This is a genomic window from Crateriforma conspicua (assembly GCF_007752935.1).
Lineage (GTDB): Bacteria > Planctomycetota > Planctomycetia > Pirellulales > Pirellulaceae > Crateriforma > Crateriforma conspicua.
The window spans coordinates 1-57671 of the sequence record NZ_CP036319.1 but is presented as its reverse complement, the minus strand read 5'-3'; the positions used below and the strand labels follow the sequence as shown (position 1 = coordinate 57671).

Here is a 57671-nt window from a genome sequence, read left to right as displayed (position 1 = left end):
GGGCGTGACACGATCGACGGCTAACTGAAACGCAAAATTGGGGGCACCGCTGATGCGTGCCTTTTCTTCGCTGATCAATTCCAACCAACGGATCGGACGCCGCAGGAAGGCTCGCGGGCTCATCAGGACCGCAGTCCCGCCGACGTACAACGGTTCCAAAATGCCGCCGATCAAACCCATGTCGTGGAAGAACGGCAACCAGAACACACCACGGTCGGGCCGCTGCACGTCATCGTCCTGCCAATCGATTTGAAACCCACGCCGGATCGATTCCAAGTTGGCGATCAAATTGCGATGTCGTACCAAGACGCCCTTGGGTTCACTGGTGCTGCCGCTGGTGTATTGCAAGAACGCGACGGTGTCGGCGCCGGGCAAGTGCTGTGGGTTAAACGCGGGCGCGTCGGCCGACGCGATGCCGTGGTTGGACGCCACGTTTTCATCGGTGGCGACCCGAGCAATGGAACGTGCCGATGGGGCCAGACGATTGTCGTCCAAACCAGCCAACGATGCGGCATCACCGATCAACACGGTAGGACGACAGTCATCGGCAGCGGAGTCCAGTCGTGGCATCTGCCGATTCGGCTTGGGATACGCCGTCGGAACCGGAATGAAGCCGGCCAGCTGGGCCCCCAAAAAGCCCGCCATGAATTCCAAACCCGGCGGGAACAACAAGAGCGCGCGATCGGGTTGGCCCTGCGATGAAATCCGGTTTGCTGAATCTGACGACGCCGACGCATCGGACAAAGCGCCTGAATTTGGCTCCGGCAGGCGGGCTGCCGTCTCCAGGGCGCGACGCCACAAATCGCCATAGGTCCATTCGAACCGTTCATCATCGTCGGACACAAAAACCAATGCCGTTCGATCACCGGTTCGCTCGGCTCGACGCCGGATCAGTTCCGGCAGTGTCGGGCAGTTCGTGAATTCGGATGACGGCATCCCAGCGGTTCCCCGGGGTTCGATGTGTTCGCGGACGCTCAGATTCTAACTGGCGAACCGTAAAATTTTTACCCACACGTTTCGGTTTCGGCACGCAATCTTCACAGCTGCAAAGCCGATGCCCGCCAATGCTTCAGGCAATGTTTGCGGTCGACCCACCGCACGGACGCGTTCTGATTGTGTCGGATCAACCTCCGCGACGATTTTTCATCGCCCGAACTGTTGTGGAAAACTTGCACGGTTTTTGGGCCTGCGGCGGCAACGCGGTCGTGCCGGGCACGGTCGTTTCATAGGCTACATTAGCCTTGCAACGTGGAAAGCTCTGGACGGTTATCGAGCCCCACCTTCCAACGGAATGAGTCGTTTTTATGGATCCTGAAGTGCCCGCAGAGCCGCAAAAACCCGCACGACCCGGAGCGTCAGCCCATCGTCGCCCCAAGGCAGGCAAATCGGCGGCGGGAATCGCCATCGCCGTGCTGGCGGCTCTTTACACGTTCTTGGCACCGATGGCCAACGAGCGGTTCGGCTGGAAACTGCCCGATTTGCGAAAGAATTCGCCCGGCGATCGCACAGCTCAGGTGGTTCAACCCGCCGGATCCGATTCCCCAGCAACCGCGGAAATTCGGAACGAACGTGACGATGCGGCCGGCACAGCGTCGGAATACTCGTCATCCCAGTCGACCACCACGACACCGCCCACCGCCGGGGCCGACGATGCTGTGGGGCTGAAATATGGCCTGTTGAAGGATTTGGGCGGCCAGCGGTACATGTCGCCCGCAGGACTGATTTATGGCCCCGGCAGTGCCGAAGGCCATCGATTGAAGCACGTCGAACGACACGCGTCCGACCAACCGGGACGTCCCGGCAGTCACGGCGTTTTTGATGGCGGAATGCAGGGCACCTTGGAAACGATTGATGCAGCCTACGTGCGTGCCAAGTCAGGCCAGCGCACAACCACACAACAAGACGGCAGACGAACCATCCACACCGTCGATATGGGGCGCCGCGTCGGATATGTCGGCGGACGTGACGGCAACCGCCGACGGAATCCAATGGCCCGCCGCGTCCAACTGGTGTTGGAAGACCAACGCGTCATCACGGCCTATCCCAAATGATGGCGGTCCCCAACGATCGCCCGAACACCACACGTTTTCGCACCCAGTCCAAGGTCGAACCCGGTCCAAGCCATGACACCTTTCCATTCCATCAGCAAATGCCCGATCTGTGGTGGCGGCCTGTGTGGCGTCCGTATCTGTGGATTGCCCAGCCACGAATTGCAGAAAACGATGCTGAGCGATTCAGCTGACAACCAGAAACAAATCGTCGCACCGGAGATCGGTGAAGCCACCGCCCCCCATGGTTTGGTCGTCTGTGATGAATGCGAAGCGATCTGGCTGGAACCCGATACGTCCGGTCCACATCAATACACCGATGCCGAAAACCCCAAGTGTCCGATCTGTCATGAACCGTTATTCGGTGACCAATGCCACTGGGCCAATACCGACGAGGTCGCCTTCCTGGGTTGGGCACAATTGACCGATCCCGAACTTGATTACAGCCCCGACGACTGCGATCCCGAACCATCAACTTGAGAGCTCAAGCAAGTCGACCGCCCCGGCATGAGCTCTCCTTCTGCTCGGGTCAGCCCATGACCCAATGCCTGGCGATGGCCAGGACCAAGAGCCCCACCAAAACCAGATCGGCAACCGCCAGTTTTCGGCCGTCACCAGCGCGGCGGACGTAATCGATCAAATAGCCGGTCGGGCATCCATAGCGGCAATAGGCCATGGGTATCACCGTGGCGACCGCCAAGGTTGCCAACGCGAAAACGATCGAACCCAATCCGGCGATCCGGAACAGATAGGCGTGAAATGGCTCCCAGCCGCTCAGGTCGACCGTGGGACGAAACAGCAGCACGACATAGGCGATCGTCAACAAGCCGCCGGGGATCCGCCGCAGCCAAATGTCGACATCACGCCGGACAGACACCCGTCGGCGTGACTTCGATCCGTGACGCACCCATTGTTGGATCGCCCCATGCGGACACAGATGATTGCAATAAGGGTTGGATTTGTTGACCGGGGGCAACAGCAGGGCGACCGCTGCGATTGCCGCCAGCCCCGGTGCCAATCGCCATGCAATGCCTTCGGCCGACCAACCGGCCAACAAGGCCAACGACAAAAGATTCCCCGCATACAGCCCGACGATGACGAACACCGCGATCAACCATGTTCGGCGAAGGGATCGGTAGCGAAATCCACCGAATTGATGAAGCAATCCCAAGGCCACCAACAATCCGATCATCCACGCATCACTGTTGGCGAACCGGATCGAATGCCAAAACGGTGGGTCGGTGGCTTCCGCGACGTCCGGTTCCGCATCGCCGTAGCGTGCCATTGCGTCGACCAGCGTTTGCGTCATTGCGATACTACTCATCGTTGCACCGGAGACGCCTTCGATGGATTCGGCTTCCAAATCCAGTTGGCCCAACTGTGACGCCGTCATGTCGGTGAAACGTTTCCAGTAATACTTTTCTTGTCGCACCCAGTCGACATAGGGTTCGTTGTCAAAAGTCGTCAACAGCTTCAGATCTTTGACGACATCACCGTCACCCATTCGGACCAACCATTCCGACGGACCTTGATAACCGATGACATCGTCGACCAGGGGGCCGGTCCTGACGACGGTGCCGATCTGATTGCCGTCGGCATCGATCACATCCCAAGTCGCGGGGCCGCCGGTCAAACGCCGTGCATCGGGGAACCAGTCGCGGACATCGTCGATGCCCAGTGGATCCGCAAAAACCAACGACCCCGCTTCGCCGCCCATGCGTTGGATTAGACCTTGGGCAAGTGCCAGTGACGTCAAAGTGGCACCGGACACCGCATCGACTTTCTTTCGGCGATCGATTTCGCCCCATGTCCAACTTTGGAACTGGGCGAAGAACTCATCGCTATTCCGCACCACTTGGACGTGTTCGACGGTATCCGCACTGTCCAACAGACCAACCGACACGATGCGGCGCTGTGCATCAATCACAACCACCGCTTCGCTGGGTCCGCGATAGCCGACGACGTCTTGCGCGTCTGGCATGGTTCGCGCCACGTAGCCCAAAGCTCGGCCGTCAGAATCAGCGATGGCCCAAAACCCGGCTGCGCCGTGCTGGGGCTCGATCGTTGCGACTTCCCAAGGCAAATCGCCGGGTAACTGCTCGAACGTCGGCGGGCCGGCTTGTTCCGTCGTCGGCATCGGATGTGGCGACGGGATCAACCAGGCTAGGACCACGACGATGCCGACACGGATCCAATGCGCGCCGATCATTCGCTTGCCGTTCGATGCGGCTTGGTTCATAGCGTTGCGATGCACGGGCAGGATTCGCCCGATCAATCGACCTTGCGAAGCGCTACCGCATCGGCATGCACCATGCCGTCGGCGTCATCGGTGCTAAGAACGACTTCGACCACGTCACCTTCGCTTAACGAAACCGTACCGGCGACGGCGGCATTTTCGGGATGCTGGATGCTTTGATCGACGTGATAGTCACGTCTGAAATTGCCGTTTCGCAGGGTCACGCGTGTGCGAGTCGAACGATTCTTATGGGGGCTGCTGAATACCAGCAACTCGTACTTGCCCGATGATTTGACGGACAGTTTGAACGTCGCGGTTGCATCTGTACCGGCGGCGGCGTAGCGATAACCGTACCCGACGAAACCTTTTAAACCTTGGCCCTGTTGCCATTTGCCGCTGAGCATTGCATCCCCATCATCGGCGACGATGCCATCGATTTTTGCGGGGTCCAAACCACTGGGCGGACCATAGGGTCCCGCCAACGTCATCGCGTCGCCAGGAACCACGATGTCCGAGGTCGGCGTTTCCCGTCGGGCTTTTCCGGGATAGTGCATCAAACGCACCAGATCATCCAGATGGTCCTCGTACACGTCCCGCGGCAAGCAATCTTCGGCTGCACAAATCGAAGCGGCTTTTCCAACCACTTCGCCCATCATTCCACAGGTCTTCATCACGCGAACGGTCCCCAGCGCTTCGTGGGTGACACTGATGCAGCGTCCGGCCATGAACAGGTTGTTGATGTTACGGCTGTAGAAACATCGATACGGCACCGGATAACCATAGTTTCGATCCACGGCACGGTTGTGTTCGGCAATCGAGATGAATGGGTTATCGGGGAACTTTTTGGCGTATTGTTCCTTCGGGTAATGCAGATCGATTGACCAAGTGCTGGGAACGCAGCCGTCGATGAAGTCTCGTTTGGACACGATGTCTTCTTGCGTCAGCACGACATCGCCCATCAGGCGACGACTTTCTCGTGGACCACCGATGTACGCGACCCAAGTCAAAATCGCGGTCGGGTGGTCCTCGGCACCATCACGATTCTTCATCGCGTTGAAGGCACCGTAGACGGCGCGCAGATTCCAGTCGCGAATCGCTTCGGCGTCACCGATCGCGTCTTTGTCGAAACCGCTTTCCCAAAACCATTGTCCGTGGTGATCACGTGGGTAGGGAAAGTCCGCCATGTTCAAATCCAATGCCCATGGTGTTTCCGGGAATTCGGTCGGCTGGTCCAATTCATCCCAGGCCCACATGTTGCTCATTCCCATGCGGCCTTCGGATGTCATGTCCAGATCCGCACCGGCCCAAGTTCCGATCCAGCCGTGACCGGTGCAATCGCAGAACAGACTTCCTTCGACCACGACTTCCGCGCCGGTCCGGGTGTCCAGCGCGGTGACCGCCACGATTTTGTCGCCCTTCATCGTGACATCGTGAGCGTGATGATTCAGCATCAAGTCGATGTTAGGCTCCGCCCGGACGATGCGTTCTTTCAAGTCGTCGCCGAATTCTTCATAGGTGCCCGGCGACTTGGTCGCGTTGTCGGCAAATTCGTCGATGATCTCGCCGATCCTTGGGAACTTGCCACGGCGAATGTTCCCCTTTGCCCAAACACGGACTTCGCTGGATCCGTTGCCGCCCAACACCGGTCGGTCTTGAATCAGCGCGACCTTGCAACCCATTCGCGCCGCCGAGAGTGCCGCGCCCATGCCGGCATAGCCGCCGCCGACGACGACCAAATCATAGGGGCGCTTTTGCAGTGGCTGATCGGGCAGTCCCAACTGTTGGCGGCGCCACGGTCCCAAAACTTGGTCGGCTGCGGGCGGATCGGTGGACAAGTCGGTCGTCAGATAAAGACAATCACATCGACCGTCGAAACCGGTTTGATCCATCAGTGCCAGTGACGTCGCGCCTTTGGCCAACTGAACGGTGCCGCCGTCATGCCACGACCATTGCTTGCCTTGGGTTCCGAACGTCGTTTCCAAGACATCTTCGCCGATGCGGACCTTGAACTTCCCCGGTGGTGGTGCGGCGCCCCAGCGTGCCACCCAGTCTTTGGTACGCACCCAAATGCGATACTTCCCTTCGGCGGGCACGGTGATTGTGGTGGTGGCATCGTCGACCGGCTTTCCCAATCCATGTGCCAACAAGTAGGGCGATCCCATTTCTTGGATGAATTGGGTATCAAGCTTCCAGCCGCCACGGTCTTGAAAGCTTTCGGCTTCAACGAACAGGTCGGCCGCCGGCGCCGTGCCGGTCGCAAGTAACAGGAAACAGACAGCCGACAAGGTGGGTAAACGCATGATCGTTCTTCGATGGAACCGTCGCTGGGGGGATACGGAGGGGGCGGTTCAGAATATCCCGTCGGCGTTCGGAATGCGAGAAGATTGTCGACCGACGATGGCCGTCGGCGGTCTCGCATCGGGAATCCGAAATCTACCATGTTGATTCCGATTGACTTGCCCCGCCGCTGGGATGAACGTCCGGTGCCAGCGGAAATCCGGCTGGCGATCACGGCGGCCCGTCAGCGAATTGAAACCTTCCAAGATTGTTGGGACCGCGACGCAATCGAACAATTTGTGGCGGCCGATTACGAAGCGGTTTACCAAACGTTGGCCTGGGTCAAAGAAAGCCAACCGTTGCCGGGAAACCGTTTCTGCGAATGGGGATGCGGTTTCGCGGTTGTCGCTTGCTTGGCGACCGAACTTGGTTTCGACAGCATCGGAATCGAAACCGAGCCCGACTTGATCCGACAAGGCCGGGACACGCTGGCGGATTGGTTCGACCCGCCGGCGTTGGGCCCGGAACTGGTCGCCGGGAATTTTCTGCCGCCCGGAACGGAATGCTTGGCCGACGACCCGACGTTGCCCAGCCTGGGACATCACAGCGATTCAGCCTATGAATCACTGGGCCTGGATCTGGACGATTTTGCGGTCGTCTATTCGTATCCCTGGCCGGGTGAGAACGACTATCACTGTGATGTCTTCGACGCCCGGGCGGCCGTCGGCGCGATCCATCTCCAGTTCGCCGGTCCGCACGATGTCCGTGTCTATCGCAAAACTGGCACCAGGCGATAGCGATTCGCCATCGCAACTGTGGCCGGCGCACCGCTGTGGGCCAGAACCATTCCGTCAACCGGCGAAATCAGCCTTGCCGGATCTGAAAGATGGCTTCGATTTCCACCGCGATACCACCGGGCAGGGCGTTGGTTCCGACGGCGCTGCGGGCCGCCACACCGGCATCATTACCAAAGACGTCGCGGAATAGTTCGCTGCACCCGTTGATCACCGCCGGCTGATCGACAAAGCCTTCGGTGCACCGGACCAGCCCCAAAAGCTTCACCAAGCGTTCGACCCGATCCAGCGAACCCAATTCGGCACGCAGGGTCGACAACATTGCCAGTCCCGTCAACTTGGCCGCGGCAAAGCCCGCTTCGACGTCCAGATTCAAACCCAGCCGTCCGGTCACCATGCTGCCGTCTTCCTTAAGCGGCGCGTGCCCCGACAGATAGGCCATGTCGCCGACGATCACGATTGGCTTGTAGACCCCCATCGCCTGCGGTGCCGGAGGAAGAGGTAGATCCAAGGCATCCAATCGTTGATCGTTGCTGCTCATCTGTGGTCCGTTGTGGCGTCGAAATTTTGGATCCATTCCGACGATTCGGCGTGCAAGCCGTCTGGAATGGGGTGTCTTGATCCACTGTAGCGAACCAGCCAGTTCCCGGCACGGACCCGCATGGTGAATCGTCCCCTTGGCGGCCGAACAATGTCGAAGTCGGCTTTGCGGACGAAGTCGGCTTGCGCGGACGATTCGGACTCCGCGGGATCAAGACTTCTTCGACGCGTCGCCGTAGACCTCGGCAGGATCGACCAACCGTTTTTCCACCTCGCGGACCCCGCCATTGCTGTCGACGGCGCGAAAGAAGCACGACGCAAACCCCTCGTGACAGGCCGCACCGACTTGATCGACCTTCAGCAAGATCGTGTCCGCGTCACAATCGATACGAACTTCGCGGACACGCTGACGGTGACCACTGGTTTCACCCTTACGCCACAGTTTTCCTCGGCTGCGGCTGAAATAGGTCGCTTGGCCGGTTTGGAGTGTTTCTTGGAACGCCTCGGCATTCATCCAGGCCATCATCAACACCAGCCCCGATTGGGCGTCTTGCGCGATCGCGGGCAGCAACCCGTTGGCTCCTGCATCGAAGTTGGGCAGTCCGGCGGTTTCCGTCTCGGTCGTCTTTGGCTTGGTCATGCCGCGATTATAGACACACCCCACAGAATCCGAACGGCCCATGCAACACGTTTGACCACGGCAACCCACCGGATGCCGGCGTCATTGCAGAACGTTGCGGTCGCCATCCGATCCACAGAAGCGATGCGCCCGATCATTCCGACGTCTTTCTTCGGTCGCCTTACCGTTTCTTCCCATCCCGAAACACTTCCATGGCCAGACCTAACCGCATGTCCGTCGTGCTACCGGTACGAGACGGCCGTGATCGAATTGAAAAGCGAATCGACCAAGTCCTGGGTCTATTGGACGAGATGATTGGGGATCCCGAAGCGGCCGAAGTCATCGTCGTCGACGACGGCAGCCAGGATGACACCGCAGAATACCTTGGTGAATTGGCCGAACAGAATCCGCGGCTGCGGTTGGTCCGCCATAGCCGAGTGCGGGGAATGGAAGCCGCGGGTCAAACCGGCCTGGAACGCGCGACCGGCGATCTTGTCTTCATTCAAGAAGACGACGCCGACATTCGCGAAGATGACATGAAGAAGCTGTATCAAATGAGTCAAGATCCGACCGTCTTGGCCGCGCGTGCACAGACCCAGCCGCCCAGCTTTCCCGCCGAACTGATCCGGCGTCTGGTCGCATGGGGTGTCGTCGCGCAACGGGCCTTGCCACAACTGGGTCGCAGCGAGGCCAAAACGGGGCTGCAAATGATTCGACGGCCACACCTGCAACGACTGGTCGGTCCCCAAGGCGATCGATATCGCTTGCAAAGCGAAACCATTCGCGGGACGTCCGAAACAACCTGACACTCCGTATCCGCATCATTGCAGTGCGCGTGCCGGCTTCTTACAGTTCGCGAAGAACGTTTTCTTCCGGCTGTTGAGAAACATCATGTCGTCGCCCGCCAATTCGTCGCCCGCCCCATCCGTTCAACCCTCCAGCCATCGCCGTCGTCATCGGGTGTCGATCGGCGTGATGATGATGCTGTTGCTGTTGGCCTCCACGTCATCGCATCGGGTCGCCTTCGCGCACGACGTGCATCAGCACGAAATCAAACCGGTGCCGGACCAACAGACCTATCGACCCTCGGCGGTTCCGGATCGCATCTGTTTGTCGATGACCGAAACTCCGGCCACCGCAATGGCCATCACCTGGCGGACCGACGCAAAGACATCAGCCACGATCGCACAATACGCCGTGGCACAAGACGGACCGGACTTCGTGGACGACGCCATCATCGTCCAGGGCACTTTCAGCCGTTTGGAAACGGACTTGGGCAACGCCGTCTATCATGAAGTGGTGCTGGCCGATTTGATTCCCCAAACAAAGTACCTGTACCGCGTCGGCGATGGTGTGAATTGGAGCGAATGGTCGGAGTTTCAAACCGCGGCCCGAACGGCCCAACCGTTTTCGTTCGTCTATTTCGGTGATGCCCAAAACGACATCAAAAGCCACTGGTCACGGGTGGTCCGAAATGCCTTTCGCGATGCACCACGAGCGGCGTTTTTCTTGCATGCCGGCGATTTGATCAACCGTGCCGAAAGCGACGCGGAATGGGGCCAATGGTTCGGTGCCAGCGGATTCATTCATCGGATGCTGCCCGCCGTGGCCGTGCCGGGAAACCATGAGATGGTCAAACAGGAGGATGAATCGGGCAGCACTCGCCGTTTAAGCCGGCATTGGAAACCGACCTTTGCGTTTCCCACCAATGGCCCGGAATCCCTGGCCGAATCTTGCTACTACGTCGACTACCAAGGCGTTCGGCTTGTCTGTTTGAATAGCAACGAGCAACAAGCCGAACAAGTCGCTTGGCTGGAACAGGTCTTGTCCGAAGCACCCGGTTGGAAGATCGTCACTCACCACCACCCGATCTACTCCGCCAGCAAGGGCCGAGACAATCCGGAATTGCGTGATTTGTGGCAACCCATCTATGACAAGCACGGTGTTGATTTGGTCCTGCAAGGACACGACCACACCTATGCTCGCAGTCGCATGATGCGGTTCCAAGACAACGCACCGGAGAACACTGCGGTGAACAATGGTGTGCCGGTCGGCAGCGAAAACGTTGGCGAAGGTTTGTCCAAACAAGACGCCGGTGGAACCGTCTATGTGGTCTCCGTCAGCGGCCCCAAAATGTATGACCTGGATCCAGAACCCTTCATGCAATCGTCGGCCGAGCGGACCCAGCTGTACCAGATCATTTCCATCGACGGAAACCGGTTGCGTTACCGTGCCTGTACCGCAACGGGACGCCCCTATGATTCATTCCAGCTGATTCGACGTTTCGGCAAACCCAATCTGTTGATCGAACGCGAATCGACCCACTAGATTTCACCCGCGGTCACGCACCCGAATCAAGGATGATGTCGACGTGTGATCTGCAACATGGCATCGTAAATATCGGGATGCGCGGCCAAGACGCTGGTCTTTTGCATCGGCAACTCGTCACCCTTGGCGGTGGTGATCAGACAACCGGATTCCTGGACAATCAATTGTCCGGCGGCAAAATCCCACGGCGACAATTGGTATTCAAAGAATCCACCGAAATGGCCTTGGGCAACGCTACAGAAATCCAGCGATGCGGTTCCCCAGCGGCGAATGCCATGGATGTGACGATCGAAGAATTCTTCGATCGCCGACAACGTTCGTTTCATCATGTCACCGCGATCGTAATAAAAGCCGCATCCGATCAGCACTTGGTCCAAACTGACCGCCGGTGGTGTCACGATCGCTTGGCCGTTGAACTGGGCTCCCTGATCCTTGATCGCCGTGAACAATTCATCACGAACCGGGTTCAAGACGACACCGACGACCGGGCGACCTTGATGGTAGTAGGCGATCGAAATGGCGAAGTGGGGAACACGGTGGGCAAAGTTATTGGTGCCGTCCAGCGGGTCGATGACCCATAAGTGTTCCGCCGACGCATCACCATCGCTCAGACTTTCTTCACCCAACAACTCGTGATCGGGATAGGTCTGGCGGATGCACTTGGCAATCACCGCTTCGCTGGTTTCGTCCGCGTCGCTGACCAAATCATACGTGCGGTTGCCCCCGGTCTTTTGCCGCATTTGTACGCCGTCACGGTAATACCGCATCAACACGTCGGCGGCTTGTCGGGCTGCGTCCGTCGCCACGGACAACAATTTGCTGGTATTTGGATTCGTCATAGCGGCCACAATGTAACAACAACCGCGTTTGAACCGAACCACATCCATCATCGCCCGTCATTTGGCAACAGCACTGGCAATCAACCGTGTTGTCGGCTGATCAATGTCGCGGATGGAAATGGATCGTTTGGCAAATCACTTCCCTGCGTACCAAACACCGCGACGCCAATTGTGTCGCCGCAGTTGCTGAAGAAACTCGGCCGGCAAATCGGCTTTATCGCTGACCGCCGCATTGGCTTTGACGTGTTCGGGCGAACGCATTCCGACGATCACCGTGCTGACGGCGGCATGAGAAAGCGCGAACTTGATCGCCACGTCGGTCAAACTGTAATCGTCCTGCAAACCGAAATCGCGGATGTCTTGGCGGATCATCGCCACACGATCAACGGTCCGTTCCAGTCGATCACCGGCAAAGTAGGCTTGGCGAAAATCATCGCTGCCAAACTGGTGGTCGCGATCGTATTTTCCGGTCAGTGATCCTTCGTCCAACGCGACGCGAACAATCACGGCGGTGCCGGTTTCCTCGGCAACCGGGAAAATCTGCGCGGCGGCTTCTTGATCGAACAGGTTGAAAATCACCTGAACCACATCCACCAGACCGTCGCGCATCAACTGGACCACACAATTCTGATCTTGTTCCGGCGTGCTGACGCCCACATAGCGGATCAAACCTTCGTCACACAATTGCCGCAGCACCAACAAGGGTTGCGGGTCGTCGTTCCACGCCCGGGTCCAGGTGTGCAGTTGCAGCACGTCCAAACAATCGGTCCCCAAGTTTCGCAAACGCTGTTGGATGTTTTCGCGAAGGTACGCGGCGCCATATCGGTCCTGCCAACGGCAATACGGGCTGGGCGGCCAAGGGCCTTCGGCCGGCGGTGCTTTGGTTGCCAATCGAACGGGGCTCACATCCGCGACCGCATTCAACGTTTTGGCGATGACTTTTTCGCTGCGGCCGTCACCGTAACCGGCGGCGGTATCGATGAAGTTGATGCCACGATCGATCGCCAAACGCAACGTTTTGGTGGACTGGTCATCCGTCTGCGGTCCCCATTGGCCGCCCAGCGCCCAACTGCCGAAACCGATTTCGGAAACGTCCCATCCGGTTTGTCCGAAAGGTCTTGTCTTCATTTCCCTGACTTTCCTGGGCGTGAACTGTTTTGCGGATGTGGCGGGGTCGGGTGGCACCCCAGGGTACGCTTTGGCGGGCGCGATTCAGTGTTTGAAAGCAATCGGGGCGAGCTCCGTCGATGCGAATTCTGATCACCGAACGACGACGCACCGTTTCCGAACAGGAAAAGTTTGCCGATTAGTGCACAGAATCAAGCCCGCTTTGCCGCAACGCCAAGGATTCGAACGGTTCATGGCCGAACGTCTCAACCTGATTGTCCGATCCGTCCGATGATGAAAAAAAGGAGCGATCGGAACAATAAGGCGGTTCGAAACGCTTTGCCGATTCGCTGGACTTCGGTCATTCTTGCCGCACGGGTGAAATCGGTGCCACGCTTTCCGTCGATTCCACAACTGTCTGTCATCGTGCCTGTTAACCAACAGGTCAACACGTTTGAATCCAGCTTGGTCAGCGTGTTGGAAAATCAACCCGAATCGTGCGAGGTCATTGTCGCACACGACGGGGGCTACGATGACCCCTTTGATTTGGGTGATGAGGTTCGCTTTGTTCAAGCGGGCGGTGCTAGCACCGTCGAACTGGTCCAGGAGGGCGTGAAACATGCTCGCGGGCACTTGGTCCATGTGATTGCCGACGGCATGTCCGCGACCGCCGGTTGGGCGTCCGCCGCGGTCGAACGATTCGAAGACGATGACGTCGGTTTCGTTTCGCCCACGATCCGCCATCGCGACGGCGACGTTCTGGCATGTGGATGGACCGACACACCGCATCGCTTGTGCACCGCCGTTTGCGCCGGCCAAGATTCGCCACGTCATGGCGACATGGTGCGTTCGATCGGCTGCTACCTTCAAGCCGGTTTCTGGCGACGCGACCTGTTGGCCAGCTTGGGCCGTGGATTTGTCGGAACACGATCCGCCGAAGCCACCTATGCCTATGGCTTGCTGGCCCGTCGAACAGGTTGGCGATCGGCCGTGGCGGTCGACAGCGTTGTGCTGTCCGACGACGACCGTCTGCCTTGGGATCGATCCACGCTGGATCGGGGCCAACGCTTGCGGTCAATCCGCCATCACTTGCGCGGCGGCGGCTGGGCGACCGCCATCACCGCCGGACTGCGCAGCGCCGCGGGCGTGTTGACCGGTTCGGTCGGTTTGGGCGAAGCGATCGGCCAAGCCACCGCGCCGCTGGCCGATGCCGATATCGAACTGATGGTGTTCACCGGTGAAGTGATTTCACCGGACGACTACGACACCACCATTCGTCTGCCCGAGCGAATCGCCGCACGCAAAGCGGCCTAGTCGCCTGGCGGTTTCGATCACATGGTCTTGTAGGATACGCCGCCGGACACATCCCGGTGGCGGCGGGGTCAGCGTCCATCTTGGCGAGTACGTCGGGGCGGTCAGGCGATGATCTGATGGATCGGTTCGACCGGTTCGACACCGACCAGTTTCTGGTCCAACCCGCCGTAGAAATACGCCAGGTGATTCGGATCCAGACCCATCAGATGCAAGATGGTCGCGTGCAAGTTTTTGACGTGCAACGTGTTTTCAACCGCCCGGCTTCCCAGTTCGTCGGTCGTCCCAAAGCTGACGCCACCGCGAATACCACCGCCTGCCATCCACATGGTGAAGCCGTAACTGTTGTGATCGCGGCCACTGCCTTTGGCGTATTCCGCCGTCGGCTGACGACCGAATTCACCGCCCCAAACGACCAGCGTTTCATCCAATAGTCCGGTGCGTTTCAAATCCGCCAACAGCGCGGCGATGGGCTGGTCGGTTCGACCGGCATGGTAATTGTGGTTCTTTTCCAAATCGCCGTGCGCGTCCCAGTTGTCGTCGTTGTGTGACCCACCACTGTAAAGCTGCACAAACCGCACGCCACGCTGGACCAATCGACGTGCCAGCAAACACCGCCGTCCGAAATCCGCTGTCTGAGGACGGTCCACCCCGTACATCGCCAGCGTCTGTTTTGATTCGTTCGACAAATCCACCGACTCCGGTGCACTCGTTTGCATGTGATAGGCCAATTCATAGCTGGCGATTCGCGATGCCAGTGCATGGTCGTCTGGTCGTTGCAATTGGTGACGACGATTGGCTTGCTGGATCGAATCGATCAATTCGCGTTGGACGCCACTGGGCAGATCCGCCGGGGGCGACAGATTCAAAATGGGCGCCCCTTCGCTACGGAAAACCGTCCCCTGGTACGTCGCCGGCATGAACCCACTGGACCAGTTCTTGGCACCGCTGATTGGTCCACCGGTCGGGTCCAACATCACGACGAAGCCGGGCAAATTCTCATTCTCGCTGCCCAATCCATAGGTCAGCCACGAACCCAAGGCGGGGCTGCCCGAAAGGATCCGTCCACTGTTCATCATCAACATGGCCGATCCGTGAATCGGAGAATCGGCCGTCATCGAATGCAAGAATGCAATGTCGTCCACATGTTTGGCGACGTTGGGAAAAAGCGAACTGACCCATTTGCCACACTGGCCGTGTTGCTGGAAATTCCAGCGTGGTTCGACGATCCGGCCACCGGACTTGTGCCCACCGCGGCCAAAAGTTTTCACCTCCACCGTTTTGCCATCCATCCCGACCATGTCCGGTTTGTAGTCGAACGTATCGATATGGCTGGGCCCGCCGTACATGAACAGAAAAATGACCGACTTGGCTTTCGGCGCGAACGCCGGCGGTTTGGGAGCCAGCGGGTTCTGATAGTTGGTTTCCGCGGCCTGTGCCGATTGGCCGAAAAAGCCGTCCCGCCCCAGCATGGCTGACAGCGCCGCGGCACCAAAACCGGCGCCCGATTGCCAAACGAATTCACGTCGCGTCCGGCGGCAAAAAGCGGCTCGTCGTGATTTGTTATGGAATGGTTCTTGGCTGGTCACCCGGTGACTCCTTTAATCGACAAACAGGAATTCGTTCCAGTTCATCACGGACAAACAATAAAGTTCGGCGGCTCGTTCTCGGGGGACTTCAAATTCGTTGACGAGCCGTTGCATCAGATGTCGCCCGGCGGCAATTTCTTCTTGCGTCGGATCGCGTCCCAAAACCCGGCGGACACAGCGATTCACCAACTGGGAATCGTCAATGTGGTTGGCATCCATCCGCTTTGCCAAGCGAGCGGCCTGTTGGTGGGCGAAATCACCATTCAACAATGCAAGGGCCTGTCCGGGCTGCAACGTCATGAATCGGGCTTCGCAACTGCGATCAGGATCCGGAAAATCGAACACCGTCATCATCGGCGTCAACAAGGATCGTTTCACATGGATGTAGATGCTGCGCCGATTCTGGTCGTCTGCCTCAGAATTGCCCCAGCCTTCGCCCGGTCGCGATTGGCCCTGCATGACTTCCCGGCTTAGGGTGGGGTACATGCTGGGGCCATAGACCTGGTCATTCAACGATCCGTTGACTTTCAACATGCTGTCACGAATCTCTTCGGCACTTAACCGACGTCGATCGAATCGCCAAAACAAATCGTTGGCCGGATCAACTTGCATGGCATCAGGACGCGAATCGGATGACCGGCGATAGGCTTCACTGGTGACGATCAGCCGATGCATCGATTTGAACCGCCAGCCGCCATCGACGAATCGATTGGCCAACCAATCCAACAGCGCCGGATGCGTCGGGGGCGTTCCCAATTGGCCAAAGTTGTTGGTGCTGCGAACAATGCCTCGACCAAAATGATGCTGCCAAATTCGATTAGCGATCACCCGCGATGCCAAGCGGTTTTCCGGGTCAACGATCCAATGTGCTAGTGCCAGTCGACGCCCCGACGAATCCGATCGACTGGTCGGTGCCGGCATCGCGGCGACGTTGGAATCGAATAGTTCGGGAAAGGCGATGTCGACTTCGTCAGTGGGGGAATGAGGACTTCCGCGAAACAGCACAAACGTTTCCCGAGGCGGATCGGCCAAACGGGCCAACCCCAAAACGCTTTGGCGTGCGGGCAGCTCCCGCCGACGTTTTCGCACGTCGCGCAGTTCAGCACGCAAGGATTCATACCGCCGCCAGTCATCTTTGGACAAATGGCGACGTAAATGCTTTTCCAACACCGCTTCGCGGTCCGCTTTACGACCCTCCGTCGCCCGTTGATTTTCAGCCGACATCGATGCGATTCCACGCTGTTCGATTTCGGTCAACTGGTTTTCCAAATCCTTCGTTTGACGATCCAGGTCGGCGTACTGTTGTTGCAAGCTTTCTTTGGACACATCGATTTGGTTGTTTCCCGTCTGGTCGCGACGGACCCCGTAGGTCGTCACGTCGCCGAAAAACGCCAGAAAGCTGTAGTAGTCCGACTGCGGAATCGGATCGATCTTGTGATCGTGACAGCGGGCACAATTGATCGTCAGTCCCAGAAAGGCCTGGCCGACCGTGGTGACCAAGTCATCCATTTCATCGTAAAACGCATGCTCGGGATCGGCCGGTTCGTCGTCCCAAATCCCCAGTCGATAAAAGCCCGTCGCGGTTAGCGTTTCGGTGGTCACATCGGACAATTCATCGCCGGCCAGTTGTTCGATGACAAACTGGTCGTAAGGCTTGTCCTGGTTGAACGACCGAATGACATAATCGCGGTACTTCCACGCGTTGGGTTTCGGATTGTCTCGTTCAAATGAATTCGTTTCCGCATAGCGAACCAGATCCAACCAGTGCCGGCCCCAACGTTCGCCGTAATGGGGCGATCGCAGAAGATGATCGACCAACTGTTCGTATGCCCGTGGATCCGGGTCGTCGACGAAACGCTGGATCTGGCGTGCGGTGGGCGGGATTCCGATCAGGTCGTAATACAATCGCCGGATCAACGTCGGCCGATCCGCAGGCCCGTTGGGGGTCAATCCACGCTGTTGCAACCTTTGCGTCACAAACGCGTCGATTGGATGACTAATCTCCGGGTGCCCAGGAACGGCGGGAATCTCCGGTGCACTGACTGGTTCGAATGCCCAGTGATTTTTCCAAGGGGCACCTTGGTCAATCCAACGCCGCAAGATTTCAACGTCGGCGGCAGAAACACGATCGCCCTCGGGCGGCATCGGGTCGACCCACGAATCTTCATCCGCGGTGATGCGTTCGATCAAATGGCTGGCGTCCGCATCACCCGGAACGATCGCGACTTCGCCGCTGTCGGTTTCGGCCATAGCGCCGTCGCGGTCGGTCAAGCGCAGTCCACCCTCCGCTTCGTCCGGTCCGTGGCAGGCATAGCAATGCTTGGCCAAGATCGGCTGGACTTCACGGGCAAAGTCCACCGCGGTTTCGTCCATCGCCGGTTTGTCATTCGCCGATTCGGCCACAACCGTTGACGCGATCAGGAACAAGCCGATCCCGAAGCAAAGGTGAGGTGCCTTGCCAACAGCGCAGCGGACAACCTGGCGAAAAACAACTGAAAACATGCGTTGGTAATTTCGGTAGGGTCGGGGTGACCGGATCAGGGTGTCCAACGTCGACCCGATGGGCCGGATGGAACAGGGCGGGGTAGGGCGAACGAGACAACGCCGTTCGCATGCACGTTGGACGAACCCCTGATCGGTCGGCGGGAAATCAACCGTGATTCGACGGCGGGATCAGTGGGTGTGCTCGAAGTCGGGTTCTTTGCCTTCGTAAGCCCGATAGAAATCGAAGATCGACTTTTCCAAGGCTTTCGCCGTGGCGGGATCAGCGGACTGCTTTGCTTTCATCGCGGCGATCATCACAGCGTGGGCGGCCATCAACTTTTTTCCATAGCCGTCGCCATCGGGCTTGATCCGCTGGGCCATGAAATAGGCGGCGATGGTTTCCTGAATCCGTGTGGCATGCTGTTCTTTGGTCAGCGTCCAACGGCCCATCTGGTTGATTGCCTGGGCGTCGATGTCTCCCGAGCTAAGCTCGTTCAACTGCAACTGAGCTTTGCTGATCGTGTGCTCGTCTTCCAGCATTTGTTCGAACCGCATCTGGTCGCCATAAATTCCACACGGCACTTGGCAATGGGCCGATGCAATCGAGGCAAACACGAGTAGCGTCAACGAAGCGGCAAAAGTTCGGATCATGGTGTGTTCTTTCCGTGGCTGGGTGGTCGGTTGAGGTAAAGAATGTCGCAGGACCATCGCAGTATAGGCGTCTTTTCCGGCTGAATCACGCAAATGACGGGTTTTCAGGCGAATGTTAAGTGTTGTTACAGGGTGGGTTCGGCGCAATCGCGGCGAGGAATTCTTGGCGGCCAAGTCCCCACCCGCCTCGGACCGGAAAATCGGCGTTTACCCCCACGAAAGATCCTGGTATTCCCGGTCCAGTGCGGGCGTCCGTTTTCGGTCCAGGCCCGCGATTGACAGTGTTCTGGTCGGTCCGGTTTTGAATTCGCCCCAATGAAACGTCTGGTCGCTTGGCTATTCGGAATTGCGATGTTGACGGTGCGCCAAACGTGCCGACGGCGATATCACAACGATCCGCGGCAAATATTGCGACAGCAGGGCATTCCCCTGACTTATGCCCTTTTGCATTGCCATCAAATGGCTTGCATCTGTTCGGTCGAACCGGGCGTCGCGGCCATGGCATCGCGATCATCGGACGGTGATTTGGTCGTCCCCGCCCTACGCCGGTGTGGTGTGACGCCCATTCGGGGCAGCAGCGGTCAGGGCAACAAGGGCGGCGCGGTTGCATTGCAACAAGCCATTCGGCACGTCCGTAACCACGGCCCCGCAGCAATCGCGATCGATGGTCCCCAGGGTCCGCGTGGAAAGGCCCAACCGGGAATCGCCCTGCTGGCTCGCAAGTCCAAGGCAGTCATTATCCCGGTGTGCGCCGTGCCCAGCCGCCGTTGGGTGTTCACGAATTCGTGGGATCGTATCCAGATCCCGATGCCGTTTTGCACGATCGACATCTACGCCGGCGAACCGATCGATCCGTCAGACGGGCTGTCGGCACGCGAAATCATTCAACAGGTCGAAGCAAAACTGCTGGATCTGGAACAGCGTTTCGATCCCGAAGAAGCACAGTTTCATTACACCGCGTCGAGCGAAAAGGATTCGGGTTCGTCCACCGCGGTCGATACCGACACCACCGCGAAAGCCGTCGCCGCCTGAACGCCGATCCGTCAACGCGCCAGGGAAAATCTCGTCGTGACGGCCCAGGGTGACCTAGGGTTGCAAGGAGTTGCGTCGCGAACGCCGCATGCTTGCGGAGGGTTCCGTTTGCAACGATTGCTCAAATTCGTCCGCCCGGTTTTGCCCTCCGAATCTCATGTTGCGCGTCATCCTTGTGTTTTTGATCTGGGTCGCCAGTCTGGCCGTTGCCGACGCGGCCGGCCCCGCCACCCGAACATCCGATGCGTCGTCGGGCGGATCGTCTCGGGGTGATTTCGATTTGCTGCTGCATGCACGTCCCGCCGATCCGGCCCACGTGTTGGGCAACGATGCCTGTGTGAAATGCCACGCGAACGAAATCAACGTCTGGAAGAAAACACCCCACGCGACGACCTTTGACGAATTGCATCGTCGTCCCGAGGCACGTCAGATCGCCCGCAACTTGAAACTGCGCAGCATCAAACACGATGGACGTTGCGTCGCCTGTCACTACACCCAACAACAAACCGACCAAGGGTCTTTGGCGGCCATCGCCGGGGTGTCCTGTGAATCATGCCATGCGGCCGCAAAGCAATGGCTGGACATCCATCACGATTACGGCAGCCCCGAAACGACACGGCAAAGTGAATCACCCGCTCATCGCGCCGAACGACTGCGCCGCAGCATCGCCGCGGGAATGCGGAATCCGGACAACGTCTATTTGGTCGCCCAAAGTTGTTACCGCTGTCATACCACCGCCGACGAAGAACTGGTCAACGTCGGCGGTCATTCCGCCGGCAGCGAAGACTTTGAATTTGTTGCATGGAGCCAGGGAAGCATCCGTCACAACTTTGTTCGATCCGACGGTGCACACAATCAAACGAGCGACGTGAAACGATTGCGCGTCATGTTCGTCGCCGGAATGCTGGCCGATCTGGAAGCCAGTTTGACGGCGACAGCCCAGGCGACCCAGAAAGCCAAATACGGGGTCACCGCAGCCGGTCGAACGGCCCGTGCGGCCAAACGTCTTCGCAGTGTCAGCGAAAAAATCGACGACCCGTATGTCGCCGCCAGCCTGAAAGTCTTCGATGGCGTTCAATTGAAACTGAACAACCGTGAATCTCTGAACAAAGCGGCGCAAACCATTGCCAAGCTTGGATATTTGTTCGCCGCAAAGAACGATGGATCCTCGCTTTCGTCGTTGGACCCCTTCATTCCACCACCAGAGACCTGGAAGTAGGGTCCCACCGATGTTTGAGTCATTTGTTTGAATCGGCCGGTGCAGGAGGGCATACTGAGAGTCCCCCGAGTGACTCCTCTGCTTATCCCACCCGTCGTCTCAGCGAGCGCTATCGTGTTCGAACCAATGACTTTCGGCGTTTGCCGAACACGCGCACGATGCCGAACAAAGACCCGACACCTGACTGACGCGCGGTGTCTGAATTCCCACCGATGGCAACTTTCGTTGGGTGTCGGTTTCCTCTGGCTGTTCGCCGGTCCGGCTTGGGCCCAGCCCCAGGCAATCGTTCAAACTCCGTCGGGCCCCGTTGCCGTCGCCACCGCTGGGCCGGGGGCTCCCAAAGGCGCACCGGGCGGACCGCCGGGACGTCCACAACCCGGTCCACCAGGCAAAGACGCCAAGAATGCGGATGAGAAAGCGGGCGATGCATCCGCAGAAAAACCCGAAGATCCCAAAGTCATCCGACGCGAAACCTTGGACGGCAAAGAAGCCGACCCGGAAGAATTGAAGGTCGGTGTCGGACCCGACGGCAAAGTCGCTTTTGCATTTCGCAACCAACCTTGGGTCGACTTGATTCAGTGGCTTGCGGAGATCTCCGAACAACCATTGGATTGGCAAGAGTTGCCGGCGGATCGAGTCAACTTGGCTTCGCCCGGTCGATACACCGTCGACCAAACACGTGACCTTTTCAACCGTCACTTGTTGGCACGCGGTTACACGCTGTTGGAATTGGACGGCGGCATCACGGTCGTCAAAACCGAGAGCATCAATCCTGGCATGGTGCGCCGCGTGGAAGAATCGGATTTGGATTCGCTTCAGCCACACACGTTTGTTCGCGCACTGATGGATGTCGGTTGGCTGTCATCCGAGAAGCTGGCCGAAGAATTGAAGCCGATGATCAGCAGCAACGGCCGTCTGACCGCGCTGACAACCACCAATCGCATCGAAGCCATGGACGCGGCAATCAATCTGCGTCAGATCGCCGAACTGCTGCAACAAGAACGTGACGTGGCCAGCCGTGACGCGTTGGCCCCCGAATTTCGCTTGGTGCACATCCCAGCCGAAGAAGCCAAACAGATGCTGGAAGAATTCTTGGGCGTCGAAGAAAAATCGTCCGCCCCGATGACTCCCCAGCAAATGCAGATGATGCAGCGGATGCAGCAACAAAACGGCAACAAACCGCCGGCGGCTAAGAAGGAAACGGAAATCAGTATCGTTGCCAACACCCGTCAAAACAGCGTGCTGATTCGTGGACCTCGCGACAAGATCGCAACCGCCACTGAATTCGTCCGCCGAATTGATGTTCCCAGCGATTCATTTCAAACGCTGGACGACATCAAATCGCGTGTGCAAGCCTTTCGCTTGAAATCGTTGGATGCCGAAAAGCTGATCGATATCGTCACGGAGATGAACGTCTTGCAACCCAAGACTCACATCCGCGTGGACACCGACAACTCGGCCGTGATCGTTTCCGGTGCCGCGGTGGATCGTTTCATCGTCAAAGAACTGATCGACCAATTGGACGGCAGTGGTCGACGCTTTGAGGTGCTGCAGTTGCGCCGTCTGGCCGCCGAAGAGGTCGCCGAAAGCATCGCCTTTCTGATGGGACAGGAAGAGGAGGACGACGACGACAACCAATCGCGCCGCTATTACTACTACGGTTATGGCGGCGGTGGCGGTGACGACAAGAAAGAAGCGGATCAATTCCGCGTCGCTCCCAACGCCCGATACAACCAAGTCTTGTTGTGGGCCAACGAAAATGAAATGAATGAAGTCCGTTCGCTGTTGGTCAAGCTGGGTGAACTACCGCCGCCCGGTGGCAATCGCGAAACGTTCCGCGTCGTCGAAGCGGCTTCGACCCCAGAAACCTATGAATACCTTCAGCGTCTGAAGTCGCAATTCGAGCAAATGACGGGCAAAGAGATTCGTCTGCCGGATGAAGAAAATTTCACTAGCCCGATCTCCGATCCCGACGAATCATCCGATGCCGATGACGGCAGCGACGATGAAAATCCGGACGGCAAAGACCAGGCCGAAAACGACGAAACGTCCGACGAATCCGCGGACGATGAATCGAAGTCAAAGAACGGTGAAAACGATTCACCCGATTCAGACGAAGGCCAACCCGTCGAACCGCTGGCACAGCCCGCCGCATCCAACCTGACGACCGGCGTTTCAACGGTTCAGGGACAGTTCTTGGTCACCGAGAATGAAATCGCCAGCAACGAAAACGAAACCACCGAACCGCCACTGAGCGACACGATCCAATCGATGGAAGACTTCGATCGCCAGTTTCGTGATCGAATCCGTCGCAGCGTGGAGGCACAAGCCGCCAAAGATGCGGATGCCGACGAAACACCGATCGACATCATCGTCGATGACGACGGTAATTTGGTGCTTCGCAGTAATGACACCGATGCATTGGATTCGCTGGAAGAATTGATGCTGAAGATTCGTCCGCCCCAGCGTGAATATGTCGTCTTTCACCTGAAGCATGCCCGCGCAAGCATGATCACGATCGACTTGGAAGATTACTTTGCCACCGAAGAGGAAGAGGAATCGGACGCGGATCGTTTCTATCGATACTGGTTCTACGATGACAGCAATTCGTCAAGCGACAAGCCGTCCGGATTGGCGGCCGGCAGCCGTTTGAAATTTGTCTACAACATCGAAACCAACACGCTGGTCGTCTCCGGTGCAACACCCAGTCAACTGCGAACGATCCGCGAACTGGTCGAACTGTGGGATGTTCCCGAACCGGTTGATGATTCGCGTGCCCGCTTTACCAAGCTGGTGAAGATTCAATACGGTCGCGCCGAAACGATCGCCCAGACTTTAAAGGACGCCTATCGCGACCTGCTTAGCGGAAACGACAAAGCGTTCGGCGCCAAGAACAACGCCAAAAACGGACGCCAGGACGAAAACCAGGAACGCAACGAAAACGGTGGTGGCGGAGGTCTGACGGATTCGCAAAGCGGTCAAGATAGCGGTGGCGGTGGATACAGTTTCAAAGGCAAGTTGTCGTTCGGCATCGACGAAATCGGCAACACGTTGTTGATCAGCGCCGAGGGTAAATCACTGTTGGAACTGATGGAAGAAATGGTTCGGCAACTGGACGAAGCGGCTCAACCCGGCGGCGACGTGGAAGTCCTGCGGATCGGTGGCAACCTGAGCGGTCAGTCGCTGCAACAAGCACTCGAGGCGTTTGGATTGGACGGCTCCGATCGCGAAGGGAACGACAACGACAACCGTCCGGCCAATGGCGGCGTCGAACGTGGCCCCCGACGGGGCGGCAATGGTCGTCCGTTCAATCCGGCCGCGGCACAGGGATATCTGCGGAATTGATCCGCACGTCGACACCGATACGTTGCGAAAGACGGATTCGTCGTCGTCGGCCAAGTCGGATGGGCGTGTCCCGGGGGTTCGCCGCCGATCCGTTCCCGCTCTCGCGTTTCAGGCTCCCGCGCGACATACTTGCCCGTATCGTGGCGTTTTGACGGGCCTTTTGTTCGACGCTTATGCCTTGAACGGATCTCTGGTCAAAACGTATTGTTCCATAGGGCCGCTGTTCTCGAGACCTCTGCCGACCCAATGCCGACCGCCACACCGCGTCGATGGACCACTTGGGTGGTGCGATACCACAAGTGGATTGTCCTATTTTGGATCGCTCTGGCGGTTGCGGTCCGATCGACGGCTCCGACTTGGGACCGGGTCGCGCTGGACGGCGATTTTGATTATCTGCCGGCTGATCTGACCAGCGTGGCCGGTGGCCGCTTGTTGAATCAGGCGTTCCCGGGCGAACGTAGTCGCAGCCAGTTGGTCTTTCTGCTGTGTCGTGATGATGGTGAACTGACCAAGCAAGACGAGATCTTGGGTCTCGACCTGCTGCGGCGTCTTTATCATCGGTTGGCCGAAGCCAGTTGGCAGCGGGCCATCCGCTATGGGTATGAATCCGGGCCGACGGACCCCGACCAGCCTTATGCGTCCTGGATTGCGCTGACGCGGGCGGCATTGGATGAAGCCATTCGTACCGACGAAGCGTTCTATGACGCGATCAGTGAATCGGTTCCCGACACGTCGCCCACACCGACCGAACCACGCATGGCGATCGCCTACTGGGACCGTGGTAACCTGCTGCGATCGCTGCACGAACCTGATGACGCGATCGCCCGTGATGTCGAAGCCGCGGTGGTCTTCTGTCCCACGATCGCCACCGAAACGCGTCCGATCGCCGAGCGTGACATTGACGGCTGGGATCATCTGATCGACATCTGGTCCTGGAATGATTCGTTGGTCGGCGGCAAGCTGCGGACCGACCAGGCCCGATTGGTGGTCGGTCGCTTGTCGACCGAATTGGCCAGCACATCGAATATCGCTACCTTTGAAGCGGCCGGCGATCTGATTCGGAACACCGTTGCCTACAGTGATCGCTTCGTCGAACCAGGCGTACGGTTGCATTTGACCGGGTCCGCCGCCATTGGTGGCGAAACGCTGTCCGCGTCGCGCGATGCCATTCGCTATACGGAATGGTTCACCGTGGGAATGATCCTGGTGTTGTTAACGCTGGTGTATCGATCGCCGCTGCTGGTCATGATTCCAATCGTTTCGATCGGCGTTGCTTTGGTGGTGGCCAGTGGAACGATGACACACCTTGCGTCATTGTCGGCCACCGGAGCATTGCCGCTTCCGGATTTGCGGATCTTCACCACCAGTCGAATTTTTATCGTCGTCATTCTGTTCGGTGCCGGGACGGACTATTGTCTGTTCTTGATCGCACGTCTGCGGGAAGAATCCACGATCCGATCGTGGCCCAAAGCCTGTGCCAGCGCACTTAGCAACGTCTCCGGTGCACTTCTTGGTAGCGCGTTGACGACCATTGTTGGCTTGGGAACATTGGCGTTTGCAGACTTCGGCAAGTTTCAGTCGACCGGCCCGGTGATCGCCGTCTGTCTGTTCATCGCCTTGTTGGTCTGTCTATCACTGACGCCCGCCATTTTGTACTGGATCGGCCCGATCGCGTTCTGGCCGATGAAGATCACCGAGAATCGGATGCCGACGCTGACGCTGTCGGGAAGCTGGAAAGAATCTGGTGGGGTCAAATCGCGAACCTGGAGCCAAATCGCGTTGATGTTGACTCGGGCACCCGCGATGACGCTGGGAATCGGCATGGTGTTGCTGTTGATCCCTGCCGGATACGGATACGTCCACGAAAGCGATGTGACGTATGACATGAGCGGCCAATTGGGCGCCAAAAGTGTCACGACGCGGGGCATGGCGGCGCTGCGAAATCATTTCAGCATCGGTGAAATCAACCCCGTCACACTGATGATGGTGGCGCCGAAATCGCTGCCTGGTGATGACCTGCAACAACAAGTCAAATCGCTGTCCGAGACGCTGTACGGGATCGACGGTGTGATCGCCGTCCGCACGGCAGATGATCCATTGGGCGAACGTAAGCGAGGATTATTCAGCCGAGACGCATTGTTCCGCCGGGCGTTGCGGAACCACCGAATCGCTCAGCGTCATTTCTTTTCGGACGTTCCAGAGTACGCCGGACGGTTGATTCGCATGGACGTCGTGCTGGAAGGGAACCCGTTTGATCAACAGACCGCCCAACTATTGGAGAATCTATCCGACCGGCTCAACTCGATGACGAACGAATCATCGGGGAACTGGACGGACTATGACCTTTACTTGACCGGGACAACGCCGTCGATCGTCGACCTTCGCCAAGTGACCATTCGCGACAATCGGACGATCAAGATTGCGGTGATCCTTGCGGTGCTGTGCGTTTTGGTTTTGGTGATCCGCCGCATCGGTGTCAGCGTGTATTTGATCCTGACGGTCTTGCTTAGCTACTACGCAACCCTGGGTTTGACCGTCATCTTCTTTTCGTCACTTTACGGTGACAGCTTTCTCGGCTTGGATTGGAAATTGCCGCTGTTTTTGTTCGTGATCCTGGTGGCGGTTGGCCAGGACTACAACGTTTACTTGGTCACACGCATTTTGGAAGAACAGCGCAAAGGCGGATGGTTGATGGCCGTTCGCCGATCGGTCGCGCGAACCGGCGGCATCATTTCCGCGTGCGGATTGGTGATGGCGGCGACGTTCTTCAGCATGACCGCGTCGGCATGGTTTCCATCCCTGATTCAGTGGATAGGGGTCGCCGTCGAGCAGCCCACGACACTGCAAGGCATCATCCAGCTTGGGTTCGCATTAGGTCTGGGTGTTTTGATTGACACGTTTTACGTTCGCACAATCTTGGTCCCCAGCTTCTTTGCAATGCTGGGCCGAGCGGCCTGAATCGTGCATCAATCGCCCACACCGATGTCATCATCCAACGTGGATAGGATCAATCGAAGTTCCGCTTCTTCATGATCCGCGAAACTGCGAAAAAACGTCCTGTAATCGGATACCACGGCCGCAACTTTCGTCTCGGCATCAGGTGCGGTTTCGCCTGCACGATCAGCCAAGTCGCGGATGCGGGCGAATAGTTTCGGATGAGCCGCACGCAAGTGTTCCGCTTCGGCACTGCGAAGCGGGTCGGTGTCCAAGGCGGAATCAAAGTACCCGTAGGCTTCTTCCAATGAGAAATGGAAAGCCAACTGGTCCCGCAATTCGTCCAGCAATGCACTGATTTCCGACCAATGGTTGCAGGCGACCGTCGGGTGCTTGATCAACGGGTCGATCCGATCAAGCAGCTGCTTCAAATGCTGGTTATCGTCTTTGATGTCTTTCAAAAACGCAGCGTTGACGCCCAAGCGACGTGCGGTATCGGATGTGTTCATGAATCTTTCTCCGGCACGGTGAATCCATTGTCGTCGCGAAACAGCTTGAACAGCCACGTTTGTGGATCACCATTTTAATCAATCCTTCACGCGTCGGGCACGATCCGACCGGTTTGCGACAATCATGCTCGGTCAATCGGCAACGGGATGACATCGTCGATATGTTCGACGCCCATTCGAAGCATCAGAAGCCGATCGAAACCAAGCGCGACGCCTGCACATTGGGGCAACCCCGACCGCATCGCCGCCAGTAACGTGGTGTCGGTTTCTAGCGGTGATCGACCGGCAGCCTCACGCTTTCGGTTGTTCGATTCGTACCGATGCAACAATTCGTTTGCGTCCAGCAATTCGTCATAACCGTTGGCCAATTCGATCCCGTCGACGAACCACTCAAAACGCTCGGCACAGTCCGGATCGCGAGCCGATTGACGGGCCAGTGCCGCTTGCGTCAACGGATAGTCCCGAACGATCCAAGATGACTCTTTGGTCAACTGCGGAATGACACGATCGGAAAACAAGACATCCAACAACCCGTCACGATCGTCGGCCAGATCTTGGGCCAAGTCGGGCTCCCTTTGCTGTACGAGGGAACGCAGACGTTTCAGATCACCTTCGATCGGGTCCACACCCAAGGATTGCTGAAACGCTTCGCGATAGCTGATCACCGAGGTGGCGGTCCGCCGCAGGATCACCTCTGCCAAATCCTTCAACAGGCCGATCTGGGACTCGGCATCCCCGTCGCGTTGATACCATTCCAACATCGTGAATTCGACGTTGTGGTGCCGGCCGACTTCGCCGCTGCGGAATACCGGCCCGATGCTGTAGATCGATGGGGCACCGCCGGCCAACATTCGTTTCATCGCCGATTCAGGAGATGTCTGCAGAAAGAAGTGGCGGGGCACATCATCGGTCGCCAAACCCAACTCGGACGTCTGAACACGAATTGGATCCAAGTAGGCATCGACGACGCAGTCGCGTCCCATACAAGGCGGTTGGACTTCGAAATAGCCGCGATCGTCGAAGAAGCGTCGAACCTGTCGCAGCAGGTCGGCCCGCTGAACCACCATCGGGTGCATGGACGAATTTTCCATTGGTGTGCACATTGTTGGGTACCGGTTGATCGATCCGCGGAGCCGGCCGCAATTGAATCCCGATATCTCCGCCACGTGGAAGACCGTTGAATAGCCCCCGAGACCGATACGCCCGACAAATCCAGTTGTCCACGATTGGCGATCAGGGACAGCGTCGCATTGGCGATTCGACGGCGGCGGTTGTGGGCTGTGGTGCCTTGGGCACGGTCGCAGCCGAATTGCTGGCCCGTGCGGGTGTCGGCCGATTGCGTCTGGTCGATCGCGACATTGTGGAATGGAGCAACCTGCAACGACAGTCCCTGTTTGACGAAAACGATGCCCGATCGGGATCGCCCAAAGCGGCCGCCGCAGCCGACCGCTTGCGACGTATCAATTCGGATATCCAGATCGAACCGCAAGTTGTCGATGTTTTGCCGGGCAACATCACCGGCGTACTAGACGGAGTTGATTTGGTCATCGATGCCTGTGACAACTTCGAATTACGTTTACTGATCAATGACTGGTCACTGGAAAACGAGATCCCGTTCATTCACGGTGGATGCGTGGGATCCGGCGGTCAGGTGCGTCTATTCGATGGAACCGGCCAACCGTGCTTTCGCTGCCTTGTTCGCGATCTGCCGCCGCCCGGTTCGGTTCAGACGTGCGACACGGCCGGTGTCTTGGGTGCGGCCACCCATTTGATTGCCAGTTTGCAGGCCGCTGAAGCGATCAAGTGGCTGGCCGGCAGTCGTTCTTCCATCCGCACGTCCGTATTGTCGATCGATCTGTGGCAGAACAAAATTCGACAGATCGATACATCGGAGATTGTCGATCCGCAGTGTCCGGCGTGTGTCGGAAAACGACGCGATTTCTTGAACGCCGACGCCGGGCCGCCGGCCGCCGCACTGTGTGGGCGTGAAAGCGTGCAAGTTCCGGCGCGTCAGGGAACACAGTTGGATCTTTCATCGTTTGAAGCACGATGGCAAGACTTGGGCAGGGTCCAGTGCACGCCCTTTTTTGTTCGCCTTCATTTGGACGAATCCCAAAGTTTGACACTGTTTCGGGACGGCCGGGCCGTGATCAGCGGGACCCGCGACGTCGCGATCGCACGATCGCTGTACGATCGCTACGTGGGATGATCCGGACGCTTTGCAAACGCTGGCTAGTCCACGGGAGACCAACGCCGGCGGATCGATAAAGATCACATCATTGAAAAAGCGAGGCCACTGTGGGTGACCTCGCTTGCGATTGTTTGGAAAGTCTTGCCGTCGACTGGCAGCCGAAAATCAGCTTTCGTCGTCTTGGGACTTGTCGTCGTCGTTCCCGTCGCTGACGCCTGCGGCAACAGGTTCTTCGCTGGTCCCGCGGGCCTCGCCCTTGAAGTCCAGCCGTGTGACTTTGCCTTCATCGTTGTGGAACGCATCGACAATGATCGTGTCTTTGCCTTCGAAGGTTCCACGCAGCAATTCTTCGCCCAACGGATCTTCGATTCGTTGTTCGATTGCACGACGCAGCGGACGGGCACCGTAATCCAGGTTGCTGCCCTTCTTGATCAAGAATTCCTTGGCCTCGTCGGTCAATTCCAATGCTAGGCCGCGTTCGAGCAATCGTTCGCGGACCTTGGCAAGTTCGTAATCGATGACCAGCTTCAGGTCCTTCTTCTCCAAGTGGCGGAAGATGATCGTGTCGTCCAAGCGGTTTAGGAATTCCGGTCGGAAGACGCGTTCGATCTTGTCCATCACGCGTGACTTCATTGATTCGAAGTTCGCATCGCCGTCGGGACGTTGGAATCCCAGCGACTGTTCGTTCTTAATCGCTTCGGCACCGGCGTTGGTCGTCATGATCAAAATGGTGTTGCGGAAATCGACGTTGCGACCGAACGAATCGGTCAGCCGGCCTTCTTCCATGACTTGCAACAGCATGTTGAAGACGTCCGGGTGTGCTTTTTCGATTTCATCGAACAACACGACGGCGTACGGACGACGACGGATCTTTTCGGTCAGCTGGCCGCCTTCTTCGTATCCCACGAATCCGGGAGGTGCCCCGATCAATCGGCTGACGTTGTGCTTTTCCATGTATTCGGACATGTCGATATGGATCAGCGCTTCGGAGTCACCGAACATGTATTCGGCAAGCGCCTTAGCCAGCAACGTTTTACCGACACCGGTGGGACCGGCGAAGATGAACGAACCGGTGGGCCGTTTGGGATCTTTCAATCCACTGCGGCTGCGGCGAACGGCTTTGGCGATGGCCGAAACCGCGGCGTCTTGGCTGACCACACGTTTGTGCAGTTCGTCTTCCATCCGCAACAAACGCAGGCTGTCTTCGGTCGACAGTCGGGTCAACGGAATGCCGGTCATCTTGCTAACGACTTCCGCGATGACTTCTTCGTCGACGACGCCATCGGTCTGTTGTGACTTTTCGCGCCACTCTTGCGTGATCTGATCCTTCTTCTTCCGAAGTTTTTCAGCTTGGTCCCGCAGATTGGCGGCTTTTTCGAAGTCTTGATTGGCGACCGCGTCTTCCTTTTCCTTGTTCAGCTTTTCGACTTCCTCGTCGATTTCCTTCAAGTCCGGCGGACGGGTCATCGTGCGCAACCGCACCCGAGCACCAGCTTCGTCGATCACGTCGATCGCTTTGTCCGGCAGACAGCGGGCGGTGATGTAGCGTTCGGACATTTCGACCGCGGCGACGACGGCGTCATCGGTGAACTGGACGCGGTGGTGTTCTTCGTACCGTTCGCGGAGTCCCTTGATGATCTCGATCGTTTCCGCCTTGCCGGTCGGTTCGACCATGATTTCTTGGAAACGTCGGGCCAGTGCGTTGTCCTTTTCGATGTACTTTCGATACTCGTCCAGCGTCGTCGCACCGATGCACTGAATTTCACCCCGAGCCAATGCGGGTTTCAGAACGTTGGCGGCATCGATCGCACCTTCGGCGCCACCGGCACCGACCAGGGTGTGCAATTCGTCGATGAACAGAATCGTGTTTTTGACCCGACGGACTTCCGTCATCACGGCCTTGATGCGTTCTTCGAACTGACCGCGGTACTTGGTCCCGGCGACCATCATCGCCAAGTCCAAGACAACGATCCGCTTGTCGGCCAAGATCTCGGGGACTTCGCCGCTGATGACGCGTTGTGCAAATCCTTCGACGATCGCGGTTTTGCCCACGCCGGCTTCGCCCAACAGGACCGGGTTGTTCTTGGTCCGACGGCAAAGGATCTGGATCGCGCGTTCGATTTCGCGTTCGCGACCGATGACCGGATCCAATTCGTTTTTCTTGGCGAGTTCGGTCAGGTCACGGCCGAAGCTGTCCAGGGCGGGCGTCTTGCTTTTGCCGCTTTTACTGCTGCTGCTGCCGCCGCTGCTTTCGCCTTCACCGCCGCGACCGCCACGTTCGCCGACTTCGGCACTGTCCAGGCCGTGGCCCAGCAAGTTCAAGACTTCTTCGCGGACGTCTTCCAACTTCAGCCCCAAGTTCATCAGCACTTGGGCGGCGACGCCTTCTTGTTCGCGGAGCAGACCCAACAGAATGTGCTCGGTCCCCACGTAGCTGTGATTCAGGTTCCGAGCCTCTTCCATGGAGTACTCGATAACCTTCTTGGCCCGGGGCGTCTGCGGCAATTTGCCGACGGTGACCATTTCCGGCCCGCTTTGGACCAGTTTTTCCACTTCCAGACGGATCTTTCGCAGGTCAACTTCCAAATTCTTCAGGACGTTGGCGGCGACCCCGCTGCCTTCTTTCACCAAGCCCAGCAGGATGTGCTCGGTCCCGATGTATTCGTGGTTGAATCGCTGAGCCTCTTGGTTGGCCAGTTGCATGACCTTTCGGGCTCGATCCGTAAATCGTTCGTACATGTTTTTCTCGTGATCCAGGTTGATCGAATGGCTGTCAATCTGGCGAATCGTTCGTCAAGGAATTGTTGTGTGAAGCAAACCGTAGGCCACACCACGCCGTGAATCCGCCACGATTCGGGTTCGCGGCGTCGAAACCTAGCCAAAAACCGTACTCCGTTCGATTTTTTCAACGGTTTTAGCGACTGGTCATGCGAACGCTGTTAGAGCCCCCCGGCCATGGCAACGATAACGATTTTACCGGTTATGCTAAACCGCTGGGATAGGTTCTTCGGCAGAACGAGCCAACCGACGGGCTTCGGCTGCCAATTCCAACCGCCAATTGTCGGCCACTTCGATCCGACGCATTTCTTCCAACAAAATCTCCGCCGACTCGACACGTCCGGTGTGACGATAGACGCCGCACAGCATCAACAGCGCCGGCGGATCCCTCGGCTCAATTGCTAGCGTTTGTGTCAACAAGGCTTCGGCACGCTCCCAATCGCCCGCCAGATAGGCCGCGTGGGCTTCGCCGAATCGGTCAGGTTTCTCGGTGACTTCACGGGGCACCAATCGCTCAGGCAATTCCCGCAGGCTGCGTTGAACCCAAAAGCCCCAGACGATGATGGCGACCCAAAAACCGACGTGAATCAGGCCGCCGGACAACCATCCGGGGTACAAAAACTTGGCCACCAAAAACCAGTTCAGTGCGATCGCGAATACGATCGCCACGGGCAGCCCCGACAGGTGACCCCGCCACCACAAATCGGCCATCCCCGGCCAAAGGCAGGTGGCGTAGTGCGTCCAGCGTAGCGAGGTCCGTTTCATGACGACGACAGTAGCGTTTCCGTCGTCGCGGTGGCAAGATTTGTTGTGAAACGCGGTCCGTACCGGGGTTTGCCCGGCGGGGGCCGAACGTTTCAGTCGTCCCCGCCGGCTTGGGGCGGTTCGAACGAGAATTCCTGCCACTTGATCGCCTTGTTGGTCGGTACGATCTGCAGGATCAGAAAGCCGTTTTGGTACAGCCGGACGGTCCCGGTGCTTTGGCTGACGACCACCGACACGGCTTTGGTCTTCAAGGTGATCGCCGCGGCGGCCCAGTGACGCGACCCCAGACCTTTGGTCATCTTCAGGTCGTCGTGGGAAACCTCCAGCATTTGACGGCTGCGTTCGATGTAACCGTCAGCCGAAACGATGAACGCCCCATCCAACTGGGCGATTTCTTTGGCGTCTTCCTGGACCTTGGGGTCCAACAGGTAGCGGAACGATTTGTTGTATCCGCGGTACGGGTCCACGCCGCTGTCGCTGGCATGCTCCATGACTTTTCGGGTGTCGCCGACGACGAACAGAGTCCCCACGGCTTTGCCCTCGCGACCTTCGCGGCCGATGTCGACGGCCAAATCGACCACCGCTTTGATCGTTTTCAGGGGCACGCTGCTTTCGATCTGCTGCAGATCGCGGCTGGTGAACCGACGCATGCGTTCGTCCAGCTGCAGATAGCTGATCGAATCCAGACGGCCTTGTTGAAAACCGCTGTACACCGCGACGACGTCGCCGTTGGGCCGGATCACTTCATCGGCGGCGGCTTCCAGCAAGGCTTCCTGCAAACGTTCCAGCACCGGCGCCTTTTCTTTGTTCAGCGCCAGAGGCACCAATCCGGCTTCGGCGGCACCTTCCAAATCGGCCGGATCGTCGACGGCAACGATCACCGGCTTTTCGATATCGGCCACCAACCCGGCGATACGAATCCAGTCGGTCGAACCGTCCAACAGCAACAACAACGCGTCACCATCGCGTTTGTTCAACAGTTCAACGCCGACCGCGATCATGGCCGCTGTTTGTTTGGTCAATCGTTGGGTCGGCATATCAGGTCGGCAAAAACGATCCGGTGGATGTATCAGCGCAGCGAATCACGGCGTACGTCCCAGTGTAGGTGATCGCCCACGTTCGTAGAACGGACAACGGCCAGGATTCGCATCATCGGCCGTCGATCAAGTCGGCCGTCTGGCGGGCGATGGCCCATTCTTCGTCGGTCGGTACCACCAACGTCCGCACCGTCGCATCGTCGCTGGACAGATCGATGGGCTGGACATCAGGTTTGGCCCAGGCATTGACGGGCAGATCCATTCGCAGCCCTAGATGATGCAAAGGTTCGACCACGCGTCGCCGGATTTCCGCACTGTTTTCACCGATGCCCGCTGTAAATACCAACGCGTCCAATCCGCCCAGAACCGCAAAGTACGAACCGACATATTTATGCAATCGCCGAACATAGATGTCGATCGCCAATTTCGCGGACTCGTCATCATCGGTCGCCGCTTCCAGCGCACGACGCATGTCGGCTTGGCCGCACAGTCCCAGCAACCCGCTTTCCTTGATCAGAACCCGTTCGACTTGGTCGACGGTCCAGCCGGCCGTTCGCATCAGATAGATCGGCACGCTGGGATCGATGTCGCCGCAACGCGTGGCCATCACCAAACCTTCCAGCGGCGTCAGCCCCATCGACGTGTCGATCGCACGCCCGCCGATCGACGCGGTTGCGCTGGCACCACCGCCCAAATGCAGCGTGATCACCTTGGCCGACGTCCGGTCGATGCCCTGGGCGGCCAGATGGTCCAAGGCCAAACCGGTAACGTACTGGTGTGACGTGCCGTGCATTCCGTATTTTCGGACGCCGTGATCGACGTACACCGAATCGGGAACCGCATAGCGATAGGCGACCGGCGGCAGCGTGGAAAAATACGCGGTGTCGAAGACCAACACCTGGGGAATCGACGCCGACGTGGTGGCGATGTGGTCGATCACCCGTCGAGCCGGCGGATTGTGCAGCGGCGCCAGCGGATCCAATTCGACCATGTCCGATCGGACTTGATCGGTCACGCGTGTGGGTTCGGTAAAGCGATCACCACCTTGAACCACCCGATGTCCGATCGCGGTAAATTCGATGTCCGCGTGCTTTTGCAACGCATCTTGAACAGCGGTCATGTGATCGGGTGCGTCGCCACCGTCTTGCCCGATTCGATCAATCAATCCCTCGGTCAGTCGTTCTCGCCGCTGGGTATCAATGCAGGCATATTTCAATGTGGTGCTGCCCACATTGACGACCAAAACGTTCATGGGGACGTGCCCGTTGGAATCGTTGTTGTGGAACTTGTGGCGTTTTCGGGGACCGATACGCTTTGCGCTTGAACGGCCGTGATGGCCACCGTGTTGACGATGTCGGCGACCGTACAACCACGCGAAAGGTCGTTCACCGGTTTGTTCAAACCTTGCAAGACCGGACCGATGGCGACGGCGCCGGCCGACCGCTGGACGGCCTTGTATGTGTTGTTGCCGGTATTCAAATCGGGAAAGACGAACACCGTTGCGCGTCCGGCGACTTGGCTGTCAGGCATCTTTTGGGCAGCCACCCGCGGGTCGATCGCGGCGTCGTATTGCAGCGGACCTTCGACGGGCAATTCCGGACGTCGGCGGCGTAGCATTTCGGTGGCTTGTCGGACCCGATCGACGTCGGCGCCCTTTCCACTTTCACCGGTGGAATAGGACAGCATCGCCACGCGTGGTTCGATCCCGAACTGCGCCGCGGTATCGGCACTACTGCTGGCGATTTCCACCAGTTCGTCGGCCGACGGATTGGGGATCACCGCACAATCGCCGTACACCAAAACGCTGTGACGCAGACACATCAAAAAGACACTGCTGACCACGCCAACCCCGGGCCGCGTTTTGACAAATTCGAACGCGGGCCGAATCGTGTTGGCCGTCGTGTGGCGTGAACCACTGACCATGCCACCGGCCAACCCGCGGTGGACCAACATCGTGCCGAAATAGCTGACTTCGTGCATCCGGTCGCGGGCCACGTCCAAGGTGACCCCACGGTCACGGCGCATTTCGTAGTATTCCTGGGAAAACTGTTCATGCAGCGGGCTGTCGAACGGATTGATGATCTCCACGCCTTCGTCGGGCAACGCCACGCCGGCGGCCACCGCCGCCGCTTGGATCTCCGCCGGATCTCCCAACAGGATCAGGTCGGCCACTTTGCGGCGTCGCAGCACATCGACGGCTTGCAAGATCCGAGGTTCAGTGCCTTCGGGCAACACGATTCGCGTGTCGACGGCGCGGGCCCGCTGGATCAGCGAGTATTCGAACAACAGCGGTGTGACCTTGAAGGCGACCGGCGCCTGCAGTCGCCCGGCCAAGTCATCGTTGTCGATGTTCTGTTCAAACAGCCCAATGGCCGATTCGATCTTTCTTGGCGCGTGTTCACCGATTTCGGCACGCACCTGGGACGCCTTTCGCGCCGCGGTGAACGTGTCGTCGGTCGTCATCAGGATCGGCAACCCACACGCGTGACGGACCATGTCACGAATCGAATCGGGCGGCAGGATTCCACCGGTCAACACGACACCCGCCGGCGCCGGTCCTTCCGGACGCAAACAGGACAGGGCACACCCGGCCAAGATGTCGCTGCGGTCGCCGGGGGTGATCACCAAACTGGACGGAAAAATTCGCTCGGCAAAACTGGGCAACTGCATCGCCGCGACCTTCAAACGCGAGATCTCGCGATCCAACGTCACTTCGTCACCGGAAAGCAACGTCGCGCCGATGCCCTTTTGAATTTCGCGGACCGTGGGGTGGCGCAGCAGCGCGACCTCGGGCAAGAAATACATCGGCGCTTGCGCGTCCAAGCCGGCATCGTGACAGGCTTGGCGTAGCCCGGTGTCCATCTTTTCGGTCACCTGATTGACCACCGTCGCGACGATTTGCCCGCCATGGTCGGTCAAGCTGTCGTTGCCGATGCGGATCGATTGCACACAGTCTTCCACCGTGTCGTGCGACGCGGCATAGACGGGCATCAGGGCACATCCCAGGTTGATCGCAATGTCGGCATTCAGCTCGAATTCGATCTCCGGCACCAAGCCTTGGAAACTGGTGCCTTCGACGACCACGAAGTCGGCGTTCTCCTCCAGCGTCTTGAACACCGCTTGGATCCGTTGGATCAGTCCGTCGTACTGATCTGCGGCCAACATCTGGCGGGCTTCGCGACGTGTCACGCCGGCCATTTGCGCCGGGGTCGTTTCCATGCGGTAACGTGCCCGCATCAATCGAATGCTTTGATCGTCCTCGGGACTATGACGGACGATTGGGCGAAAGAAGGCGACGCGATCAAAGCGTCGCATGGCCAGTTCCATCACGCCAAGAGCGACCATGCGTTTGCCGGTCGCATTGGCATTGGTCGCCAGATACAAGCTTTTGGGCATCTGTCTTATCGACGATATCGCCGATGGGTCGAACCGTTGTTAGATCGTGCGACGGCACCATGTCGCCACGCTGGTCCTTCACGGTATACCCGATCGTAGAACATCGCCAGGGATCGCAAGGCGTGACCTTTTGGCCCGATGGACCATTCACGCTGGGGTTCGTTGCCGATTTCGGTGGCCAGGAATCGAACCGCGGCCAACAGTCGCGGGTTCTGGATTTCATGATCCGGCGTGGCGGTCAACAACCATTCGGTCATATGACCGGTGGTTTGAATCTTCCGATCCAGATCGCCGTTGTCTTCACGACCGGCGAACCAATCGGTGCTGAAAGATCCGTCGCGGTTTTGAAGTTTGTAGGTGTAAGCCATGAAGTCTTGCACGAACTTGTCAGCCCGACTCCACTGCCCAGTGATGGGCAATCCTTCGGCGCGACGTTTCCGCAAGGCATGTGCAAAGCCCATCAAACGGTGTGTGCCGCCACAGGCTTGCCCGACGATCGGCTGCGACAATTCTTCCGCCAGCAATCGCTCGAAATCCCAACGCTGGCCGTCATCGGAAACCCAGGTTGCATCGGTGCTCATGTAATGCAGCAAGCCGATCATGATGAACGTCAATTCCGTTCCCGGCTTACACGACTTGGCTTCACGTTGGACCAAGTCAGCGACCGTGTACTTTTTGCCGCTGGCGTACAGCGGATATGTGTCGGGAACACCGGACAGGCCAAGGGTCATCAGGAATTGGCCGTCGTGTCCTTGCAGCCCCACACCATTGGTCGCTTCGATGCCGTTGGGACCATCGGCCAACAATCGCTGGCCACGACAGATGTTGTTCCCCGCGACCCAAGCGATGGTGCTGTAGTGTTTTTTGCCGACACGGACTTTGGTATCCGGTCCGTAAACCAACATCGCGTGAATCATGCCCCAGTTGCTGCGGCCGTCGGCGATCTCCGGTCGGTCATAAAAGTACTTCAACACGCCCGCGATTCGCCCCTTCATCGACGCCGCGGTGCGGGTCAAACCGAAATCCTGTTTCGGATTTCCGGTGTAGTCCAGTTCGACTTGAGAGACTTCATCGACATCCAACGGTGCGACGGATGCCACCGATGGTGACTCGTTTTGCTGGACGGCCCGTGGCGATGCGGCCTTGGAATCATGCGCGTCCAGATCCTTGACGTTCGCCTCGGTCAGTCCAGGGGATGTCTTTTGTTGCGTCGATCGGGCAATGCGAGCCGATTCGGATGAATCATCGCTGTGACGATCGACACGACGCGGGACAACGGCCGTTTCCTGATCCGCGTCTGCGGATGGACGTTGGTAATCGGGGTGAACCGATTCGGTGTGTCGACCGGAACGATCGATCTTCAGCGAACGCACGGTGATGCCACCTGCATTGCTGGATGACGCGACGGGTTCGTCAGCGGTCTCGGTTGGCTTGTCGGTCGGTGTCTGCGTTTCGCCGGCGACATTCTGCTGAGTTTGATTGACCTGAACATCCGCGGACGGGTCGCCCAGTGATGGCACGGGCCGAAGCTGATCGGACGAAGCTTCCCGGTCAAGTTTGGGTTGTGTTTCCAGGTCCGCCGACGGAGTCGAGTCCTCGGGTGACACCGCCGCTTCGTTTGCGATGTCCGGTTTTGCAAGATCCGGCTTTGCCAATTTTGGCTTCGTCACCGCCGGCATCGGACGGAAACGATCGACCGACGGTGCGGCGGGTGTCGTTGCGATCGGAGCCGACGGTTGACGGGATCGAGCAACGGGATCGGTCAACGGGGCAATCCGGTTGATCGCTTCGCGGGCGACCCAATTGGAATCGGGATCAACCACGGCGTTCGGAACAACGCCGGGCTGTGCGTTTCGCTGAACGGGTGCCGATGGCTGAACGGGTGCCGATGGCTTCTGAGACGACGAATCGTTTGCCGGTGAATCAAGGCCACGATCCGATTCGGTCCGCAACGACGGCGGCAACCCATGGATCGGCTTGGGCTGAGACGCCACGGCAGGCGCGCCCAACGACAGCGGACCAGGACGTGTTTCGCGCTGGTTGACCGGTTTCGCGGGAACCAACTTGTCGACGGTCGCCGAGGGACGGGCGGGTGCCAGATTCAGCGGGCGCAGCTTGATCGACGATGCGGCTACCGATTTTGGCTGGCTCTTTTCGGCCGATGCGGGCTCGGCCGATGGTTCATCCGCTTTCGATTCGGCGATCGGATCCTTGGGCGGCAACAGCTTCAACGCCGGCTCGATGGTTTCGACCGGCTTGTCCTGCCACGGCTTGTGTGCCTCGCGAATGCGCACCTGCACATTGGCCGGCGCTTGCAGTGTCAATCCGCTCTCATCAGCCCATGCCGTATCAGCCCCCCCGGCCATGGCGATCAGGCAAGCGAGGGCGGTTCGGCGGGCGGCACATTGGCGGCGGGTTCGCAGCGACACGGTGGGCTCCTAGGCGGATGATCAGACATCCTTTTCCATCGGAACACCGGCGCCAGAAGTTCACACAAACGAATCGGCTAATGAACAGACATCGATCCGTTTCGACCGCACGGGGGAAAAACGCTTCACAGAGCCCGGAAAACGCACCGCAATGACAGTTTGGAAAAGCTGCGTCGTTTGCGAAATGTCCCCGTGGACGCTGCCCATGGAGCATGAAACACGATCGTCGCGGCGATGACTACAGGTCCATGTCGTCCAAAGCGTCGATCAGATTGTCCAGCCGATCCTTCGGCTGATTCTCCAGATCCGATTGCCGGCGTCGCAGCTGATCATCGATCCCAACCGCATCTCGCCCGGCCAACAACAGCTGCTCGTCACGCTCGCGGGCCGCAGTCGCGATCGGATCATCGCCCTTGGCCGGTGCGCCAAACAATTGTGAAAGATCGATCTTGAAGCCTTCATCGCCATCGGTCGGGGCGCCGGCGATCGCGGGGGCCTTGTGCTGCGGAAAGATGATGGCATTTTCGGGACACACGCGGCTGCACGCCGGACAACCTTTGCGACAGTTGTCGGGCTGTTCGACCAAGATGGTTTCCGCACCGTCGACGCCATAGACGCCGAACAGACAAAAGTCGATGCACTCCATGCAATTGGTGCAGCGATCGAAATCGATCACGGGATACCACCGACGTTTGGTCGGCTCGTCCACTTCGACGATCTTTCCTCCGACAATCGGCAGCCCCGCGGATTCCGGATGAGTCCGGCCGATCAATTCACGAATCCCGTCGACGTATCGCCCGACATCGTTTCCGGTCTTCAAATCGACACAGTGGATGACGCGATCCGGACGCGGGTGCAGTTCGGTGACTCGAGTGGGTTCGTCAGCGTCGGTCGACGACGTCGTCGTGACCGGTTCGGCGTCGCCGGACGCGTCATCGTCGGCCAGAAATTCCTGGTATCGTCCGCGAATTTGATTCCGGTCCAACACCCAGTGTGCCGCACGCGGAAAGATCCAGGAGGCGATGATCAGGTCGCCTTGGACCTCGGCCAATTCACGATACGAATCACTGTTGCGGGGCAAGTCGTACAGGTGCGGCACCACGATCACGCGTACGCCATCGATCTTCCCGGCCTGCTGCGCCAGGGCCTGTTCCAAACCACGCTTTTCCGGGTTTCGCGATTGGCCTTTGGATACAACGACCGTGATCGTTTGGGCGGAGGGTACAGCTGAGATCATGAAACTGATTGAATCGGGTTCGTCGATCGGGATGTTTCGCTGGGGTCGTTCACGTGGATTATTCGCCATCCAGTCTACAAGCAACGCCGTCGACGGACCCGCGAAAATTCAGCGAGTCCGCCCGCCGACGACGCGATTACCAGTCCAGCGTCCCCAGCCAAGCCGACTTAGCATCGGCTGTGTCGACCTGCAGGACGGTTTGGTTCCCCCAACCGACGCTGACCTGCGGATCCGACTGGACCGACCCGATGTGCCAAAGTGCAACCCCGGCATCGGCGAAACGTTTCTGCAATTCGTCTTCATGACCTGGCGTCACTTCGAGTAAGAATCGCGTATTCGATTCGCTGAACAGCAGTTCGGTCGCTGACAACGCCGACGACTCGGATCCGTCGCCACCGACATCATCCAACTGCAATCGGATCCCCAGTCCTCCTGACATGGCCATTTCGGTCGCCGCGACCGCCAACCCGCCTTCGCTCAAGTCGTGACAGGCCCGGATCATTCCGGACATGATCGCCTGATGGACCGCGGTGAACGTGGCTTTGGACATCGCGGGGTCGACGCGGGGGACCTGGCCGCCGGACAAACCGTGGACCAGGCCGAAGTGGGAACCGCCCAATTCACGGCGTGTTTGGCCGATCAAAAAGACAGCGTTCCCCGCTTGCTTGGCGTCCATGGTGACGGCTTTTCGCACGTCACCGATTTGGCCCATCGCGCTGATCAACAAACTGGGCGGGATCGAAATCGTTTGCTTTTCGCCCGACGCATCCACATAGCTGAATTCATTGTTCAAGCTGTCTTTGCCACTGATGAATGGTGTGCCCAATGCAATGGCCAAGTCCTGGCAAGCGATGGCCGCCCGTACCAACGATCCCAGGGTTTCGGGCCGATCGGTGTAGCCCCAACAGAAGTTATCCAAGATCGCAATGCGTTCGGGGTCGGCACCGACGGCAACCGCGTTTCGAATCGCTTCGTCGATCGCCGATGCGGCCATGTGATAGGTGTCGAAGTCACCGTAGTGCGGGTTCATGCCACAACTGATGACCAGGCCACGATGCGACGTCAACAACGGACGCAGCACCGCCGCGTCACTGGGACCGTCACACAGCGGCCCCACAAAAGGTTTGATCACGCTGCCGCCTTGAACCTCGTGATCGTACTGACGAACGATCGCGTGTTTGCTGGCAACGTTGGGGCTGGCCAAGATGTCCAGCAACGTTTGTCGATGTTGATCCGCCGGCAATGCCTCGGTTTCAATCTCTTGCACCGGAGCCGGATGATAGGTCGCGTCACGGATCACCGGCGGACGACCATCGTGCAAGAATTCCATCGCGACGTCGCCGACGGTTTCGCCGTGGTAGGTCAACGTCAATCGTCCGGTCGGTGTGAATCGCCCGATGACCGCCGCTTCGACGCCTTCGCTTTCACACAATTCCCGCAGTTCATCCCAACTGGATTGGGGAACGGCAAAGACCATTCGTTCTTGCGCTTCGCTGATCCAGATTTCGGTATAGCTGAGACCTTCGTACTTCAGCGGCGCTTTTTCCAGCCAGACCTCTGCACCGATTTCTTCGCCCATTTCGCCCACGGCGCTGCTGAAACCACCCGCACCGCAGTCGGTCACCGCGTTGTACAGTCCGCGATCACGCGCCTGAATCAACACGTCCAAAACCATCTTTTCGGTGATCGCGTTGCCGATCTGGACCGCGCCGCCGGAAAGCGATTCGGATTCGCTGGTCAATTCCGCGCTGCTGAAGGTCGCCCCGTGAATGCCGTCACGACCGGTGCGACCGCCGATCGCGACGATCAGGTCATCCGGTTTGGCTTCCTTTTCTTCCATGCCGACCGGGATCATTCCAGCGTTGCCACAGAAGACCAACGGATTGCCCAAATACCGTTCATCGAAATAAACGGCGCCGTTGACGGTCGGGATGCCCATCCGATTTCCGTAGTCGCGAACGCCGGACACGACACCTTTCATCACGCGTCGGGGATGCAACACACCCGGCGGCAACGTGGTGGGATCTGTGTCTGGACTGGCAAAGCAGAACACGTCGGTGTTGCAAACCGGTTTGGCGCCCATGCCGGTGCCCATCGGATCACGGATCACGCCGCCGATCCCCGTGTTCGCCCCACCATAGGGTTCCAGCGCCGAAGGGTGATTGTGTGTTTCGACTTTGAAACATGCGTGGTATTGATCATCAAAGGTGACCACGCCGGCGTTGTCTTTAAACACGCTGACGCACCAATCGTCATCGCCCAACGTTTTTCGGATCTGTTGCGTGGCCGCAAAGATCGTTTCTTTCAGCATGTTGTCGTACTGGCGTTCATCACCGTCAGGCGTACCGTCTGGACCCGGACCGCGATAATGAATGCGGCCGGCCAGCGTTTTGTGGCTGCAGTGTTCCGACCACGTTTGCGCAACGGATTCCAGTTCGATGTCGGTGGGATCACGACCGATCGATTCAAAGTGGTCGCGGATGGTCTGCATTTCGACCAACGTCAAATACAGTTGTCCTTCCTTGGACAATCGCATCAAGGCTTCGTCGTCCGCGTTGCGGATCGGGACGACGACCTTTTGAAACTCATAGGGCGATCCCACGTCCAACCGATCCATCTGCAGCGGACCTTGGACGACTTGTTCGATCGCATCGTTGGACAACGCGCGACGACAAATCCGATCGAGATCATCACCGGAAAGTTCGCCCAGCCAATATTTGCGAAACGAGCGAACGGCGTCGACGTTCAATCCGCGATCGGCAGCGGCCGACAGGGTCGACGCTGCAACGGGATCCATCACCCCGGGTTTGGGCAACACATGGACCAGGGTCGCTTCCGCACCAGGTGGTTCGGCCAAATCGGGATCGCCGACGATCGCGACGACGGTCCGCTGGACCACCGCATCGGCCAAGAAGGACTGGGCCAGATCGACGGCGTGTTCTTCATCCAGGTCGCCTTGAACCAGAAAGCCGGTGGCGCAGCGGACATCCACATCGCCCAACCCTAGCTCGTGAATCTCCTCGCGCGTCCGCTGTCCTTCACGATCCACTTCGCCGTCGGCCGGATAGATGTCAATTTGCCAGAGGGCCATGGTTCACGATTTTCCTGGATTCGCGTCTCGATCGTCGGTGTTACGGGCGACCCGATCGGTGGACCGAAATGAATGGCCCGGCCTGGGATGCATCGGTTCCTGGACCAGCGGGTCCGGTGACAAAACAGGGTCGGGATTGATCTAGCCGGCACGAATCAGCGATGAATCGCCGAAACGAACGCTTGGGATCGCCGTAGGTTTCCCCAAAGCATACGGACCGGCCGACCGGATCGAGAAGTGGGCCAGGATGAATCACCCGCCGGCATCGGATTCGTCGGACCGCCAACGAACCGCTTGGGCGTCGGCCAACCAGCGGCACAATTCTGCGTCGTCCCGCGTTTCAATCCACTGATGCAACACTTTCAGTTCGTCCGCACAGCGCCGCAGTTGATCCAGCACCGCGGAACGATTCTGTTGACAGATGGCGGTCCACATTTCCGGATCGCCCGCGGCAACCCGCGTGATGTCTCGCCAGCCGCTGCCGGCCAGCGGCAACGATTCCGGATCCGTCAACTTGGCGACCAAGGACGACATCAGATGCGGAACGTGGCTGATCGCCGCCAGTCGATCGTCGTGTTCCTCCGGCGTCATTTCCAGACAGCGCCCGCCGGTGGCACGCCAAAACTGATCCGCCTTTTCACGCACCGCCGGGCGATTGGCCGCCGTGGGGGTCAAGATGATGACTTTGCCGTCGAACAAATCATCGGTGGCGTTTTCGACACCGGTTTTCTCGCTGCCGGCGATCGGATGAGCGGCCACAAATTTGGCAGCAGCATTCGCATCGTCGCCGACATCGTTGACGATTCCCGCTTTGGTGCTGCCGACGTCGGTGATCAGACACTCTGCTGGCGAGTGATTCGCCGCCTGGATCACATAACCCGCCAATCGGTCCACGGGCGTGGCGATGACCACGACATCACTGTCCACACAAGCATCGGCCAAGTGTTCAAAACCCTGATCGATCACGCCCGCATCCAATGCACGTTCCAGTGTCGATGGACGGCGGCTGACGCCACAAACGTGCACATGGGGATGACCGCGACGGATCGCCTTGGCAACGCTTCCGCCTAACAAGCCGACGCCGATGATGGTCAGCCGAAAATCATCGTCGGTCACGGCAACTGGTGCCCCATCTTGTCGCGTTTGGTTTCCATGTAGCGTTGGTTGTGCTGGTTGATCGCCGGAACGATCGGAACCTGATCGACGACTCGCAGATCAAATCCTCGCAAGTTGAACGCTTCGGTCTTCTTGGGGTTGTTGGTCAGCAATCGCACTTCGTGCAGCCCCAAGTCTTTCAAGATCTGAAGACCAATACCGTAATCCCGCATGTCGGCTTTGAATCCCAACGCGTGGTTGGCTTCAACGGTATCGAGCCCCTGGTCCTGTAGAGCGTACGCACGGATTTTTGCGGACAGTCCGATGCCGCGACCTTCCTGGGGCAAATAGACCAACGCACCACGACCTTCCTGGCTGATCATCTTCAACGCCATGTGCAACTGATCGCCACAGTCACAACGCAGCGATGAAATCAAATCACCGGTGAAACAACTGCTGTGCATTCGAACCAACGGCGGTGGCCCGGGCGCTTTCAAGTCGCCGAACACTAGCGCGATCGGTTCCTGGGACTCGTATTCGACTTGGTAGACCAAGATCTGAAAATCGCCGTACTGGGTCGGCAATTGAGCGCCGGCACTGCGTGTGATCAATCGTTCACTGACGCGGCGATAGGCGATCAGTTGTTCAATACTGATCATGACCATGTTGTGTTCGTCGGCCAGTTCCCGCAGCTTCGGTCGGCTGGCCCGGTCTCCCGTTTCGTCCAGGATTTCACACAACACACCGGCGGGTTCCAGCCCCGCCATCCGCGCCAAATCGACGGCGGCTTCGGTGTGTCCGGCCCGACGCAGGACGCCGCCTTGCTTGGCCAGCAAGGGGTAAACATGGCCGGGCCGAACGAAATCGGTGATCGCACACTCGGGGTCCGCCAAACGTCGAATCGTCTCCGCTCGCTCTGATGCCGTGATCCCTGTCTTGGCCGTTGCGATGTCCACGGGAGTCACAAAAGCGGTTTTCAGTGGTGCGTCGTTCTGATTGACGATCGGCACCAAATCCAATCGGCGACAGACCTCCGGCAACACCGCCACGCACAACTGTCCACGGCCGGCCAAGATAAAATTGATCGTGTCGACACTGGCCTTTTCCGCCGCACAAATGAAGTCGCCTTCATTTTCGCGGTCTTCGGCGTCGACCACGATGATGACTTCGCCCCTGGCGATCGCTTCGATGGCTTCGGGAATGGTGTTAAGTCGCTCGGACATGAAAGTCGTGCCGGATGGTTTGGTGAAAGCATGGGGGTAGGGCGGCTGCCAACGCGTTTGTGCCGCTGGCCGCTTTCCTAGTATAGACCTGGGCGGAAACCGTCCTAAGTCCCCACCTATGATTCCTTTGGATCGACATCATGCGTTCGATACCGCATTCATCCCAAGATCCATCTTTGGCCGCCAAGCCCGCCGCCGCATTCGGGTGGATCGGTTTCGGCGCGGTCGCGATCACAACGTTCAGCCTGGTGACCGGTTTCGTGATCGGGCTGCTGAGCACTGCGTCTGCCCGGGCGGACACGCCAGACAATGGCAACAACACCACGACCGAACCCGCCGTCCAAGCGGGTGCGGAAGAGATGGCCGAACCAGGCGGCGACGTCATTCGCAAGTTCGACGTCGTCTATGACCCGGAAACCGGCAGGGCAGGCAAGTGTGACATTTACTTGCCCGCCCCCGCGGACATCGCCCCCGTCAACCCGGGTTCGCCCGATCCATCGCCCAAGACAAACGACCGTCCTGCCGTGGTCGTGGTTCACGGTGGCGGATGGATGTCGGGCGACAAATGGACGATGTACAGCCATTGCAACGCGCTGGCGAAACGCGGCCACGTGGTGATCAGCATCAATTACCGGTTGGCTCCCGAACACAAATTCCCGGCGCAAGTCGATGACGTGCGCAAAGCCCTGTTGTGGCTGGACGATCATGCGTCCGAATTGAACGTCGACCTGAATCGTGTTGGATTGTTCGGTTATTCCGCCGGCGGACATCTTTCGGCGCTCGTTGCCGTCGTGGCGGACGAATCACCCGAGATTCGCCAACGCTCCAGCGACTGGGCGGTCGACGACGCTCGCTGGGATCGGTTGCCAAAGATCAAAGCGGTCTGCGCGGGCGGGCCGCCTTGTGACTTTCGTGAATTGCCACCGGAAAATACTTCGCTGGCCTACTTCTTGGGTGGTTCACGACGCCAGGTTCCCGAAATCTATCGTGCCGCATCACCCACAGCCCTGGCATCGACGGGCGATCCGCCGATTCACATCATTCACGGGGGTGATGATTTTCTGGTGCCCGTCACGACCAGCCGATCCTTTGTCGCGGCGCTTCGCGACCAGGGTGTGGAGTGTCAATTGACCGAACTGCCCAAACTTGGGCACTTAATGACCTTTATGGACCAGCGGACGAAGCAAACAATGATCCGATGGTTCGAAAAAATGCTTTAACGTCTGACACGATTCGTCTGTGGATCGATGTCGGTGGTACCTTCACCGATGCGTTCGTCAGCCACCAAGGCCGACGACACAGCACCAAGGTTCTGTCCAGCGGCCTGGTTCGATACAACGCGCGTCGAGTCGACACCGAACATTGGTCGGTCGATTTGCCCGATGAACATCGCGTGCCTGGATTCTGGAATTCGGCGACCGTGCGTCGGATCGACTCTGGCGGCCAAGCGATCGAGCTGGGAACCGTGTCCGAAACGGACGCGACGTCGGGTGGCCTGAAAATCTTGACGGACGAACGTGGCGGGGCCGAACGAGATTCCGGCCAGGCGGACCTATCCGAATCGGTCGTACTGGAACTGGATGCCGGTTTGGAAGCACCGGCTTTGGCGGCCCACGTTCTGCTGAAAACGCCGATCGCCGCTTCGTTGCCTGAGCTGTCTGTTCGCTTGGGAACCACTCGCGGCACCAACGCGCTGTTGACGCGGACCGGTGCGCCGACCGCTCTGATCACCACCGCGGGTTTCGAAGACTTGCTGTTGATCGGTGAACAAGATCGTCCTGATTTGTTCGCCAAAGACATCATCAAACCGGCACCTTTGCCGAAATGGATGATCGGCATCAACGAACGATTGGATCATCACGGCGAAGTGATCCGGCGACCCGATCGCGATGAAGTGATCGCCGTGCTGCGCGACCTGAAACGCCAAGGTGCGATCTCCGTTGCGATTTGCCTGATGCACGCGCACGTCAACGACGACCACGAACGTCGCGTCGCAAAGTGGGCCGACGAGGTGGGCTTTGAAAACATCAGTCGTTCCTCCGAAGTGGCGCCGTTGATCAAACTGGTCCATCGTGCCGAAACGACTTGTTTGGATGCCTATTTGAATCCCATTCTGGATGATTACCTGCGTCGTGTTCGTCAGCAGTTGGGCGGAAGCCGGCGTTGTCGATTATTGGTGATGACCAGTGCGGGAAATCTGGTACCGGATGTCGATTACCGTGGTCGCGATAGTGTGTTGTCCGGACCGGCCGGTGGCGTCGTAGCGCTGGGCCGACTGGCCGACGCGATGGATTGCCAAGGTGCCATCGGGTTGGACATGGGCGGCACCAGCACGGACGTCAGCCGTTTCGTCGGCAAGGTCGGGCGACGCTACGAATCCGAAGTTTCGGGCACACGGATCCTGACACCGATGATGGATATCCACACCGTTGCCGCCGGCGGCGGTTCGGTCTGTGCATCAGTGGCCGGGCGATTGACCGTCGGACCTGCCAGTGCGGGCGCGGATCCTGGCCCGGCCTGTTACGGCCGTCGCGGCCCGTTGACGGTGACGGACGTTAATTTGTTGTTGGGGCGTTTGCCAGCCGATCGCTTTCCATTTCCGCTGGATCGCCGGGCGGCGATGTCGCGTCTGAAAGAGATCGCCGCTGAACGAAACTCGGTCTCAGCATCGTCGTCGGACTGTGACGACTTGGCGGCCGGTTTTCTGCAGATCGCTTGCACCCACATGGCCGAAGCTGTCCGCACGGTGACGACGTCCCAGGGCATCGATCCGCGCGACATGGCTTTGGTGGGTTTCGGCGGTGCGGCCGGAGGCCACCTGTGCGATGTGGCGGAACTTCTGGGCATCACCGAAGTGATCGATCATCCAGATGCCAGCCTGTTGAGTGCTCTTGGCATGGGGTTGGCATCCACCGGGCATGTTGCCACCGCGGGTGTCTATCAAGCTGCCGATCAATGCGATGTCGATCAGCTGATCAAGACTGCGGAATCTTTACAGACACAATGCCACCAAAGGCTGGCCAACGAATTGGCGGAAAAACAAATCGATTCGCCATCGGATCTCGGAGCGACGATCAATGATCGATTGCAAACTCGTTTCGAAATCGATTGTCGCTACCTGGGCACCGAATCGACGCTGACACTGGACGTCAATCTGCGTGGTCAGGTCGATCCGAACCAGTGGGTGCAGCGGTTTCATCAGCGGCATGAACAAGTCTTTGGCTATCGCCGTGATCATCCGGTCCAGTGGGTGGCGGTGCGGTGCGAAGTCACCCTGGCGTCGGACTCGGACATCTTTGTCGACCCGTCACCCGAGCGATCGATCAACACCGCCAGTGACCACGATGGTGATTCGGAAAACACGACGGGCGTTTGGATCAACGGACGTTGGCAAGTCGTCCGCGTCTGGGAACGGCAAGCTCTGACGACAGGGCAATCCATCGACGCGCCCGCCATGATCATCAGCGACCATTCCACGTTGCTGTTGATGCCCGGTTGGAACGCCAAGGTGGAGCAGGGCGGAACCATCCGAATGAAGCGTTCGACCGATCGGTCCCCGATTCCGACCGACACCGGTGATACCGAGGCCGAATCCGAAACGGTGGACGATGTCACGGTCGAAGTCGTCGCGCGTCGTCTGCAAGGGATCGCCGATTCGATGGGCGAAGTGCTGCGTCGCACCGCGATCAGCGTCAACGTTCGAGAACGCAAAGATTATAGTTGCGCGGTGTTTCGGAACGATGGTGCACTGATTGCCAACGCGCCGCATGTTCCCGTCCACTTGGGAGCGATGGGACACACCGTCCGCCACCTGATGCATGTCTACCCCGTGATGCACGACGGCGATTGTTACATCAGCAATCATCCCTTTGCGGGCGGTTCGCACCTTCCGGATGTGACCGTCGTCACACCCGTATTTTGCCGACCAAACGATCGTTCCGGTGCGCCAGACTTTATCGTCGCCTCGCGCGCCCATCATGCCGAAATCGGTGGCATCACGCCGGGATCAATGCCACCGGATGCGACCTGTTTGGCACAGGAAGGCGTTTTGATCCGTGACTTTCCGTTGTGCCGAAACGGCCATGAAAACACGGACGCTCTGATGCGGTTGTTGACCGGGGGCGATTACCCTTCGCGATGTCCCGATCAGAACCTGGCTGATATTCAAGCACAACGCGCCGCCGGTACCGATGGCGTCCGTGCGTTGCGTGAATTGACCCGTCGCTATGACGTCGCTGCGATCACACGCGTGATGGATCGGTTGATTGACCTGGCCGGCAATTCTTTGGACACCTGGCTGACGACGTTGCCCGACGAACCGCGTCATTACCAAGACCAACTGGACGATGGGACCGTGATCGCGGTTCAGATCAGCAAGTCACACCAAGACGATCGTCCCAAACTGAAGATCGACTTTACGGGCACGTCCGACGTTCACCCCCACGGTTTCAACGCGACGCCGGCGATCGTCACCGCCGCCGTGTTGTATGTTCTTAAAGTTGCCGGTGGTGACCACTTGCCATTGTGCGATGGGCTTTTGCGCGATGTCCAACTTGTCATTCCGGTCGGGCTATTGAATCCACCCGTCGACGACGACCCACGTCGCTGTGCTGCGGTTGTCGCCGGAAACGTTGAAACCAGTCAACGTGTGGTGGACGTGCTGATGGGTTGCCTGGACCTTGCCGCGGCGTCCCAGGGAACGATGAACAATCTGTTGATCGGTGATGACACGTTTGGGTACTACGAAACGATTGGGGGCGGTGCCGGGGCAACCAGTCAACGTCCGGGGTGTGACGGCGTTCACACGCACATGACCAACACGCGGATCACCGATCCGGAAATCTTTGAAAGTCGGTTGCCGTGTTCGCTGATCCGATTCGCGATCCGGCGCAACAGCGGTGGCAGCGGTCGACACCGGGGCGGCGATGGTTTGGTTCGCGAAATCGAATTTCACAAGGACTTGACAGTTTCCTGGATCACCGGACGGAGAACCACATCACCCTATGGGGTTCGTGGCGGTTGCAACGGTGCAACAGGTATCAACCAATGGGTTCACGACGGAGAAATCGTCACCCTACGCTCGGCGGATACAATCGAGGTCAGTGCCGGTGATCGATTTCGAATTCTGTCGCCCGGCGGCGGCGGTTGGGGCGTGCCGCCGACGGCGGACGATTCCGAATCGTAAGCCGTCAATTAATTCGTGTCTGCTCAAGATTTCATGCTTCGGTGCATCCACATGACGCCTTTGAATCGTCCCCAAACCTTCCGCGTCGCACTGATATTTGTCATCGTCGGGTCTTTCCTTTCTGCGACTTCCAAAGCGACACGCCCCGACATGGATGATCGCTCGGGGCGTCGACTGACTTTGCCGGATACGCCCGACAACTACTGCCAACCGAACTGGCCGGATCATTTTGCTCGATCGGCTGACAGGCTGGACAACACACCCGATGACAACCCGATCACCGATCACGGGGCGACGCTGGGTCGAGTGCTGTTTTACGACCCGACCCTTTCATCCAGTGGGAACACTTCTTGTGCCAGTTGCCATCAACAAAAATTGGCGTTCACCGACGACGAAAGGTTAAGTATCGGGCACCGGGGTGAAACCGTCGCACGAAATTCGATGAGCCTGATCAATGTCCGCTTCTATCAACGGGGCCGATTCTTTTGGGATGAACGGGCCCGCACGTTGGAAGACCAAGTCTTGATGCCGATCATCGATCCGATCGAAATGGGCCATCAATTGCCCGCACTGACCAACCAGCTGCAAAACGATCCCATGTATCCGCCGCTGTTTGAAAAGGCCTTCGGGGATCGCGAGATCGACCAGGACCGAATTGCCAAGGCTTTGGCTCAGTTTGTTCGATCAATCGTTTCGTACCGGGCAAAGTACGACATCGGACGCGCCGCCGTTGATGATATCTCTCAGCCGTTTCCAAATTTTACACCGGAGGAGAACCGAGGAAAGCAAGTTTTCCTGGGCCAGGGTCGCTGTGCCAATTGTCACTTCAGTAACGGTATCCCCACGCGATTGGCCGATGGCCGCCGTCCGGTTCGACAAAACGCTTTCTTTCACATGCTGCGTCCGGTTGCCAACGGGATCGATATCGATGGCCCCGACGTGGATCAAGGTGTGGGCGGATTCAACGGCGTCGATCTGGACATGGGTCGATTCAAATCACCGTCACTGCGAAACATCGAAGTCACCGCACCCTACATGCACGACGGACGATTTGAAACGCTGTATCAGGTGGTGGAACACTACAATTGGTCCGTCAAACCCCATCCCAATCTGGGTGGATCGCTTCGCGTTGCTTCCACCGATGGCTTGGCGATCCGTGAAACGGACAAGGACGCCTTGATCGCTTTCTTAAAAACACTGACCGATCACGCGTTGTTGTCGGACCCGAAATTCTCCGATCCGTTTGTCGACGCGCGGTGACAACGATCCTGGGTCGATTCAGTCCACACCAAACAGGTGTTGTAAAAAGATGGACGCGGCCGCCGCGACGTTTAGGCTGTCGACACCCGGTGCCATCGGGATACTCAAACACCGGTCGGCGATTCGCTGGGTCTGTTCCGCAACGCCCTCTGCTTCATTTCCCAACACCAACACTTGTGGTCGTCGGGCGGGCACTTCGTAGCCTCGGATGCTGTCGGCGGTTTTATCCAGCGACGTCGCCAATATCGTGACGTCAAGTCTTTTTCGAAGCCGATCCAAATCTGCTGCGACCGTGGTGGTGTGAAAGAACCGCTGGGCAAAGACGGCCCCCATCGATACACGGGTCACCCGTCGTCGCATTGGGTCGATGGTCCCACCGCCGATCCACACGTCTTGAATGCCGAATGCGGCGCAGCTTCGCAGGATCATCCCCACGTTTTCGGCGGTATGGATTTGATCCAAGACGACCAAGCCACGCCCGCGGATGCGATCAAAATCATCGGCGTTTGGGATCGCCGGTCGTGTCCCGCAGGCGATGACACCACGATGGAATTCAAAACCCATCAAGTGGTCCATGGCCGGTTTATCCATCTGGTAGACGGGACAACGTCCACCAGCGGCTTGGACAAACTCGGGTGCGAGGTCTTCGCGAGCCAAAACCGCGACCGGGTTTACATTGCTATCCAACATTCGATGGGTGACCCAGCGGCCTTCGCAAACGAACACCCCATCGTGGTGCAACCGTCGGTCAGAACCCGAACGTGGCAGATTCGCAAACACCGCGACACGCGGGTCTTGCCAGTCGTTGATGCGAATGGGGACGTGTGACGGATCAGTCGATTCGGACATGATCTGTCACGACGATGATGATTTGCCGGGCGCTTGGATGCGAAACCGCAGGTCGGTCACATTGGCCGCGGGCATTTCCTTTTGAATCTTTCGCAGCATCCGACGCTTTTGAAAATTCAGTTCCTGCAGCGTGACCGAATCGGTGGCGTAAAGAAACAGTACGCCCGCCTTTTGTTGCCCGACTTCGATACTGTCTGCCAGTGGCGGACCGGCGGCTTGTCGAACGATGTTCTGTATCTGTTCGGACGCCGCGATTTGGGCATAACCGCGACGTGCCATCAGTTGATTGATGATGGAGCCGACTTTTCGCAGCCGCGGTTTGTCTTCGTTCATCGGTCTCGTGCCATGGGCATGATCACGTAACCGTAGCCGTCGTCGGTCGACAGCAGGGCAGGGGCATTGCCCGATTCGATTTCGAAAATGAATGCCGTTTCCGAATCCAACACTTTGCAAAAATCGGCGACGTAGCGATGGTCCATCGTCAGGGTGATCGGTTCCCCGTCGTACGCGATCGGCAATTCGACCTGCGATTCACCGATGTCGGCGGTGCTGGCTTCCAGCTTCAGCGTTCCGTTGGCAAAGGTGAAATCGATCCCGCGACTTTCGTGATCGGTGACGATGGCCGCTTGTCGCAATGCTGCAAACAACGGTCCGATGGTCATGTCCAACTGGATGGCATTTTCGCGAGTCGGAAAAACTTGACGCCAATTCGGATACCGGCCTTCGACCAAACGGCTGTAGATCACCGCCGTGCTCGTTCGCAACAGCAGGTCATTCGGTCGGGCGGCGATGTCGACGGTTTCTTCTTTATCGTTCAGCGCCCGTTCGATCAGCTGGATGGCTCGCGTCGGAACAATCGTGCTCATCCCACTGGTTTCGTGCCCGCCCTGGGATTCCCCTTTGCCTTCCATTCGGGCCAGACGGCGACCGTCGGTGCCGACGGCGATCACACGATTGGCGTCCAATTCCAACAGCACGCCGCCCAGGGCATAACGGCTGCTTTCCGAATCGGTGGCGAAAACGGTTCGGCGAACCATTTCGCGAAACAGTCGCGTCGGAACGACGTGGTATTTGTCTTCGTCAAAGCCGTCGACGACCGGGAATTCATCGGGGTTGCCGCCGGGCAGCTTGAACTTGCTGCGTCCACCGGTCACACGAATGCCGCCTTCATCGGTTTCGATTGTCAGCGTTTCGTCATTGCTTTCCCGCAGAATCGCTCCGGTCCGCTGGACGGGCAGCAAAGCCGTACCTTCGACTTCGATTTCCACGCCCTCGGTGACTTCCAGACGGATCCCCACCTCCATGTCGGTCGCTGCCAGCGTCAACTTGCCACCGGACGCGGTCACCTTGACGTTCTGCAGGATTTCCTTGGGCGATCGTGCAGGAGCGATGCTGGCTGCCAGGGAAAAGGCGGCGGTCAGGGTGTCACGCTGGCAAGAAATTTTCATCGAGGGCTGACAAGTCGCAGAAGGACGGAGGGGAAATGACAGGGGACGATCACACCGGCCCGATGCAAGGGTGCACGGATTGGACAGGCCACGTTCGCAAAAGCGTGAATCCGTCCGGCCATGATTTTGTACCCGACATGACCGAGGATGGTACCCGCAGGATGAAGACCGCTGTAGGCATCAAAGGTGTTCCCCCAGAGGATTGATTCCAGGGATTTATATTTTTATTGACCGTCGTCATCGGAATGCGCACGCGAATGATGTTGATCTTGCCGGAATCGTCAAGCCAAACACCGTTGTTCCAAGCACTTACGTGAATCAAGCCGCTGTGGAAAACGCGGTTGAAATCGGTGCGTTCTTTGTCGCCCGATGTGACAGTTTCCGACACTCGGAAACATCGCACCGAAAACGTTGACGGTGCGATCGGGAAAACGGACACCGAAACGCAACCGAGTCTGACCAAGTTTTCCACGATGATCTTTTTCGAGTTTCTTTCCGGACGACTGTTTGAATCCTTTCATCTTGTCACCAAGGGCGGGCCAATCCATCCGGAAAATAAGCGTGCAGACATCTCCCTGGTAGACAATCCCTTCACAGGATCCGCCGGGGAAAATAAGAAGCAACCCTCGTGAAGCCGAACGACGGCGGATTGGGCTCAGGCGCCCAGCTTTTCGGTGACTTCGGCCGCGGCACGGCGCAAATCGGCATCGCTGACCAACGAAGCTTCCGTCTTGCGGATCGCGTGCAGCACCGTTGAATGGTCGCGCCCGCCAAAGGATTCGCCGATCTGATGCAGACTGTGGGTGGTCAATTGGCGAGCAAGTGTCATCGCCAGGGATCGGGCTCGAACGATCTTCTGCTGGCGTGAACTGCTGCGTAAATCTGCCGATCGCAAGCGAAAATGACGGGCCACCGATTTGGTGATCGCGTTGATCGAAAGCTCCGAATCGCGCTGCAGTGAATCCAGAGCGAATTGGATGCCTTCCATGTCGGGGGCGCGATCGTTCATCCGGCACCACAGGTTCAGCTGTTTGACACAGCCTTCCAAATCGCGTGGTGTCAGCCCGTCGGGAAGACCCGCCGACAACAAATGCACCATGTCGGGCGGGACGACCAAGTCGTGCAGTAGGAAATATTCGCCCAACAAAACCCGTCGAGCTTCGTCACCCGGGCAGGCGATGTTCAGCGTCAGCCCACCCATCGAACGACTGACCAACCGAGGACGCAATCCGCGGGTGTCCGACGGGAACCGCCGACAAACCAAAATGGTCAACTTGCCGGATTCGGCGCGTCGATCGATTCGGTTGGACAGTTCCTCCTGAGCCGCCGACTTGTCCGCGATCAGGTGCAAGTCATCCAGTACCAGGATTTCCACCTCGTCCAATTCGCTTTGCAGCGGTGGCAAGTCATCCGAATTGATCGCGTCGGCGTACTGACGAGCAAAATCCACCGCCGGCAAGTAATGCACGACCGCGGGCTGGCCGTCGATAGGATGCTGAACCGCATGTCGGGCCGCCAAGTGCAGGGCAAAGGCCGATTTGCCGATGCCCGATGGTCCGGTGATCAACAGTGGGCTGGCCAACGACAACAATCCGCCTTGCGGACCGGCCAGGTGACACAGCAATTGATTCTCGGGCCCCAAAACGCAATACGGCAGCGATTTTGCGGTGGTTCCATCGTTCCCGCCGCGACGGGGACGCAGGTGACGCCGGACCTTTAAACGTGGACGTTCCAATGGAAACGACACGACACGACGCGACCGGGAATCCGCAGATCCCAGCGATGACGCGGTGGGCGTTGATTCGGGTTGGGCCGACGTTTGCAC

41 protein-coding genes (1 of these 41 running past the window's edge) are annotated in these 57671 nt (G+C 58.4%); 14 read left to right on the top strand and 27 right to left on the bottom strand.

Annotated elements, in window-relative coordinates; all coding sequences use genetic code 11:
- Positions 1-936: the 5' end (the start) of an AMP-binding protein gene (locus Mal65_RS00205; protein ID WP_145292559.1), read on the bottom strand. The gene continues 1392 nt to the left of window position 1, outside the view; only the first 936 of its 2328 coding nucleotides appear in the window; its start codon is at positions 934-936; its stop codon lies off the left edge, out of view.
- A gap of 368 nt (positions 937-1304) precedes the next feature.
- Between Mal65_RS00205 and Mal65_RS00200 the strand changes: the two genes are divergently transcribed.
- Positions 1305-2051, top strand: coding sequence for a hypothetical protein (locus tag Mal65_RS00200; RefSeq protein ID WP_196784461.1), 747 nt, complete (start codon positions 1305-1307; stop codon positions 2049-2051).
- A 72-nt stretch (positions 2052-2123) separates the two neighbouring features.
- On the top strand, positions 2124-2528 hold the full coding sequence (locus tag Mal65_RS00195) for a hypothetical protein (protein ID WP_145292555.1): 405 nt from the start codon (positions 2124-2126) through the stop codon (positions 2526-2528).
- A gap of 49 nt (positions 2529-2577) precedes the next feature.
- On the opposite strand, the gene Mal65_RS00190 is transcribed toward Mal65_RS00195, so the two are convergent.
- Positions 2578-4287, bottom strand: a complete 1710-nt coding sequence (locus Mal65_RS00190) for an FMN-binding protein (protein ID WP_231131252.1) — start codon at positions 4285-4287, stop codon at positions 2578-2580.
- Between the two features lie 32 nt (positions 4288-4319).
- The gene (locus tag Mal65_RS00185; RefSeq protein WP_145292552.1) at positions 4320-6584 is read right to left on the bottom strand and encodes an FAD-dependent oxidoreductase; all 2265 of its coding nucleotides are present in this window, start codon (positions 6582-6584) and stop codon (positions 4320-4322) included.
- 138 nt (positions 6585-6722) lie between these two features.
- On the opposite strand from Mal65_RS00185, the gene Mal65_RS00180 reads away from it, so the two are divergent.
- Positions 6723-7358: a class I SAM-dependent methyltransferase gene (locus tag Mal65_RS00180; RefSeq protein ID WP_145292550.1), complete on the top strand. Its 636-nt coding sequence runs from the start codon at positions 6723-6725 to the stop codon at positions 7356-7358.
- A 67-nt stretch (positions 7359-7425) separates the two neighbouring features.
- On the opposite strand, the gene Mal65_RS00175 is transcribed toward Mal65_RS00180, so the two are convergent.
- Positions 7426-7896, bottom strand: coding sequence for a RidA family protein (locus Mal65_RS00175; RefSeq protein ID WP_145304502.1), 471 nt, complete (start codon positions 7894-7896; stop codon positions 7426-7428).
- A 210-nt stretch (positions 7897-8106) separates the two neighbouring features.
- The gene (hisI, locus tag Mal65_RS00170) at positions 8107-8535 is read right to left on the bottom strand and encodes a phosphoribosyl-AMP cyclohydrolase (RefSeq protein ID WP_145292548.1); all 429 of its coding nucleotides are present in this window, start codon (positions 8533-8535) and stop codon (positions 8107-8109) included.
- Between the two features lie 191 nt (positions 8536-8726).
- Here hisI and Mal65_RS00165 point away from each other — a divergent pair, with 191 nt between their 5' ends.
- Entirely contained in the window at positions 8727-9320 is a 594-nt protein-coding gene (locus Mal65_RS00165) for a glycosyltransferase family 2 protein (protein WP_145292546.1), read from the top strand.
- 85 nt (positions 9321-9405) lie between these two features.
- Positions 9406-10842: a purple acid phosphatase family protein gene (locus Mal65_RS00160; protein WP_145292544.1), complete on the top strand. Its 1437-nt coding sequence runs from the start codon at positions 9406-9408 to the stop codon at positions 10840-10842.
- A 26-nt stretch (positions 10843-10868) separates the two neighbouring features.
- Here the strand turns inward: Mal65_RS00160 and Mal65_RS00155 are convergent, their stop codons facing one another.
- Together Mal65_RS00155 and Mal65_RS00150 are read right to left on the bottom strand one after the other, a co-directional pair.
- Positions 10869-11681 (bottom strand): inositol monophosphatase family protein, encoded by an 813-nt coding sequence (locus Mal65_RS00155; RefSeq protein ID WP_145292542.1) that lies wholly within the window; start codon positions 11679-11681, stop codon positions 10869-10871.
- Positions 11682-11816: 135 nt separating this feature from the next.
- The gene (locus Mal65_RS00150) at positions 11817-12809 is read right to left on the bottom strand and encodes an aldo/keto reductase (protein ID WP_145292540.1); all 993 of its coding nucleotides are present in this window, start codon (positions 12807-12809) and stop codon (positions 11817-11819) included.
- Between the two features lie 270 nt (positions 12810-13079).
- On the opposite strand from Mal65_RS00150, the gene Mal65_RS00145 reads away from it, so the two are divergent.
- Entirely contained in the window at positions 13080-14102 is a 1023-nt protein-coding gene (locus Mal65_RS00145; RefSeq protein WP_145292538.1) for a glycosyltransferase family 2 protein, read from the top strand.
- A 101-nt stretch (positions 14103-14203) separates the two neighbouring features.
- Here Mal65_RS00145 and Mal65_RS00140 read toward each other — a convergent pair whose 3' ends face one another.
- The 3 genes from Mal65_RS00140 to Mal65_RS00130 all read right to left on the bottom strand — a co-directional run bounded on the left by Mal65_RS00140 (position 14204) and on the right by Mal65_RS00130 (position 18823).
- The gene (locus tag Mal65_RS00140) at positions 14204-15688 is read right to left on the bottom strand and encodes a DUF1501 domain-containing protein (RefSeq protein ID WP_145292536.1); all 1485 of its coding nucleotides are present in this window, start codon (positions 15686-15688) and stop codon (positions 14204-14206) included.
- Between the two features lie 12 nt (positions 15689-15700).
- Positions 15701-18190, bottom strand: coding sequence for a PSD1 and planctomycete cytochrome C domain-containing protein (locus Mal65_RS00135; RefSeq protein WP_145292534.1), 2490 nt, complete (start codon positions 18188-18190; stop codon positions 15701-15703).
- A gap of 171 nt (positions 18191-18361) precedes the next feature.
- Complete coding sequence (locus Mal65_RS00130) at positions 18362-18823, bottom strand: superoxide dismutase [Ni] (RefSeq protein ID WP_196784460.1); 462 nt, start codon at positions 18821-18823, stop codon at positions 18362-18364.
- Between the two features lie 315 nt (positions 18824-19138).
- On the opposite strand from Mal65_RS00130, the gene Mal65_RS00125 reads away from it, so the two are divergent.
- From Mal65_RS00125 to Mal65_RS00110, 4 genes are all read left to right on the top strand, one after another.
- Complete coding sequence (locus Mal65_RS00125; protein WP_145292532.1) at positions 19139-19855, top strand: lysophospholipid acyltransferase family protein; 717 nt, start codon at positions 19139-19141, stop codon at positions 19853-19855.
- Positions 19856-20012: 157 nt separating this feature from the next.
- On the top strand, positions 20013-21074 hold the full coding sequence (locus tag Mal65_RS00120) for a cytochrome c family protein (protein ID WP_145292530.1): 1062 nt from the start codon (positions 20013-20015) through the stop codon (positions 21072-21074).
- Positions 21075-21299: 225 nt separating this feature from the next.
- A complete protein-coding gene (locus Mal65_RS00115) occupies positions 21300-24419 on the top strand; it encodes a secretin N-terminal domain-containing protein (protein WP_196784459.1) in 3120 nt (1039 codons plus the stop codon).
- A gap of 246 nt (positions 24420-24665) precedes the next feature.
- On the top strand, positions 24666-27377 hold the full coding sequence (locus tag Mal65_RS00110) for an MMPL family transporter (RefSeq protein WP_145292526.1): 2712 nt from the start codon (positions 24666-24668) through the stop codon (positions 27375-27377).
- An 8-nt stretch (positions 27378-27385) separates the two neighbouring features.
- Here the strand turns inward: Mal65_RS00110 and Mal65_RS00105 are convergent, their stop codons facing one another.
- Both Mal65_RS00105 and epmA read right to left on the bottom strand, forming a co-directional pair.
- A complete protein-coding gene (locus Mal65_RS00105; protein WP_145292524.1) occupies positions 27386-27862 on the bottom strand; it encodes a hemerythrin domain-containing protein in 477 nt (158 codons plus the stop codon).
- 122 nt (positions 27863-27984) lie between these two features.
- On the bottom strand, positions 27985-28953 hold the full coding sequence (gene epmA, locus Mal65_RS00100) for an EF-P lysine aminoacylase EpmA (RefSeq protein ID WP_145292521.1): 969 nt from the start codon (positions 28951-28953) through the stop codon (positions 27985-27987).
- An 86-nt stretch (positions 28954-29039) separates the two neighbouring features.
- Here epmA and Mal65_RS00095 point away from each other — a divergent pair, with 86 nt between their 5' ends.
- Positions 29040-30071 carry a ThiF family adenylyltransferase gene (locus Mal65_RS00095; protein ID WP_145292519.1) on the top strand — a complete coding sequence of 344 codons (1032 nt, stop codon included), beginning with the start codon at positions 29040-29042 and terminating at the stop codon, positions 30069-30071.
- A 147-nt stretch (positions 30072-30218) separates the two neighbouring features.
- On the opposite strand, the gene Mal65_RS00090 is transcribed toward Mal65_RS00095, so the two are convergent.
- From Mal65_RS00090 to ribA, 10 genes are all read right to left on the bottom strand, one after another.
- Positions 30219-32792, bottom strand: coding sequence for an ATP-dependent Clp protease ATP-binding subunit (locus tag Mal65_RS00090; RefSeq protein WP_145292517.1), 2574 nt, complete (start codon positions 32790-32792; stop codon positions 30219-30221).
- A 246-nt stretch (positions 32793-33038) separates the two neighbouring features.
- Positions 33039-33596 (bottom strand): tetratricopeptide repeat protein, encoded by a 558-nt coding sequence (locus tag Mal65_RS00085; RefSeq protein WP_145292515.1) that lies wholly within the window; start codon positions 33594-33596, stop codon positions 33039-33041.
- A gap of 92 nt (positions 33597-33688) precedes the next feature.
- On the bottom strand, positions 33689-34633 hold the full coding sequence (locus Mal65_RS00080) for a DNA integrity scanning protein DisA nucleotide-binding domain protein (RefSeq protein ID WP_145292513.1): 945 nt from the start codon (positions 34631-34633) through the stop codon (positions 33689-33691).
- Positions 34634-34745: 112 nt separating this feature from the next.
- A complete protein-coding gene (locus Mal65_RS00075; RefSeq protein WP_145292511.1) occupies positions 34746-35885 on the bottom strand; it encodes an acetate/propionate family kinase in 1140 nt (379 codons plus the stop codon).
- Complete coding sequence (pta, locus tag Mal65_RS00070) at positions 35882-38029, bottom strand: phosphate acetyltransferase (RefSeq protein WP_145292509.1); 2148 nt, start codon at positions 38027-38029, stop codon at positions 35882-35884. The genes Mal65_RS00075 and pta overlap by 4 nt, the downstream gene beginning before the upstream one ends.
- 5 nt (positions 38030-38034) lie before the next feature.
- The gene (locus Mal65_RS00065) at positions 38035-40458 is read right to left on the bottom strand and encodes a hypothetical protein (RefSeq protein ID WP_165700973.1); all 2424 of its coding nucleotides are present in this window, start codon (positions 40456-40458) and stop codon (positions 38035-38037) included.
- Between the two features lie 238 nt (positions 40459-40696).
- Positions 40697-41695 (bottom strand): 4Fe-4S dicluster domain-containing protein, encoded by a 999-nt coding sequence (locus Mal65_RS00060; RefSeq protein ID WP_145292505.1) that lies wholly within the window; start codon positions 41693-41695, stop codon positions 40697-40699.
- A gap of 136 nt (positions 41696-41831) precedes the next feature.
- Positions 41832-44786, bottom strand: a complete 2955-nt coding sequence (gene purL, locus Mal65_RS00055; RefSeq protein WP_145292503.1) for a phosphoribosylformylglycinamidine synthase subunit PurL — start codon at positions 44784-44786, stop codon at positions 41832-41834.
- Positions 44787-45038: 252 nt separating this feature from the next.
- Positions 45039-45902, bottom strand: a complete 864-nt coding sequence (locus Mal65_RS00050) for a prephenate dehydrogenase (RefSeq protein WP_145292501.1) — start codon at positions 45900-45902, stop codon at positions 45039-45041.
- Positions 45899-47104 carry a GTP cyclohydrolase II gene (ribA, locus tag Mal65_RS00045; RefSeq protein WP_145292499.1) on the bottom strand — a complete coding sequence of 402 codons (1206 nt, stop codon included), beginning with the start codon at positions 47102-47104 and terminating at the stop codon, positions 45899-45901. Before ribA ends, Mal65_RS00050 begins: the two co-directional genes overlap by 4 nt.
- A gap of 140 nt (positions 47105-47244) precedes the next feature.
- On the opposite strand from ribA, the gene Mal65_RS00040 reads away from it, so the two are divergent.
- Genes Mal65_RS00040 through Mal65_RS00030 form a run of 3 tightly spaced genes read left to right on the top strand, consistent with a single transcriptional unit; the run spans position 47245 to position 53549 of the window.
- Positions 47245-48324, top strand: a complete 1080-nt coding sequence (locus tag Mal65_RS00040) for an alpha/beta hydrolase (protein ID WP_145292497.1) — start codon at positions 47245-47247, stop codon at positions 48322-48324.
- Positions 48303-52289, top strand: coding sequence for a hydantoinase B/oxoprolinase family protein (locus Mal65_RS00035; RefSeq protein WP_145292495.1), 3987 nt, complete (start codon positions 48303-48305; stop codon positions 52287-52289). Before Mal65_RS00040 ends, Mal65_RS00035 begins: the two co-directional genes overlap by 22 nt.
- A gap of 15 nt (positions 52290-52304) precedes the next feature.
- Positions 52305-53549 carry a cytochrome-c peroxidase gene (locus Mal65_RS00030; RefSeq protein WP_196784458.1) on the top strand — a complete coding sequence of 415 codons (1245 nt, stop codon included), beginning with the start codon at positions 52305-52307 and terminating at the stop codon, positions 53547-53549.
- 18 nt (positions 53550-53567) lie between these two features.
- On the opposite strand, the gene Mal65_RS00025 is transcribed toward Mal65_RS00030, so the two are convergent.
- From Mal65_RS00025 to Mal65_RS00005, 5 genes are all read right to left on the bottom strand, one after another.
- The gene (locus tag Mal65_RS00025; protein ID WP_145292493.1) at positions 53568-54398 is read right to left on the bottom strand and encodes a TrmH family RNA methyltransferase; all 831 of its coding nucleotides are present in this window, start codon (positions 54396-54398) and stop codon (positions 53568-53570) included.
- 6 nt (positions 54399-54404) lie between these two features.
- On the bottom strand, positions 54405-54731 hold the full coding sequence (locus Mal65_RS00020) for a DciA family protein (RefSeq protein WP_145292491.1): 327 nt from the start codon (positions 54729-54731) through the stop codon (positions 54405-54407).
- Entirely contained in the window at positions 54728-55846 is a 1119-nt protein-coding gene (gene dnaN, locus Mal65_RS00015) for a DNA polymerase III subunit beta (protein WP_145292489.1), read from the bottom strand. Before dnaN ends, Mal65_RS00020 begins: the two co-directional genes overlap by 4 nt.
- A 49-nt stretch (positions 55847-55895) precedes the next feature.
- Positions 55896-56234, bottom strand: coding sequence for a hypothetical protein (locus Mal65_RS00010; protein WP_145292487.1), 339 nt, complete (start codon positions 56232-56234; stop codon positions 55896-55898).
- Between the two features lie 267 nt (positions 56235-56501).
- Positions 56502-57671, bottom strand: a complete 1170-nt coding sequence (locus Mal65_RS00005) for a helix-turn-helix domain-containing protein (RefSeq protein WP_196784457.1) — start codon at positions 57669-57671, stop codon at positions 56502-56504.

Bases quoted from the DNA above. Each gene is read 5' to 3' on its own strand.
- Mal65_RS00180 (WP_145292550.1), top strand. From the start codon at position 6,723: ATGTTGATTCCGATTGACTTGCCCCGCCGCTGGGATGAACGTCCGGTG.
- Mal65_RS00075 (WP_145292511.1), bottom strand. From the start codon at position 35,885: ATGAACGTTTTGGTCGTCAATGTGGGCAGCACCACATTGAAATATGCC.
- dnaN (WP_145292489.1), bottom strand. From the start codon at position 55,846: ATGAAAATTTCTTGCCAGCGTGACACCCTGACCGCCGCCTTTTCCCTG.
- Mal65_RS00165 (WP_145292546.1), top strand. From the start codon at position 8,727: ATGGCCAGACCTAACCGCATGTCCGTCGTGCTACCGGTACGAGACGGC.
- Mal65_RS00060 (WP_145292505.1), bottom strand. From the start codon at position 41,695: ATGATCTCAGCTGTACCCTCCGCCCAAACGATCACGGTCGTTGTATCC.
- Mal65_RS00090 (WP_145292517.1), bottom strand. From the start codon at position 32,792: ATGTACGAACGATTTACGGATCGAGCCCGAAAGGTCATGCAACTGGCC.
- Mal65_RS00200 (WP_196784461.1), top strand. From the start codon at position 1,305: ATGGATCCTGAAGTGCCCGCAGAGCCGCAAAAACCCGCACGACCCGGA.
- Mal65_RS00160 (WP_145292544.1), top strand. From the start codon at position 9,406: ATGTCGTCGCCCGCCAATTCGTCGCCCGCCCCATCCGTTCAACCCTCC.
- Mal65_RS00185 (WP_145292552.1), bottom strand. From the start codon at position 6,584: ATGCGTTTACCCACCTTGTCGGCTGTCTGTTTCCTGTTACTTGCGACC.
- Mal65_RS00080 (WP_145292513.1), bottom strand. From the start codon at position 34,633: ATGCCGACCCAACGATTGACCAAACAAACAGCGGCCATGATCGCGGTC.
- Mal65_RS00195 (WP_145292555.1), top strand. From the start codon at position 2,124: ATGACACCTTTCCATTCCATCAGCAAATGCCCGATCTGTGGTGGCGGC.
- Mal65_RS00085 (WP_145292515.1), bottom strand. From the start codon at position 33,596: ATGAAACGGACCTCGCTACGCTGGACGCACTACGCCACCTGCCTTTGG.
- Mal65_RS00110 (WP_145292526.1), top strand. From the start codon at position 24,666: ATGCCGACCGCCACACCGCGTCGATGGACCACTTGGGTGGTGCGATAC.
- purL (WP_145292503.1), bottom strand. From the start codon at position 44,786: ATGGCCCTCTGGCAAATTGACATCTATCCGGCCGACGGCGAAGTGGAT.
- Mal65_RS00020 (WP_145292491.1), bottom strand. From the start codon at position 54,731: ATGAACGAAGACAAACCGCGGCTGCGAAAAGTCGGCTCCATCATCAAT.
- Mal65_RS00105 (WP_145292524.1), bottom strand. From the start codon at position 27,862: ATGAACACATCCGATACCGCACGTCGCTTGGGCGTCAACGCTGCGTTT.
- Mal65_RS00190 (WP_231131252.1), bottom strand. From the start codon at position 4,287: ATGAACCAAGCCGCATCGAACGGCAAGCGAATGATCGGCGCGCATTGG.
- Mal65_RS00155 (WP_145292542.1), bottom strand. From the start codon at position 11,681: ATGACGAATCCAAATACCAGCAAATTGTTGTCCGTGGCGACGGACGCA.
- epmA (WP_145292521.1), bottom strand. From the start codon at position 28,953: ATGGAAAATTCGTCCATGCACCCGATGGTGGTTCAGCGGGCCGACCTG.
- ribA (WP_145292499.1), bottom strand. From the start codon at position 47,104: ATGTCCGAGCGACTTAACACCATTCCCGAAGCCATCGAAGCGATCGCC.
- Mal65_RS00150 (WP_145292540.1), bottom strand. From the start codon at position 12,809: ATGAAGACAAGACCTTTCGGACAAACCGGATGGGACGTTTCCGAAATC.
- Mal65_RS00035 (WP_145292495.1), top strand. From the start codon at position 48,303: ATGGTTCGAAAAAATGCTTTAACGTCTGACACGATTCGTCTGTGGATC.
- hisI (WP_145292548.1), bottom strand. From the start codon at position 8,535: ATGACCAAGCCAAAGACGACCGAGACGGAAACCGCCGGACTGCCCAAC.
- Mal65_RS00125 (WP_145292532.1), top strand. From the start codon at position 19,139: ATGAAACGTCTGGTCGCTTGGCTATTCGGAATTGCGATGTTGACGGTG.
- Mal65_RS00040 (WP_145292497.1), top strand. From the start codon at position 47,245: ATGCGTTCGATACCGCATTCATCCCAAGATCCATCTTTGGCCGCCAAG.
- pta (WP_145292509.1), bottom strand. From the start codon at position 38,029: ATGCCCAAAAGCTTGTATCTGGCGACCAATGCCAATGCGACCGGCAAA.
- Mal65_RS00130 (WP_196784460.1), bottom strand. From the start codon at position 18,823: ATGATCCGAACTTTTGCCGCTTCGTTGACGCTACTCGTGTTTGCCTCG.
- Mal65_RS00120 (WP_145292530.1), top strand. From the start codon at position 20,013: ATGTTGCGCGTCATCCTTGTGTTTTTGATCTGGGTCGCCAGTCTGGCC.
- Mal65_RS00025 (WP_145292493.1), bottom strand. From the start codon at position 54,398: ATGTCCGAATCGACTGATCCGTCACACGTCCCCATTCGCATCAACGAC.
- Mal65_RS00175 (WP_145304502.1), bottom strand. From the start codon at position 7,896: ATGAGCAGCAACGATCAACGATTGGATGCCTTGGATCTACCTCTTCCT.
- Mal65_RS00135 (WP_145292534.1), bottom strand. From the start codon at position 18,190: ATGTTTTCAGTTGTTTTTCGCCAGGTTGTCCGCTGCGCTGTTGGCAAG.
- Mal65_RS00145 (WP_145292538.1), top strand. From the start codon at position 13,080: ATGATGAAAAAAAGGAGCGATCGGAACAATAAGGCGGTTCGAAACGCT.